The organism is Streptomyces sp. TSRI0107, assembly GCF_001905845.1.
Taxonomy (GTDB): Bacteria; Actinomycetota; Actinomycetes; order Streptomycetales; family Streptomycetaceae; genus Streptomyces.
Genome location: NZ_LIVZ01000014.1, coordinates 283,851 through 324,662 on the forward strand (window position 1 = coordinate 283,851; position 40,812 = coordinate 324,662).

The 40,812-nt window shown below is 73.2% G+C and carries 33 protein-coding genes and 1 tRNA gene (1 of these 34 cut by a window edge); 25 read left to right on the forward strand and 9 right to left on the reverse strand.

Going from position 1 to position 40,812, the window contains the following annotated elements:
* On the reverse strand, positions 1-73 hold the 5' end (the start) of the coding sequence (locus AMK31_RS33390) for a hypothetical protein (RefSeq protein ID WP_073944455.1). The gene continues 116 nt to the left of window position 1, outside the view; only the first 73 of its 189 coding nucleotides appear in the window; it begins with the start codon at positions 71-73; its stop codon lies beyond the left edge, outside the window.
* A gap of 222 nt (positions 74-295) precedes the next feature.
* Here AMK31_RS33390 and AMK31_RS33395 point away from each other — a divergent pair, with 222 nt between their 5' ends.
* Complete coding sequence (locus AMK31_RS33395) at positions 296-1,435, forward strand: glutathione-independent formaldehyde dehydrogenase (RefSeq protein ID WP_073944456.1); 1,140 nt, start codon at positions 296-298, stop codon at positions 1,433-1,435.
* A gap of 70 nt (positions 1,436-1,505) precedes the next feature.
* Here AMK31_RS33395 and selD read toward each other — a convergent pair whose 3' ends face one another.
* Positions 1,506-2,540, reverse strand: coding sequence for a selenide, water dikinase SelD (gene selD / locus AMK31_RS33400; protein WP_241842804.1), 1,035 nt, complete (start codon positions 2,538-2,540; stop codon positions 1,506-1,508).
* 71 nt (positions 2,541-2,611) lie between these two features.
* Here selD and AMK31_RS33405 point away from each other — a divergent pair.
* From AMK31_RS33405 to AMK31_RS33450, 9 genes are all read left to right on the forward strand, one after another.
* Positions 2,612-2,706, forward strand: a tRNA-Sec gene (locus AMK31_RS33405).
* A gap of 40 nt (positions 2,707-2,746) precedes the next feature.
* On the forward strand, positions 2,747-4,111 hold the full coding sequence (selA, locus tag AMK31_RS33410; protein WP_079187042.1) for an L-seryl-tRNA(Sec) selenium transferase: 1,365 nt from the start codon (positions 2,747-2,749) through the stop codon (positions 4,109-4,111).
* A complete protein-coding gene (gene selB / locus AMK31_RS33415) occupies positions 4,102-5,973 on the forward strand; it encodes a selenocysteine-specific translation elongation factor (protein ID WP_073944458.1) in 1,872 nt (623 codons plus the stop codon). The genes selA and selB overlap by 10 nt, the downstream gene beginning before the upstream one ends.
* A gap of 91 nt (positions 5,974-6,064) precedes the next feature.
* Entirely contained in the window at positions 6,065-9,352 is a 3,288-nt protein-coding gene (gene fdh / locus AMK31_RS33425; protein WP_241842805.1) for a formate dehydrogenase, read from the forward strand.
* Complete coding sequence (locus AMK31_RS33430; protein WP_073944461.1) at positions 9,349-10,293, forward strand: 4Fe-4S dicluster domain-containing protein; 945 nt, start codon at positions 9,349-9,351, stop codon at positions 10,291-10,293. The genes fdh and AMK31_RS33430 overlap by 4 nt, the downstream gene beginning before the upstream one ends.
* Positions 10,290-11,219, forward strand: a complete 930-nt coding sequence (gene nrfD / locus AMK31_RS33435; protein ID WP_241842806.1) for an NrfD/PsrC family molybdoenzyme membrane anchor subunit — start codon at positions 10,290-10,292, stop codon at positions 11,217-11,219. Before AMK31_RS33430 ends, nrfD begins: the two co-directional genes overlap by 4 nt.
* 186 nt (positions 11,220-11,405) lie before the next feature.
* A complete protein-coding gene (panD, locus tag AMK31_RS33440) occupies positions 11,406-11,825 on the forward strand; it encodes an aspartate 1-decarboxylase (protein ID WP_073944462.1) in 420 nt (139 codons plus the stop codon).
* A gap of 23 nt (positions 11,826-11,848) precedes the next feature.
* Positions 11,849-12,193 carry a GNAT family N-acetyltransferase gene (locus AMK31_RS33445; protein ID WP_073944463.1) on the forward strand — a complete coding sequence of 115 codons (345 nt, stop codon included), beginning with the start codon at positions 11,849-11,851 and terminating at the stop codon, positions 12,191-12,193.
* Between the two features lie 18 nt (positions 12,194-12,211).
* Positions 12,212-12,856: an aspartate/glutamate racemase family protein gene (locus tag AMK31_RS33450; protein WP_073944464.1), complete on the forward strand. Its 645-nt coding sequence runs from the start codon at positions 12,212-12,214 to the stop codon at positions 12,854-12,856.
* 576 nt (positions 12,857-13,432) lie between these two features.
* Here the strand turns inward: AMK31_RS33450 and gndA are convergent.
* Complete coding sequence (gene gndA, locus AMK31_RS33460; RefSeq protein WP_073944466.1) at positions 13,433-14,872, reverse strand: NADP-dependent phosphogluconate dehydrogenase; 1,440 nt, start codon at positions 14,870-14,872, stop codon at positions 13,433-13,435.
* Between the two features lie 339 nt (positions 14,873-15,211).
* Here gndA and AMK31_RS33465 point away from each other — a divergent pair, with 339 nt between their 5' ends.
* Positions 15,212-16,462 (forward strand): transglycosylase family protein, encoded by a 1,251-nt coding sequence (locus AMK31_RS33465; protein WP_073944467.1) that lies wholly within the window; start codon positions 15,212-15,214, stop codon positions 16,460-16,462.
* Here AMK31_RS33465 and AMK31_RS33470 read toward each other — a convergent pair.
* Positions 16,452-17,822, reverse strand: a complete 1,371-nt coding sequence (locus tag AMK31_RS33470; protein WP_073944468.1) for a DMT family transporter — start codon at positions 17,820-17,822, stop codon at positions 16,452-16,454. The genes AMK31_RS33465 and AMK31_RS33470 overlap by 11 nt on opposite strands.
* A gap of 231 nt (positions 17,823-18,053) precedes the next feature.
* On the opposite strand from AMK31_RS33470, the gene AMK31_RS33475 reads away from it, so the two are divergent.
* From AMK31_RS33475 to AMK31_RS33495, 5 genes are all read left to right on the forward strand, one after another.
* Positions 18,054-18,854 (forward strand): (2Fe-2S)-binding protein, encoded by an 801-nt coding sequence (locus tag AMK31_RS33475; protein WP_198948620.1) that lies wholly within the window; start codon positions 18,054-18,056, stop codon positions 18,852-18,854.
* A gap of 37 nt (positions 18,855-18,891) precedes the next feature.
* Complete coding sequence (gene glgA, locus AMK31_RS33480; protein ID WP_073944469.1) at positions 18,892-20,055, forward strand: glycogen synthase; 1,164 nt, start codon at positions 18,892-18,894, stop codon at positions 20,053-20,055.
* Positions 20,056-20,128: 73 nt separating this feature from the next.
* Positions 20,129-21,379 (forward strand): glucose-1-phosphate adenylyltransferase, encoded by a 1,251-nt coding sequence (glgC, locus tag AMK31_RS33485; RefSeq protein WP_073944470.1) that lies wholly within the window; start codon positions 20,129-20,131, stop codon positions 21,377-21,379.
* A gap of 149 nt (positions 21,380-21,528) precedes the next feature.
* Positions 21,529-22,917: a wax ester/triacylglycerol synthase family O-acyltransferase gene (locus AMK31_RS33490; RefSeq protein WP_385311346.1), complete on the forward strand. Its 1,389-nt coding sequence runs from the start codon at positions 21,529-21,531 to the stop codon at positions 22,915-22,917.
* 105 nt (positions 22,918-23,022) lie between these two features.
* Positions 23,023-24,516, forward strand: coding sequence for an SDR family NAD(P)-dependent oxidoreductase (locus AMK31_RS33495; protein ID WP_073944471.1), 1,494 nt, complete (start codon positions 23,023-23,025; stop codon positions 24,514-24,516).
* Positions 24,517-24,600: 84 nt separating this feature from the next.
* Here the strand turns inward: AMK31_RS33495 and AMK31_RS33500 are convergent, their stop codons facing one another.
* The gene (locus tag AMK31_RS33500; protein ID WP_073944472.1) at positions 24,601-25,050 is read right to left on the reverse strand and encodes a hypothetical protein; all 450 of its coding nucleotides are present in this window, start codon (positions 25,048-25,050) and stop codon (positions 24,601-24,603) included.
* A gap of 520 nt (positions 25,051-25,570) precedes the next feature.
* On the opposite strand from AMK31_RS33500, the gene AMK31_RS40175 reads away from it, so the two are divergent.
* Both AMK31_RS40175 and AMK31_RS33505 read left to right on the forward strand, forming a co-directional pair.
* A complete protein-coding gene (locus AMK31_RS40175; RefSeq protein ID WP_107468792.1) occupies positions 25,571-25,744 on the forward strand; it encodes a hypothetical protein in 174 nt (57 codons plus the stop codon).
* 53 nt (positions 25,745-25,797) lie between these two features.
* On the forward strand, positions 25,798-26,280 hold the full coding sequence (locus AMK31_RS33505) for a GNAT family N-acetyltransferase (RefSeq protein WP_073944473.1): 483 nt from the start codon (positions 25,798-25,800) through the stop codon (positions 26,278-26,280).
* A 167-nt stretch (positions 26,281-26,447) separates the two neighbouring features.
* Here AMK31_RS33505 and AMK31_RS33510 read toward each other — a convergent pair whose 3' ends face one another.
* The gene (locus AMK31_RS33510) at positions 26,448-27,797 is read right to left on the reverse strand and encodes an amidase (protein ID WP_073944474.1); all 1,350 of its coding nucleotides are present in this window, start codon (positions 27,795-27,797) and stop codon (positions 26,448-26,450) included.
* Positions 27,798-27,949: 152 nt separating this feature from the next.
* On the opposite strand from AMK31_RS33510, the gene AMK31_RS33515 reads away from it, so the two are divergent.
* Positions 27,950-30,970, forward strand: coding sequence for an alpha-mannosidase (locus AMK31_RS33515; protein ID WP_073944475.1), 3,021 nt, complete (start codon positions 27,950-27,952; stop codon positions 30,968-30,970).
* 30 nt (positions 30,971-31,000) lie between these two features.
* On the opposite strand, the gene AMK31_RS33520 is transcribed toward AMK31_RS33515, so the two are convergent.
* Positions 31,001-31,588: a DUF2867 domain-containing protein gene (locus AMK31_RS33520; RefSeq protein ID WP_073944476.1), complete on the reverse strand. Its 588-nt coding sequence runs from the start codon at positions 31,586-31,588 to the stop codon at positions 31,001-31,003.
* 99 nt (positions 31,589-31,687) lie between these two features.
* On the opposite strand from AMK31_RS33520, the gene AMK31_RS33525 reads away from it, so the two are divergent.
* Complete coding sequence (locus tag AMK31_RS33525; RefSeq protein ID WP_073944477.1) at positions 31,688-32,239, forward strand: TetR/AcrR family transcriptional regulator; 552 nt, start codon at positions 31,688-31,690, stop codon at positions 32,237-32,239.
* A 127-nt stretch (positions 32,240-32,366) separates the two neighbouring features.
* On the opposite strand, the gene AMK31_RS33530 is transcribed toward AMK31_RS33525, so the two are convergent.
* Positions 32,367-33,074 carry a FadR/GntR family transcriptional regulator gene (locus AMK31_RS33530; RefSeq protein WP_073944478.1) on the reverse strand — a complete coding sequence of 236 codons (708 nt, stop codon included), beginning with the start codon at positions 33,072-33,074 and terminating at the stop codon, positions 32,367-32,369.
* Between the two features lie 150 nt (positions 33,075-33,224).
* Here AMK31_RS33530 and AMK31_RS33535 point away from each other — a divergent pair, with 150 nt between their 5' ends.
* Genes AMK31_RS33535 through AMK31_RS33550 form a run of 4 tightly spaced genes read left to right on the forward strand, consistent with a single transcriptional unit; the run spans position 33,225 to position 37,118 of the window.
* A complete protein-coding gene (locus AMK31_RS33535) occupies positions 33,225-34,574 on the forward strand; it encodes an enolase C-terminal domain-like protein (protein WP_073944479.1) in 1,350 nt (449 codons plus the stop codon).
* The gene (locus AMK31_RS33540; protein WP_073944480.1) at positions 34,571-35,326 is read left to right on the forward strand and encodes an SDR family NAD(P)-dependent oxidoreductase; all 756 of its coding nucleotides are present in this window, start codon (positions 34,571-34,573) and stop codon (positions 35,324-35,326) included. The genes AMK31_RS33535 and AMK31_RS33540 overlap by 4 nt, the downstream gene beginning before the upstream one ends.
* Positions 35,323-36,279 carry an aldo/keto reductase gene (locus AMK31_RS33545; protein ID WP_073944481.1) on the forward strand — a complete coding sequence of 319 codons (957 nt, stop codon included), beginning with the start codon at positions 35,323-35,325 and terminating at the stop codon, positions 36,277-36,279. Before AMK31_RS33540 ends, AMK31_RS33545 begins: the two co-directional genes overlap by 4 nt.
* Entirely contained in the window at positions 36,276-37,118 is an 843-nt protein-coding gene (locus tag AMK31_RS33550) for an amidohydrolase family protein (protein ID WP_073944482.1), read from the forward strand. Before AMK31_RS33545 ends, AMK31_RS33550 begins: the two co-directional genes overlap by 4 nt.
* Here the strand turns inward: AMK31_RS33550 and AMK31_RS33555 are convergent.
* Positions 37,106-38,527 (reverse strand): lipase maturation factor family protein, encoded by a 1,422-nt coding sequence (locus AMK31_RS33555; RefSeq protein ID WP_073944483.1) that lies wholly within the window; start codon positions 38,525-38,527, stop codon positions 37,106-37,108. The two genes, AMK31_RS33550 and AMK31_RS33555, sit on opposite strands and share 13 nt — an antisense overlap.
* Before the next feature lie 157 nt (positions 38,528-38,684).
* On the opposite strand from AMK31_RS33555, the gene AMK31_RS33560 reads away from it, so the two are divergent.
* Positions 38,685-40,772 carry a SpoIIE family protein phosphatase gene (locus AMK31_RS33560; protein ID WP_073944484.1) on the forward strand — a complete coding sequence of 696 codons (2,088 nt, stop codon included), beginning with the start codon at positions 38,685-38,687 and terminating at the stop codon, positions 40,770-40,772.
* Positions 40,773-40,812 lie beyond the last annotated feature (40 nt).

Sequence of the window (40,812 nt, forward strand, 5' to 3'; positions counted from 1 at the left end):
GCGTTCCAGGCGGGTACGTCGTCCCGGACACGCCGGGCACAGGGACGAGCAGGGTCCCGAAGCGCTGAGTCACTTTCCCGGCCTCCGATTCGGCGCGAGGTTGAATTCGATAATTACTCGAAAATACCCGGCTTGTCCCGCGCTTCCTATAGGGGGACCATGAGAGTTGGGTCACGTGAGGCGAACGGCCGCAGCTCTTTCCGTCGTTTCCACTGACCGTCCGCGCCAGGTTACGTTCGGTTGACGGCCGTTTGCCTCCGGCAGCGACGACATATCGCTCAACGGAGGTGTTGGTATGAAGGCCGTTGTCTACAAGGGACCGTTCGAAGTAGCGGTCGAAGAAGTCGAGAACCCTCGGCTCCAGCACCCGAACGACGTGATCGTACGGATCACGTCCACCGCGATATGCGGCTCCGACCTGCACATGTACGAGGGTCGCACGGCTGCCGAGCCGGGCATCGTCTTCGGTCACGAGAACATGGGCGTCGTCGAGGAGCTCGGCGAGGGAGTCACGGCGCTCAAGCAGGGCGACCGCGTGGTCATGCCCTTCAATGTCGCCTGCGGATTCTGCAAGAACTGCGTGGCGGACTATACCGGCTTCTGCCTCACCGTGAATCCGGGATTCGCCGGTGGCGCGTACGGCTATGTGGCGATGGGGCCGTGGACCGGCGGTCAGGCCGAATACGTGCGCGTACCGTACGCCGACTTCAACTGTCTGAAGCTGCCGGAAGGCACCGAGCACGAAAGTGATTTCGTTCTGCTCGCCGACATCTTCCCGACCGGCTATCACGGCAACGAGCTCGCCCAGGTCTCTCCGGGCGAGAGTGTCGTGGTGTACGGCGGTGGCCCCGTCGGTCTCATGGCCGCCTACTCGGCCATGCTGCGCGGTGCCTCGAAGGTGTTCGTCGTGGACCGGGTGCTCGAGCGGCTGCAGAAGGCCGAGGAGATCGGAGCGATCCCGATCAACTTCGCCGAGGGCAACCCCGTGGAGCAGATCAAGGAGCAGACGAACGGCGAAGGCACGGACAAGGGCATCGACGCGGTCGGGTATCAGGCCGTGGCCGGGGGCACGGACCGCGAGGAACCCGCGGCCGTTCTGAACTCGGTCATCGAGACCGTGCGGCCGACCGGAGCGCTCGGCATACCCGGCCTCTATGTGCCGGCCGACCCGGGTGCGCCGGACGAGCAGGCCAAGCATGGCCGGCTCATGGTCGCGATCGGGAGGCTCTTCGAGAAGGGGCTGCGTCTGGGTACCGGGCAGTGCAACGTGAAGCGCTACAACCGGCAGCTGCGCGACCTCATCATCGAGGGCCGCGCACGGCCGAGCTTCGTCGTCTCTCACGAGCTGTCGCTGGAGGAGGCGCCCACGGCGTACGACAAGTTCGACAAGCGTGTCGAGGGCTACACCAAGGTCGTCCTGCACCCGGGGCGGTAGCGCGGTAGCTCTTGCGCGGCGGCGCAACAGGACGTCCGCTGCCCCGGCCGCCCGTCGGCAGGCGGCCGGGTCAGCGGATCACCAGGACGTGGTCGCCGCGCGGAAGCAGCTCGCCCACGACGGGCGCCCCGGGGATCTCGCCGGCCACCAGCAGCCCGCCGGAGGTCTGCGCGTCGGCCAGGAGCAGTGCCTCGTCCTCGCTCACCGCCGACAGGTCGGTGTGCGGGCGCACCCACTCCAGGTTCCGGCGGGTGCCCCCGCTGACATATCCGTCCCGCAGCGCCTGCCGGGCGCCGTCGAGGTAGGGAACGGCGCTCGCGTCGATCAGCGCGGTGACCCCGCTCGCCCGCGCGAGCTTGAAGGTGTGTCCGAGCAGCCCGAACCCGGTGACGTCCGTCGCGCAGGTGACACCGGCGGCGATCGCCGCTGCGGCGGCCTCCCGGTTGAGTCGTGTCATGACCTCGACCGCCTGCGGGAACACCTCGCCGGTGGCCTTGTGTCTGCTGTTCAGGACGCCGATGCCGAGCGGCTTGGTCAGCGACAGCGGCACACCCGGCTCGCCCGCGTCGCTGCGCAGCAGACGGTCGGGGTCGACCAGGCCGGTGACGGCCATGCCGTACTTGGGTTCGGGGTCGTCCACGCTGTGGCCGCCGGCGACGTGACAGCCGGCGGCCGCGGCGATCTCCAGGCCGCCGCGCAGCACCTTGCGCGCGAGTTCGAGCGGAAGTACGCCGCGCGGCCAGGCCAGCAGGTTCACGGCGAGCAGCGGACGGCCGCCCGTGGCGTACACGTCGGACAGCGCGTTCGCCGCGGCGATCCGGCCCCAGTCGTAGGCGTCGTCGACCACGGGCGTGAAGAAGTCGGTGGTGGCCAGCACGGCCACGCCGTCCTTCAGCCGGACGACCGAGGCGTCGTCGCCGTCGTCGAGCCCGACCAGCAGTTCGCCCAGGGGCGCGCGGACCGGGACGGCGGCCCCGAGGCCCCGCAGCACCTCCTCCAGCTCGCCGGGCGGGATCTTGCAGGCGCAGCCGCCGCCGTGCGCGTACCGGGTGAGGCGGACGGTTTCCTCGGGGTCCTTCTCGAGGGCGGATGTCGATGACGTCACAGGGGCCATGATCCCGCAGATATCGCGTTCGCGCTTGTACGGGGCTTTTGCGAAGATTGCCGCGAGTGCGAGGAGGCGTATCCGGCCTGGTGACCGGCCCGGTCCTCAAAACCGTTGAACGGCAGGAGCTGCCGTTGGCGGGTTCGATTCCCGTCCGCCTCCGCCACAGGCGGCGCAGCAGTGCCACGGCGAGCAGGAGAGGTGCCATGAGCGATCCGCGCCGGCACATCCCCGGCACCGACTCCGTGCTGGCCGAGCCACGCATCGCCGCAGCGACACGGACGCTGGGGCGTCCCCTGGTGAAAGCGGCGATCGCCGAGGCCCAGCGGCGGGCGAGAAAGGGTGAGATCGCTCCCGAGGACGTGGTGGACACGGTGGTCGGCCACCTGCCCGAGCGGGCCTGCGGCCTGCGGCCGGTGATCAACGCCACCGGCGTGCTGGTGCACACCAACCTCGGCCGCGCGCCGCTGTCGGATGCCGCCCGGGACGCCGTGACGGCCGCAGCCGGATGCACGGACGTCGAGTTCGACCTCGCGGAAGGCCGCCGGGCCCGCCGAGGGCGCGGGGCGCTCGCCGCGCTGGCCGAGGCAGTGCCCGATGCCGGGGCGGTGCACGTGGTGAACAACAATGCGGCCGCGCTGCTCCTGTGCGCCCTGGTGCTGGCCCGCGGACGGGAGATCGTGATCAGCCGGGGCGAGCTGGTCGAGATCGGTGACGGGTTCCGTATCCCGGACCTCCTGGCTTCCACCGGGGCCCGACTGCGAGAAGTCGGCACCACCAACCGCACCTACGCCCGGGACTACACGGAGGCCATCGGCCCCGACACGGCGTTCCTGCTCAAGGTTCACGCGTCCAACTTCCACATCGGCGGGTTCACCGCGGCGGCGGATGTGGCAGAGCTTGCGGCGCTCGGACCCCCGGTGGTGGTGGACATCGGCTCCGGCCTGCTCGCCCCGCATCCGTTGCTCCCCCACGAGCCGGACGCCGCCACCGCTCTGCGCGCCGGGGCGGCGCTGGTGACAGCCAGCGGAGACAAGCTTCTCGGCGGCCCCCAGGCCGGGCTGCTCGTCGGGGACGCGGGGCTGGTCGAGCGACTGCGACGGCACCCCGCGGCGCGCGCCCTGCGGGTGGACAAACTGACCCTCGCCGCGCTGGAGGCGACGCTGCGCGGTCCGGAGCCGCCGGTACGCACCGCGCTGGCCGCCGACGATACGACCGTGCGCGAGCGCGCCACCCGACTGGCCGAACGGCTGCGGGCCGAAGGGGTACCCGCAGAGGTGCTGCGCACGGAGGCGGCCGTGGGCGGTGGCGGCGCGCCCGGGGTGACCCTGCCCAGCACGGCCGTCGCCCTGCCCGCGCGGTACGGCCCGCTGCTGCGCACCGGCGCGGTCCCGGTCGTCGGCCGGCTGGAACACGGACGGTGTCTGCTCGACCTGCGCACGGTCCGGGCGGAGGAGGAACGGTCGGTGCTGGAGGCCGTACTCGCCGCGCAGCGGTCACGGACGGGCGGCGGAAGCGGCGAGAGCACGGCCGGCGGGGACGACCACGGGAGTGAGCGGCCGTGCAGGTGATCGCCACCGCCGGTCACGTCGATCACGGCAAGTCGACGCTGGTGAGGCTGCTCACCGGCATGGAGCCGGACCGCTGGGAACAGGAGCGCCGGCGCGGCCTGACCATCGACCTCGGTTTCGCCTGGACGACCCTGCCGGGCGGACCCGAGGTGGCGTTCGTCGACGTCCCCGGCCACGAACGGTTCGTGCCCAACATGCTCGCGGGAATCGGCCCCGTCCCCGCCGTGCTGTTCGTGGTGGCCGCCGATGAGGGGTGGATGCCGCAGTCGACCGAGCATCTGGAGGCACTCGCCGCGCTGGGCGTGCGGCACGTGCTGCTCGCGGTGACCCGCTGCGACCTGGCCGACCCGGAACCGGCCCGGCGGCAGGCACTGGCCCGGATGGCGGCGGCCGGCCTGCGAGCGGTCGACTCGGTGACGGTGAGCGGGCGCACCGGCGAGGGCCTGGACCGGCTGCGTGCCGGACTGACGCGGCTGGTCGCAGCCCTGCCGTCCGCTGATCCGGATGCCGACGTCCGGCTGTGGGTGGACCGCTCGTTCAGCGTCGTGGGCGCGGGCACGGTGGTCACCGGAACGCTGGCGGCAGGCACGCTTCGAGCGGGGGCGGAGCTTCAGCTGGCGTCCACCGGGGCGGTGATGCGGGTACGCGGCCTGCAGGCCCTGGGCCGGAGCGCGCCCGAGGTCCGCGCCGTGGCCCGAGTGGCGGTCAATCTGCGCGGCGTCGAGCACCATGGGATCGGCCGCGGCGACGCGCTGCTCACTCCGGGAAGGTGGCTGACGACGTCCGAGGTCGATGTCTCGCTGCGCTTCGGCGGCGGCGACCTTGACGCCCGCGGGCGGCGCGGCGACGGCGGTGAGACCGGTGACGACAGCGGCAGGGGGACGGCCGGTGACGACCGGGGCGGAAGTGACGTGGGCGAACGCCGCGATCTCCCTCGCGAGCTCGTGCTGCACGTGGGATCTGCTTCCGTCGCCGCCCGGGTCCGGCCGCTGGGGCCCGGCAGCGTCCGGCTGCGGCTGGCCCGGCCCCTGCCACTGCGCGTCGGCGACCGCGCGTTGCTGCGCGACCCCGGTCGCCACCGCATCGCCGCCGGTGTCGACGTACTCGACGTGACGCCCCCCGAACTGCGCCGGCGCGGAGCCGCGCGGTCGCGCGCCGCGGAGCTGGCCGCCCTGACCGGTGCGCCACCGCAGGCGGTGGCCGAGGCGATACTGCTCCGGCGGCGCTTCGCGACCACAGGCGAACTGCGCTCCATGGGGCTGCCCGCGGCCGGCGAGCCGGCGGGTGACGGCCGGCGGGTTCATGTGTGCGTGTGGCGCGAGCTGCTCGCCGCCGTGCGCACCGTGGTCGACCAGTGGAGCGACGATCACCCGCTGGAGACCGGGGTGCCGGTGGAGGCGGTACGGCAGCGGTTGCGGCTGCCCACCACCGGTGTGGTGGAACGGCTTGCCGATGCCGCGTCGCTGCCGTTGGTGGGCGGGCGGGTGTGCGCGCCGGGGCGCCCGGCGGCGCTTCCCGGACCCGTCGAGGCGGCGGTCGCGGCGCTGGCCGCCGAGTTGCGCGACGCGCCGTTCGCGGCGCCGGACGCCGCCAGGATGGCGGAGCTGCGGCTGGGGCGCCGGGAGCTGGCCGCCGCGGTGCGCGCCGGCCGCCTGCTGAAAGTGGCCGACGGCGTCTTCCTGCTTCCGGACAGCGAGGCACGGGCCACCGACGTGCTCGCTGAACTGCCGCAGCCGTTCACCCTCAGCCAGGCGCGGCAGGCCCTGCGGATCGCGGTACCGCTGCTGGAGCTGCTGGACCGTCGCGGCGTCACGGAGCGGCTGCCGGACGACACCCGTCGTATGCGTCTCCGGCCGGTCTGACCGGTACGCGGCGTACTGCTCGACATGCTCCCCGCCCGTTCCGGCGTTACGTTGGCTGCGACAGCGGAAGGGCGCGAGGCGGGAGATCGCCGTGGGCCTGCGGCAGTGGATCGACGGCTGGCCGGTGTACCGGCAGTTCACCGGCGACGACGCGCTGGGCAGAGGGACCGCGGCACGCTCGCGCGGCACCGAGCGGCTGTCCGCCCGTACCGAGCAGGCCGACAGGGTCGTACGGTCGGTGTGCCCGTACTGCGCCGTGGGCTGCGGGCAGAAGGTCTACGTCAAGGACGAGAAGGTCACCCAGATCGAGGGCGACCCGGACTCCCCGATCTCACGCGGCCGGCTGTGCCCCAAGGGGGCGGCCGGCAAGCAGCTGGTGACCGGCCCCGGCCGGATCAGCACTGTCCTCCATCGGCGGCCGCACGGCACGGGGTGGGAGCGGATGCCGCTCGACCGGGCGATGGAGACGATCGCGGACCGGGTCATCGAGACCCGTCGGCAGACCTGGCAGGACACGCATCGCGGCGTCCCCGTCCGGCGCACGCTCGGCATCGCCTCGCTCGGCGGAGCGACGCTGGACAACGAAGAGAACTACCTGATGAAGAAGCTCTACACGGCGCTGGGCGCCATCCAGATCGAGAACCAGGCGCGGATTTGACACTCCGCCACGGTTCCCGGTCTGGGGACCTCGTTCGGCCGTGGCGGAGCCACGACGTTCCAGCAGGACCTCGCCGAGGCCGACTGCGTCCTCATTCAGGGCTCGAACATGGCCGAGTGCCATCCGGTCGGCTTCCAGTGGGTGATGGAAGCCAAGGAGCGGGGCGCCACGATCATTCACGTCGACCCCCGCTTCACCCGCACCAGCGCGCTGGCGGACATCCACGTGCCGCTGCGCGCCGGGACGGACATCGCCTTCCTCGGCGCCCTGATCAACCATGTGCTGAGCAACGGCAAGGACTTCCGCGAGTACGTGGTCGCCTACACCAACGCGCCGGCGATCCTCCGGCAGGACTTCGCCGACACCGAGGACCTGGACGGGCTGTTCTCGGGTTTCGACCCGGAGAACGGTCACTACGAGACGACCAGCTGGATGTACGAGGGCGCGCAGGCCTCGGCGGCGGCCGGTGCCCGGGACCGGTGGCCGGCATCCGGGGACGAGGGCGGGCAGGACGCCGCCGCCCGGCAGCACGGAGGCAGGGAGCTGCGCGAGACCGCCCGCGGCGAGGCGTACGGCGCCGGCGGCCCCGCCCTGGACGCGAAGCCGGCCATGGACCCGACACTGCGACACCCCCGCTGCGTCTACCAGGTGCTCAAGCGGCACTTCGCCCGCTACACGCCGGAGCTGGTCGAGGACGTCTGCGGCATCCCCCGCGAGCTGTTCGCCCGGGTGGCGGACGCGATCACCGCCAACTCGGGACGCGAGCGCACCACGGCGCTGTGCTACTCCGTCGGCTGGACCCAGCACACCGTCGGGGTGCAGTACATCCGGACCGCGTCCATCCTGCAGGCGCTGCTGGGCAACATGGGCCGGCCGGGCGGCGGCATCCTGGCCCTGCGCGGACATGCCAGCATCCAGGGCTCCACGGACGTCCCCACGCTGTTCGACCTGCTGCCCGGCTACATCCCCATGCCGCACGCCCACCAGCACCAGGACCTGGACGCGTTCGTGGCCGCGGACGCCGGCACCACCGGCTTCTGGGGCAACATGCGCGCATACGTGGTGAGTCTGCTCAAGGCGTGGTGGGGAGAAGCGGCCACCGAGGAGAACGCCTACCGCTTCGACTGGCTGCCCCGGCTGACCGGCGACCACGGCACCTACCGGACGGTGCTGAACCAGCTCTCGGGGGAGTGCAAGGGTTACTTCCTCGTCGGGGAGAACCCGGCGGTCGGTTCGGCCAACGGCAAACTGCAGCGGCTGGGCCTGGCCAACCTGGACTGGCTGGTGGTGCGGGACCTGCGGATGATCGAGAGCGCGACCTTCTGGAAGGACGGGCCGGAGATCGAGGCCGGTGAGCTGCGCACCGAGGAGATCCCGACGGAGGTGTTCTTCCTGCCGGCCGCGGCGCACACGGAGAAGAACGGCAGCTTCACCAACACCCAGCGGCTGCTGCAGTGGCACCACGCGGCGGTCGACCCGCCGGGGGACGCCCGCAGCGACCTGTGGTTCTACTACCACCTCGGCCGGATCATCCGGGAGAAACTGGCCGGCTCCACGGACCCGCGCGACCGCCCGCTGCTCGACCTCACCTGGGACTACCCGACCGAAGGCCCGCAGGCCGAACCGAGCGCCGACGAAGTGCTGGCCGAGATCAACGGACACGGCCCGGACGGACAGCCGCTGTCCACGTCGACCCAGCTGCGCGACGACGGCTCCACCGCCTGCGGGGTCTGGATCTACTGCGGGGTCCGCGCCGGCGGGCACAACCACGCGGCGAACCGCCGGCCACGCGACGAGCAGAGCCGGGTCGCCCCCGACTGGGGCTGGGCATGGCCGGCCAACCGCCGCATGCTCTACAACCGGGCGTCGGCCGATCCCGAGGGCAGGCCGTGGAGCGAGCGCAAGCGGTACGTGTGGTGGGACGCGGAGCAGGGCCGGTGGACCGGGGAGGACGTCCCGGACTTCGAGGCGGACAAGCCGCCCGACTACCGGCCGCCGCCGGGCGCGAAAGCCCAGGACGCGCTGTCCGGCACGGACCCGTTCATCATGCAGAGCGACGGCCGGGCCTGGCTGTTCGCGCCGGCCGGGCTGGCCGACGGCCCGCTGCCCGCGCACTACGAGCCGTACGAGTCGCCGGTGGACAACCCGCTGTACGGGCAGCAGACGAACCCGGCGCTCCAGGCCTACGACCGTCCGGTGAACCGGTACCACCCGGCAGGCAGCACGGTGTATCCGTACACGTTCACCACCTACCGGCTCACCGAGCACCACACGGCCGGCGGCATGAGCCGTACCCTGCCCTATCTGTCCGAGCTGCAGCCCGAGTTCTTCTGCGAGGTCTCCCCGGAACTCGCCGCGGAGCGCGGCCTGGAGCACCTCGGCTGGGCGACCATCACCACGGCCCGCACGGCGGTCGAGGCCAGAGTGCTGGTGACCGATCGCATCAAACCGCTCCGGGTCCGAGGCCGCACCATCCACCAGGTGGGGATGCCTTACCACTGGGGCCCGGAGGGACTGTCCACGGGCGACGCGGCGAACGAGCTGCTGTCCGTGGTGCTCGACCCGAACGTGCGCATCCAGGAGTCCAAGGCGGCGACCTGCGACATCCGGCCGGGCAGGCGACCACGGGGCCCGGCGCTGCCGGCCCACGTGGCGGAGTACCGGCGACGCGCAGGTCTCCCCGACGACACCCCGCCCGGCACAGGAGAGGGGCAGCGATGACTCCCGACCACAACAGGCTGTCCGGCCCACTGGCCGACCCCAGCGCGGACGCCGGCTACCCCGGCACCCACCCTCCCCGGATGGGGTTCTTCACGGACACCTCCGTCTGCATCGGCTGCAAGGCGTGCCAGGTGGCCTGCAAAGAGTGGAACGAGGTTCCGGCGGAGACCGAGGAGCTCGACCTGCTCGGGCAGTCGTTCGACAACACCGGAGCGCTGAGCGCCAACAACTGGCGGCACGTGGCATTCATCGAGCAAACCGTGGCGCCGGACCGGACGCCGGTCGATCTCGGCATGCCGGCCATGGGCCCGCCCGGGCACGACGCGGGGACCGGGGAGGACCGGGTGCGCTGGCTGATGTCCAGCGACGTGTGCAAGCACTGCACCCACGCCGCCTGCCTGGACGTCTGCCCGACCGGGTCGTTGTTCCGCACCGAGTTCGGGACCGTTGTGGTGCAGGAGGACATCTGCAACGGCTGCGGATACTGCGTGCCGGCGTGCCCGTACGGCGTGATCGACATCCGCCCGGGCGACGGCCGGGCCTTCAAATGCACGCTGTGCTACGACCGGTTGGGGGCGGGCCGGGAACCGGCCTGCGCCCAGGCATGCCCCACCGACTCCATCCAGTTCGGCCCTCTGGAGGAACTGCGCGAGCGGGCCGACCGGCGGGTGGCCGAGCTGCACGAGCGCGGGGTGGACCAGGCACGGCTGTACGGCCGGGATCCACAGGACGGCGTCGGCGGCGACGGCGCGTTCTTCCTCCTGCTGGACGAGCCCGAGGTGTACGGGCTGCCGCCCGACCCGGTGGTCACCACCCGCGACCTGCCGTCGATGTGGCGGCACGCGGCCACGGCCGCCGCCGGTGTGGCCGTGAGCGTGGCGCTGTCCTTCCTGGGACGGGGGACCTTCCAGCGGAGGACCTTTCCGAGGAGGACGCCGTGACGGGCAGCGGTGAACGGGAACGGCCCATGGTCACGCGCGCGGAGTTCCGGTCGTACTACGGCCGGCCGATCCTCAAGCGTCCCGCCTGGAAGGTGCCGGACGTGCCGGGATACCTGTTCCTCGGGGGAACGGCGGGCGCCTCGGCGTCCATGGCGGCGGTGGCCGAGCTGACCGCGCGCCGGGAGCTGGCCGGGACCGGCCGGTGGGTCGCCGCAGCCGCCTCGACGGCCGGAGTCGCCGCCCTGGTCCACGACCTGGGCCGTCCCGAGCGCTTCACACACATGCTGCGCGTCCTCAAGCCCACCTCGCCGCTGTCGGTGGGCTCCTGGATCCTCGCGCCGTTCTCCGCCCTCGCCACCGCCTCGGCCGCCTCCCAGGCCACCGGGCGGCTGCCGGGGCTCGGCCGGCTCGCCGCGCTCGGCTCCGGCCTGCTGGGGCCGGCGATGTGCACCTACACCGCGGTGCTGCTCTCCGACACGGCGGTGCCGGCGTGGCACGAGGCGTATCCGGAGCTGCCGTATCTGTTCGCCGGCAGCTCGCTGACCGGCGCCGCCGGCGCCGCACTGCTCTGCGCACCCGCCGCGGACCACGGACCGCCGACCCGGATGGGCCTCCTCGGCACGGGCATGGAAATCGCCGCGACGCGCCGCATCGAGCGGCGGCTCGGGCTGGTCGGTGAACCCTACGTCACGGGCCGGCCCGGCCGACTGCTGACCCTGGGCAAAGCACTGGCCGGAGCCGGAGCCGTGCTGTCGCTTCTCCCGGGCCGCCGCGCGGTCCCGGCCCTGGCCGGAGGGGCGTACCTGGCCGCGGGACTGTGCACCCGCTTCGGCATCTTCGCGGCAGGCATCGCGTCCGCCCAGGACCCGGTGTACGTGGTGACTCCGCAGCGGCAGCGTCCGCGTCCGGGCGGAGGCCCCTCCTGACCGCCGCCCGGGCCGCCGGAGTGACGGTGATCACGGATGCTCTTCGGGGGGTGCTGCGTAGGCTGGGTGCAGTCGTCGTGGTGGGTCCAGGACATGCTGCCCGGACGTGCGACTCGTTGTAGGGTGTCGAAACAGCCCTTGACCTGCAAAAAGGCGGGCAGGGAGCCTAGTTCCAGGAGTACCTCGATGCTGCGAACCATGTTCAAGTCCAAGATCCACCGCGCCACCGTCACCCAGGCCGACCTGCACTACGTGGGATCCGTGACCATCGACGCGGATCTGCTCGACGCCGCCGATCTGCTGCCCGGTGAGCTGGTGCACATCGTGGACATCACCAACGGTGCCCGGCTGGAGACCTACGTCATCGAGGGTGAGCGGGGCTCGGGCGTCGTGGGGATCAATGGTGCCGCCGCCCACCTCGTCCACCCCGGAGACCTGGTGATCATCATCAGCTACGCTCAGGTCACCGACGCCGAGGCGCGGGCGCTGAAGCCGCGGGTGGTGCACGTGGACCGCGACAACCGGATCGTGGACCTCGGCAGCGACCCGGGTGAGCCGGTGCCGGGCTCGGACCAGCAGCGCAGTCCGCAGGCCGTACGGGCCTGAACCGACGCACCGGGAGCGTGCCGATGAGTGAGATCCAGATCCGCGACGACCGGGAGGCCGGCCGGCTGGAAGCCGTCGGCGAGGGCGAAGTCGTCGGTCACATCGAGTACTTCGTCCTCGAGTCGCCCGCCCGCGCCCTGGTCCCCGTCCACACCATCGTGGAACCGGCCCACGAGGGGAAGGGCATCGCGGGCTCGTTGGCACGAGAGCTGTACGCCCTCGCCGAGCGCGAGGGCGTCCCCGTCGCCCCGCTCTGCCCGTACGTCGTCAAGTGGGCCGAACGCCACCCCGACGAGGCCCCCGAGGCCGACCCCGAGCTGCTGCGTGCCGCGAAGGAGTGGCTGGTCGCGCACCCCGGGCGGTTCTGACCGAAAGGCGCCTTCCGCGTGCTCGCCCTGCTGCACACCTCGCCCGTCCACGTGCCGGTCTTCGACGCCCTGCGCGACGCCCGCCGGCCGGGGCTGCCGCTGCGCCACCTCGTCCACGAGGACCTGCTCGACCGGGCCCGGCGCGACGGGCCGGAGGCCGTGGCCGGCGAGGTGCGGGACGTGGTGGTGCGGGCCGTCGGTGACGGGGCCCGCGCCGTGCTGTGCACGTGTTCCACCATCGGCGGCGTCGCGGAGGCGGCCGCCGCCTTTGCCGGGGTGCCGGTGCTGCGCGTCGACCGCCCGATGGCGTCCGCCGCGGTGGCCGCCGGCCCCCGGATCGTCGTGCTCGCCGCGCTGGAGAGCACCCTCGGACCGACAGCCGCGCTGATCGAGGAGGAGGGCCGGCGGGCCGGTCGCGCCGTCGAGGTGCGGACCCTGCTCGTCGACGGCGCCTGGGCCCGCTTCGAGGCGGGCGACAACGACGGGTACGTGGGCCTCGTGGCGGCCGCCGCCGACGCGGTGAGCCCGGCCGACGCCGACGCGGTCGTCCTCGCGCAGGCCTCCATGGCGCCCGCGGAACGGCTGACCGTCACTCCGCTCCCGGTGCTGTCCAGTCCCCGGCCGGGTTTCGCTGCGGCCGCCGAGGCGGCGCTTTCCGGGTGAGTCCGGGTGAGCCCGGGTGAGACCGGGTGACTCCGGTGGGCCCACCTGGACCGCCGCATTGACGCCCCCGGGTGAGTGCCGGACCGGACGCCGGGTAGGCGGGGGAGTAGTCCAGAGCCACCGTCGACCGACTGGCTGGAGGACGCAGTGACCGAACCGTACCCCGATCCCGTACAGCCCCCGCCGACACCCGGCCCGGACCCCGTGCATCCGGAGCCGCCGCCGGGTCCCGTGCCGCCGCCCGAGCCGCCGCCCGGCCCGGAGCCGACCCCGCCGCCCCCGGCCCCCGGACCGCCCCCGGGTCCTGTGCCCGAGCCGGGTCCGTCGCCGATCCCTCCAGGGCCTGAACCGGTCCCGAACCCAGAGCCCGGCCCGCCCCTGAGCTGAGCGAACAGCGCCGTCGAACAGCAGAACGGCGGAACAGTAGAACAGCGGTGGGCGAGGTCGAATCCCCGCCCACCCCAAACGCCGTCAGGGGCGCGGGGAACTGCGCGAGCAGCCCCCACGCACCCGCACCCGCCCGACGACCGAACGCCGCCGAACGATGCCGCCGAACCCCCGAAACGCCGCGAGGCGCTACGCGGACACCTCCGACCGGTCCCCGCCCCACAGCGTGTGGAACGACCCCTCCTGGTCGGTCCGCCGGTAGGTGTGCGCCCCGAAGAAGTCCCGCTGCCCCTGCGTCAGCGCGGCCGGCAGCCGCTCGGCGCGCAGCGCGTCGTAGTACGCCAGCGCCGCCGCGAAGCCCGGCGTCGGCACGCCCTGCCGGGTGGCGGCGACCAGGACGTCCCGCCAGTCGTCCTGCGCGGCCGCGATCTCCTGGGCGAACGTCTCGTCGGACAGCAGGCTCGGCAGATCGGGCCGGGCGTCGTACGCGGAGCGGATCCGGTCCAGGAACGCGGCGCGGATGATGCAGCCGCCGCGCCAGATGGCGGCGACCTGGCCGAGGTCGATGTCCCAGCCGTACTCCTCGCTGCCCGCGGTGATCTCGTGGAAGCCCTGGGTGTACGACACGATCTTCGAGGCGTACAGCGCCTGCTCCACCTGGTCCGCGAAGGCGGCCGCCTCCGACTCGCCGAGCGGCGACGCCTTGGGGCCCGCCAGTCCGCGCGAGGCCTCGCGCAGCGCCACATGCCCGGACAGGGACCGCGCGAAGACGGCCTCCGCGATGCCGGACACCGGAACGCCGAGGTCGAGGGCGATCTGGACGGTCCAGCGGCCGGTTCCCTTCTGCTCCGCCTGGTCCACCACCACGTCCACGAACGGCTTGCCCGTCGCGGCGTCCACGTGCGACAGCACCTCGGCGGTGATCTCGATCAGGTACGAGTCCAGCCGGCCGGTGTTCCACGTCCGGAAGATCTCCGCGATCTGCGCGGGCTGGTACCCGGCGACGTCCCGCAGCAGCTGGTACGCCTCGCCGATCAGCTGCATGTCGGCGTACTCGATGCCGTTGTGCACCATCTTCACGAAATGCCCGGCGCCGTCCGGACCGACGTGCGTCACGCACGGCGCCCCGTCCGCCGCCTTCGCGGAGATCTTCTCCAGCATCGGGCCCAAGGAGTCGTACGACTCCGGCGAGCCGCCCGGCATGATGCTCGGCCCGTGGAGGGCGCCCTCCTCGCCGCCGGAGATGCCGGTGCCGACGAAGTGGATGCCCTGCTCGCGCAGTTCGCGCTCCCGGCGCCGGGTGTCGGCGAAGTGCGCGTTGCCGCCGTCGATGATCATGTCGCCGGGTTCGAGCAGCGGGGCGAACTCCTGGATCACGGCGTCGGTGGGCTCCCCGGCCTTCACCATGATGACCAGCCGGCGGGGCCGCTCCAGCGCCGCGACGAACTCCTTGGCGGTCTCGGCCGCGATGAACTCGCCCTCGTCGCCGAACTCCTCCACCAGCGCATGGGTGCGTGCCGCCGTCCGGTTGTGGACCGCGACCGTGTATCCGTTGCGTGCGAAGTTGCGGGCGAGGTTGCGGCCCATGACCGCGAGACCTGTGACACCGATCTGGGCTGACGTGCTCATATCGTAGGACTCCTAGCTGTCCGGACATCGGGTGGTACCGGTCGTGCTCGGTGTACTGCCTTCGTATTGTCTTCGGCCATCCTTACGTGCCCCCGCTCCGGCCGCACACGCGGGCTCCCCGGGCAGGGGGGTGTCCGCAGATACGGACGGGGGCGCCGGGCTGCTCAGTGCCCGGTTCGCGCGGGGCGCCCGTGCGCCGTGCGGGACGTCTGACGGTCGGTCAACTCCCGGTGTGCCGTGTGCTTTCGAGCCTCCGTGAGGCGGCTGATTGCTGTCTTGTCATGGCCTGTTCCGCCCGCATAGTTTTGGCCCTCCTGACGCTTGTCGAGGGGGCACTTCATGGCCGTACGCGGCCGGCACCGCCGGTATCAGCCGAACAGGATCAACCGCGCCTCACTCACCGTCACGGCGGGCGGGGCCGGGATCGCCCTTCCGTTCGTCGGTACCGGTGCCGCACAGGCGGCCGACGCGGGCACCTGGGACAAGGTCGCCGCGTGCGAGTCGAGCAACGACTGGAACATCAACACCGGCAACGGCTACTACGGGGGACTGCAGTTCAGCCAGTCCACCTGGGAGGCCTTCGGCGGTACGGCGTACGCGCCGCGCGCGGATCTGGCCACCAAGGAACAGCAGATCGCCGTCGCCGAGAAGGTGCTCGACGGGCAGGGTCCCGGCGCCTGGCCGGTCTGCTCACAGGAGGCCGGGCTCACCCGCGACGGCGGCACGTCCGCGAACCCGTCCGACGGCGGCACGTCCGCGAACCGGTCCGACGGCGGCACGAGCGGCACCCGGCCCGACGGCGGCGCCTCGACCCGCGCGTCCCGGACCTCGGTCGCCGACGTCCAGCCGCAGACCACGCCCCAGTCCCGGGCGGGCAAGGCCGAGATGTACACCGTGGTGCGCGGCGACACGCTCTCCGCGATCGCCGAGGAGCAGCGCGTCAAGGGCGGCTGGCAAGGCCTGTTCGCGGCCAACCGCACCACCATAGGGACCGACCCCGACCTGATCCTGCCCGGCCAGCGGCTGAGCCTGGCCGGCAAGGCCCCGGACACGGCGACGACGGCGGGCTCCGCGCCGAAGACCGAGCCGAAGGAGGAGCCGCGGGCCACGCCCTCGACCACGACGTCCTCCGGCTCCGGCAGCTCCGGGTCCAGCTCAAGTTCAAGCTCCGGCGACCGGGACACCGACACGCTCGTCGCACCCGTCAGCGCCTCGCTGGGCACCCCGTACCGGGCGTCCGGGTCCAGCTGGTCGAAGGGCTATCACACCGGCGTCGACTTCCCCGTGACCACCGGCACCTCGGTGAAGGCCGTCGGGCCGGGCCGGGTGGTGAGCGCGGGCTGGGGCGGCTCGTTCGGCTACGAGGTGGTCATCCGGCACAGCGACGGCCGGTACACCCAGTACGCGCACCTGTCGGCGATCTCCGTGAAGGCCGGGCAGACGGTCGGCGGCGGCCAGCGCATCGGCCGCGCGGGCTCCACCGGGAACAGCTCGGGCCCGCACCTCCACTTCGAGGTGCGGACCGGGCCGGGGTTCGGCACCGACATCGACCCGGTGGCATATCTCCGGGCCGGTGGCGTCAGGATCTGACGCGTATGCGGCGCCGCCGGTCGAGGGCCGGCGGCGGGAGGAACACACCGCCGTACAGCGCGGCGTAGCCGGGCGCCGGGCCGACGGGCGCCCTGTTCTCGTACACGCCCTCCGCCACGGGGCTCGGCAGGAAGACCGGCTCCTCCGCCCGCGCGGCAGGCTCGTCGCCGAGGCCAGCGGGCGGCTTCGGCGCGAACGCGGACGCGGCAGCCGTGACGGGGGCGGCGGGAGCGGCGGGGGTGGAGCGGATGGCGGGGACCGGCTCGGCCAACGCCACCGGCGCGGCATCGGCGGTCACGACCGCCCGAGCCACGGGCGCGGGCACATCCGCCGCGGCGACCGCCGTCGCTGTCACCGCAACGGTGGTCTCGGTCACCGCCGCGGCCACCGCCACGGAGGTCTCGGTCACCCCCGCCGGCACGATGACCGCGGTCAGCGGCGCGTCGGCACGCTCCTGGCCCTGGTCCCGGCCCTCGTCCTTGACCCGGACCCGGTCCTGAACCGACTCCTGGTCCCCGGCCTCGTCCTGCGACCGGGCGATGCGCTCGGTGGTCAGCAGTATCAGGCCGCCCGCCGCGACCACGCCGCAGCCCAGGGCCAGGACGGTGCCCGTGGTGCCGTAACGGAAGGTCTCGCCGAACATCGTGATGCCCACCGCGGCCGCCACCACCGGGTTGACCACCGTCAGCGTGGCCAGCGGAGCGGCGAGCCCGGCACCCCGGTAGGAGGCCTGCGACAGCAGCAGGCCGGCCGTCGCGAGCACGCCGATCGCCGTCAGGGGCGGCAGGTCGCCCGCCGACACCCCGCCGGTCCAGTCGACGGCGACCGTCTTGGTGAAGACCGAGGACATGCCGAAGGCGATGCCGGACGCGGTCGCGAGCAGCATGGCCCGCACCGCCGGATGCCGGTGCGCGGCACGGCCCGCGATCATCAGCGCCGTCACCGCGACGGCGGTGGCCGTGAAGACGGCCACCTGCTGCGGCCCGCCCAGCGACTGCGCGTCCGACGTGCCGACCAGGGACAGCAGTCCGGCGAGACCCACGGTCGCCATGATGGCGCCCCGCCAGGCGGTCGCCCCGGCCCTGCGGCCCACGAACAGCGCCGCCATGGGCAGCGCGAAGACGATGGTGAGCGCGCCGAGGGGCTGCACCACGCTCAGCGGTCCGTACGCCAGCGCGACCACGTGCAGCAGTCCGCCCAGGCCGTTGAGCGCGACCGCGGCCCACCAGCCGGCGCGGCGCAGCGGGGCGTACTGCTCGCCCGGCGACGACGCCGCGACGTGCTCCTGCACGATCGCCCCGCCCGCGTAGGCCACGGCGGACACGATCGACAGCAGCACGGACAACGCGAGGGCGCTCATGAGCTGCTCCTCTGCGTGAGGCGGGGGCGCGGGGCCCGGCGTGGTGAGCGGTCGGCATCCATGCCAACACGATGCCCCGCCGACCTGTTCCCCGTCGTCGTCCCTGAGCACGCAATGGCTCCTACTACCGATGGAGTACGGCGGGGCCGCAGTCATCCCTGAGGCGTGCGCCGACGGCACGGGCCCCGTGCGCCGACCCCTAGGGGGCCGGGTACTCCCGCCCTGCAGGACTTGGTACTACTGCTCTTCGTGGACCTCGACCCCGATCTCGCCGCGCTCCGCCCGCTCGGCGGCTTCTTCCTCCTGCACACCACGTCGCACACGACCTCGCACACCACCGGAGCCGACCCCGACGCCCTCCCCACCCTCGCCCAGGTATACGCAGGCCGGGCCTCGCAGGTTCACCCGGACCCGCTGGGCTTCCGCGTCCGCAAGGTCGCCGAAGCGCTCGGTGCCCGCGAGGCGCGGGTCGCCGCCTCCGTCGCCCACCTCGGACTGGCGGCCCGCCTCTGGTCGGTCGCCCTGGGCTGCGCCGCGCTGTACGGCCGCGTCCCCGACCTCGACCCCCGGCTGCTGCGCTGGGACCCCGACGCCGTCACCCCGTACGACTTGAGGCTGACGGACGTGCGCCCGCGGCGCCCGGGTCCCGCCGACGCGGACACCGTCGCCGACGCGCTCGCCGACGCCGTACAGAGCGCCCATCTGGAACCGCTCGCCGCCGCCCTGCGCGCCCGGTACCGGCTCGCCCCCGGTCTGCTGCGCGGCAACGCCGCCTCCGCGCTGGCCGGCGCCGCCCGCACCCTGGACGGGTGGGCGCGGGGGCACGGCCGTACGGACGTCGCCGACCGGGCCCGCGCCCTGACCGCCGACCTGTTCACCCACCCGCTCCTCGCCGGCACCGGAACCCTCTCCGGCACCGCCTTCCGGCGCCGCAGCTGCTGCCTCTACTACCGGCTGCCCGGCGCGGGCGTGTGCGGCGACTGCTGCTTCACCCGGCCCCCGCGGTCTTCCCCGCGCGCGGCATCTGGGTGACCATGAGGGAACCAGCCGCTGAGACAGGGGGTTCCGGGTGCGAGTGGGACTGCTGACCCGGGAGTACCCGCCGGACGTGTACGGCGGCGCGGGCGTCCATGTGGAGTTCCTGGCGCAGGAGTTGCGGTCCCTGGTCGACCTGGAGGTGCACTGCTGGGGCGAGGCCTCCTCGGCGGAGCGAGCGGCGGGCGTCGTACGCCACCGCCCCTGGTCCGCCCTCGACGGCGCCAACGACGCGCTGCGCACCTTCTCCGTGGACCTCGCCATGGCCGCCGCCCTCGAAGGCCGCGAACTCGTCCACTCCCACACCTGGTACGCCAACCTGGCCGGTCACCTCGCCAAGCTCCAGTACGGGATCCCGCACGTACTGACCGCGCACTCGCTCGAACCCCTGCGGCCCTGGAAGGCCGAGCAACTGGGCGGCGGATACGCCCTGTCGGGCTGGGCCGAGCGCACCGCGTTCGAGGCCGCCGACGCGGTGATCGCCGTGTCCGGCGCGATGCGCGAGGACATCCTCGCCTGCTACCCCGCGCTCGACCCGGCCCGGGTGCACGTCGTGCACAACGGCATCGACACGGAGCTGTACCGGCCCGACCCCGGCACCGACGTGCTGCGCCGCCTCGGCGTGGACCCGGACCGCCCCTACGTCCTCTTCGTCGGCCGCATCACCCGTCAGAAGGGCGTGCCCCACCTGCTGCGCGCGGTCCGCGGCATCGACCCGGCCGCCCAGGTGGTGCTGTGCGCGGGCGCGCCCGACACGCCGGAGATCGAGCGGGAGTTCCGTGAGCTGCACGAGGAGCTGAGCCGGGTGCGGGACGGCGTGCACTGGATCCCGCGGATGCTGCCGCGCCCGGAGGTCGTCCAACTCCTCACCCACGCCGCCGTGTTCGTCTGCCCCTCGGTGTACGAACCGCTCGGCATCGTCAACCTGGAGGCGATGGCGTGCGGCACGCCCGTCGTGGCCTCCCGGGTCGGCGGCATCCCGGAGGTCGTCGCGGACGGCAAGACCGGGCTCCTGGTACCCGTGGACGACGCCTTCGAGGACGGCCTCGCGCAGGCCCTGGACGCGGTGCTCGGCGACCGGGACGGCGCCCGCCGGATGGGCGAGGCAGGGCGGGAGCGGGCCGTCGGCGAGTTCGGCTGGGACACGGTCGCCCGGCGCACGGTCCGGCTGTACGAGCGGATCGCGGCCGGGGCATAGCAAGGCATCCACCAGAGGGATCGGTCCGCCTGCCTTCGGGCGGGCATGCGGAACCAGCGTGAGGGGAGCGGCCATGCGGCGTGGGGGTCCTTCGGTTCTCGGCATCGTCCTGGCAGGCGGTGAGGGCAAGCGTCTGATGCCCCTGACCGCGGACCGCGCGAAACCCGCGGTCACCTTCGGCGGCACCTACCGCCTCGTCGACTTCGTCCTGTCCAACCTCGTCAACGCCGACATCCTGCGCATCTGCGTGCTCACGCAGTACAAGTCGCACTCCCTGGACCGGCACATCACCACCACCTGGCGGATGTCCAGCCTGCTCGGCAACTACGTCACGCCCGTCCCCGCCCAGCAGCGCCTCGGCCCGCGCTGGTACCTGGGCAGCGCGGACGCCATCCTGCAGTCCCTGAACCTGGTGTACGACGAGCAGCCCGAGTACGTCGCCGTGTTCGGCGCCGACCACGTGTACCGCATGGACCCGCGGCAGATGCTCGCCCAGCACATCGAGTCCGGCGCCGGGGTGACCGTCGCCGGCATCCGGGTGCCGCGCGCCGAGTCCTCGGGGTTCGGAGTGATCACCCCCGGGCCGGACGGGCAGACGGTGAAGCGGTTCCTGGAGAAGCCCGCCGACCCTCCCCCGCTGCCGAAAGCGCGGGCGGTACCCCCAGGACTGCCGGGGGACCCCGACTGCGTCTTCGCCTCGATGGGCAACTACGTCTTCACCACCAAGGCGCTCGTCGAGGCGCTGCACCGCGACGCGGAGGACGAGCGGTCGGTGCACGACATGGGCGGTTCGATCCTGCCCCAGCTCACCGAGCGCGGCGAGGCCGGGCTGTACGACTTCGGCGAGAACCACGTGCCCGGCGAGACCAGCCGCGACCAGGGGTACTGGCGTGACGTCGGCACCCTCGACGCGTACTACGACGCCCATATGGACCTGATCGCCGAGCGCCCCGCGTTCAACCTGTACAACCGCAGCTGGCCGATCTACACCCACTCGGGCCAGCTGTCCCCGGCCCGCTTCAACGCGGGCGGCATCGCCAGTGAGTCGATCATCAGTGCGGGATGCCTGATCCGGGGGCAGGTGACACGGTCCGTGCTCTCGCCGGGCGTGGTGGTCGACCCCGGGGCGGTGGTGCAGGGGTCGGTGCTCCACGACAACGTGCACATCGGCCGGGGCGCGGTGGTGCGCGGCGCCGTCCTCGACAAGAACGTGGAGGTGCCGCCGGGCGCGACCATCGGCGTCAACCCGGAGCGGGACGGTGAGCTGTACACGGTCTCCAAGGGCGGGGTGATCGCGCTGGGGAAGGGGCAGCGAGTGCCGTAGCAGCCGCCACTCGTGTGACGGGCGGGGCGGCACAGGTGAAGAGACCGGGTCTTAATACGCTGTTAACTGAGCGTAGCCCGACAATCCTTGACCGTAATCGTCCACGGGCGATTGACTGCAGCCCCACCCCGCCGACGCGAGGCAAGCCATTGACTTCTGACGATCTGACTTCCGACGATCTGCTCGCACCCCTCGACCTGGCGTTCTGGAACATCGACTCCGAGCGGCACCCCATGCACCTGGGCGCCCTCGGCGTCTTCACCGCGAACTCGCCCACCGCGGGCGCGCACGCCGCCGACCTGCTCGCCGCGCGGGCCGCCGGCGTCCCCGGCCTCAGGATGCGGATCCGGGACGTGTGGCGGCCGCTCGACCCGGACCCGCGCGCGTTCCCGTTCGACCTGCGGGGGTCGCTGGCCTTCGGCGGCGCGGCCCGGGAGCCCGACCCCGGCTTCGACCCCCAGCACCACGTGCGGCTGCACGCCCCCACCGCCGACTTCCAGGCCACCGCGGGCCGGCTCCTGGAGCGGCCCCTGGAGCGCGGCCGGCCGCCGTGGGAGGCGCATGTGCTGCCCGGCGAGGACGGCGCCTCCTTCGCCGTGCTGTTCAAGTTCCACCACGCCCTCGCCGACGGGCTGCGCGCCCTCACCCTCGCCGCGGCGATCCTCGACCCGATGGACATGCCGCCGCCCCGCCCCCGCCCCCGCCGCGCCGAGCCCGCCCGCGGCCCGCTGCCCGACGTCCGCCGCCTGCCCGCCCTGCTGCGCGGCGCCGTGTCCGACGCGAGCCGCGCCCTCGGCATCGGCGCCAGCGTCGCCCGCTCCACGCTGAGCGCCCGCCCCTGCCCGGCCCTGACCTCCGACCCCTCCGGCACCCGCCGCACCGCAGGCCTCGCCGTCGACCTCGACGACGTCCACCGCGTCCGCAAGGCCGTCGGCGGCACCGTCAACGACGTACTCATCGCCGTCGTCGCCGGCGGCCTGCGCCGCTGGCTCGACGAACGCGGCGACGGCAGCGACGGCGTCGCCCCGCGCGCCCTGATCCCCGTCTCCACCCGCCGCCCGCGCACCGCCCACCCACAGGGCAACCGGCTCTCCGGCTACTTGATACGGCTTCCCGTCGGCGACCCCGACCCGCTGCGCCGCCTCGGCGCGGTCCGCACCGCCATGGACCGCAACAAGGACGCCGGCCCGCACCGCGGCGCGGGCGCCGTCGCCCTGCTCGCCGACCATGTGCCCGCCCTCGGCCACCGGCTCGGCGGCCCGCTCGCCGCCCAGGCGGCGCGGCTCTGGTTCGACATCCTGGTCACCAGCGTCCCGCTGCCCTCCCTCGGCCTGAAGCTGGGCGGCGCCCCGCTCGCCGAGGTCTACCCCTACGCCCCGCTCGCCCACGGACACTCCCTCGCGGTCGCCGTCTCCACCTACCGCGGCGCCGTCCACTACGGCCTCGTCGCCGACGCCGAGGCCGTCCCCGACCTCGACCGGCTCGCCCGGGCGCTCGCCACCGAGGTCGAGACGCTGATCACTGCCTGTACGCCCTGATCGAGACGGGTTTGGCGGTCCGGCCCGGCGCTCCGTAAAATCCGACGTTCGAATGCGGGCGCGAGTCGGAGCGCCGCCAGGGCAGAAACAGGGAACGCAGCGGCGATGACGGTGACAGAGGAAGGCACCCGGACCACGGACGAGGTGGTCTACGGGCCCGGCATCGACCCCGAGCGTCTGGCGATCTGCCTGAGCGTGCTCGAGGAGCTCGACCAGCTGGAGATCGACCACCCCGACGCGATCAAGGTGCGCAGGGCCACCTCGCAGATCTACCGCACGGTCAAGCAGCGCCGCCGCCAGGAGCGCCGGGCCGCCAAGACCGCCCACGACCGGGCGGTCACCGAGGCCACCGCGACCGGCTCCGCCGAGCGCATCGACGACGAGACCGAGGGCATCCTGCCCTCCTCGAAGATCGAGGCGGGCCGGATCGCCGGGATACTCCAGCGCCCGCGTTCCTGCTACGTCTGCAAGACGCGGTACGTCGAGGTCGACTACTTCTACCACCAGCTCTGCCAGGACTGCGCCGCCCTGAACCGGGCCAAGCGCGACGCCGGCGCCGACCTCACCGGCAAGCGCGCGCTGCTCACCGGCGGCCGCGCCAAGATCGGCATGTACATCGCGCTGCGGCTGCTGCGCGACGGCGCCCACACCACGATCACCACGCGCTTCCCCAAGGACGCCATCCGCCGCTTCAAGGCGATGGACGACTCGGCGGACTGGATCCACCGCCTGGAGGTCGTCGGCATCGACCTGCGCGACCCGGCCCAGGCCGTGGCCCTCGCCGACCAGGTCGCCGAGGCCGGCCCCCTCGACATCCTGATCAACAACGCGACGCAGACCGTGCGCCGCCTCCCCTCCGCCTACGCCGCCCTGGTCGAGGGCGAGAGCGCCCCGCTGCCCGCCGGCGAGCTGCCCGCCCACCACGTCATCGGCGCCTTCAACTCCGGCGCGGTCGACGGCCTCGCCGCGCTGCCCGTCGGCACCAACGGGCTGGACGCGCAGAAGGTCGCCGACCTCGCCCTGGTCGCGGGCAACGCCAGCGTCGCCCGCCACCTCGACGGCACCGCCATCGACGCCGGCGGCCTGGTGCCGGACGTCGTCGACACCAACACCTGGGTGCAGACCATCGAGCAGATCTCCCCGGTGGAGCTGCTCGAGACCCAGCTGTGCAACTACACCGCCCCGTTCATCCTGATCAGCAAGCTGCGGACGGCGATGGCCGAGGCCGCCCGCAAGGCGTCCAGCGGGCGCTCCTACGTCGTCAACGTCTCGGCGATGGAGGGGGTCTTCGGCCGCGGCTACAAGGGCGCGGGGCACCCGAACACCAACGCCGCGAAGGCCGCGATGAACATGGTCACGCGGACCAGCGCCCAGGAGATGTTCGACACCGACCGCATCCTGATGACCTCGGTCGACACCGGCTGGATCACCGACGAGCGGCCGCACTTCGACAAGCTGCGCCTCGCCGAGGAGGGCTTCCACGCCCCGCTCGACCTGGTCGACGGCGCGGCCCGCGTTTACGACCCGATCGTGCGCGGCGAGGCGGGCGAGGACCTGTACGGCGTCTTCCTGAAGGACTACGCGCCGGGCAAGTGGTAGCCGCGCCGGGGCGTGCCTTCGGCCGGTGAGGCCGGTGAGCCCGGTGTGGCCACCGGCGCACCCGGTGAGCCCGGTGACGCCCCGTCAGTCCACCGCGCGCAGCCGCGTGTGGCGCGCGGCCACCAGTTCCAGCACGGTCCGCCAGTCCTCCAGGACCCCGGCGTCGAACCCGGGCGCCCGGCCCTCCTCGTCGGCCTGCCGCAGCCGCAGCAGGTCGTCGTCGGAGTCGGCGCCGGGCCGCGGCAGCCGTCGTACCAGCCGGGAGACGCGGTCGCCCAGCAGCGGCCGCACCGCCGCGGCGGCCCGGTCGGCGGGCCCGCCCGGGGCGCCGGGCGGCAGCACATGCCCGACGGGATGGACCAGGCCCGCCACCTGGAGCTCCTTGTCGGCGGGCCGGGCGCGGCGCAGCAGCGCCGCCGTCTGGAGCGCGTGGTCGTGCAGATCGACCCGGGTGCGGCGCAGGCCCGGCTCGGGCCATGCGCCCCGGCAGGCGTTCAGCAGATCCATCAGCTCTTCGACACTGCGCAGCTCCATGCGTCGGTCCTCCCGCCGGACTCGGGCCTGTCTCTCGGTTCATGTCGGCGTCGCGGGCCTGGCACGCCGTCCGCCAGCACACCATGGACGGCTTGCGAATCGGCCAACGGGACCTGAACTACGCGCCCGCTACCCCACGACCGGCCGTACATCCGTTCAGCCCAATAGGCCGAGCGGGTGATTTGCGAACGGGGCATCATGTGGCAAAAGCGGGCAAGGCCTTGCGGCGGGCATGCAGGGCGACTTGGGACAGTCACCCCTGATCTCCCCCTAGTTTTGAGCCCCATCGAGCGGACGCCCGCTCATTTGGTTAATCTGTTCCGGACGGACAAGCAGAACGGGTCCCTACCACCACCCACCGTCCGTCCCGGGACCAGCCGGTGCACAACGGCCTGCTTTCCCCGCGTTGTCCACGCCACCGCGTCCGGACGGATTCGACCCAGACCCGAGTGGGCGTCGTGCCGCGGAACGCAGCCTGGCCGGCCGACCCGAGGGTGACCCGACACATAAGGAGTGCGCGGTGACACCGGAGAAGACGAAGCGAGAACAGGGCCCCAAGGAACGCTCGGAGCGCGCGGGCCGACGCCCCGACGAGATCGGCAGCCTCGACGTCTGGGCCCGTTCGGCCCCGATCCGGCTGGCGGGCTACGAGGAAGACCTCGCCGAGCCCCACATCCTGCCCAGCGTGGACTGAAGCCAGGCGCCACCCGCGATCGCCGGTCAGCTGGGCGTGCGACACTCACGCCCATGCTGATCAGAGAAGCCACCGCCGACGACTGGCCGCGCATCTGGCCGTTCTGGCATCGCATCGTCGCCGCCGCCGAGACCTACAGCTGGGACCCCGAGACCGGCGAGGAAGACGCCCGCGCGCTCTGGATGGGCCCCGCGAAACGGGTCTACGTCGCCGAGGACGAGACCGGCGCGGTCGTCGGCTCCGCGTACCTCACCCCCAACTACGGGGGACCCGCCGCCCGCATCGCCAACGCGGGCTTCATGGTCGACCCCGACCACGGCGGCCGGGGCGCCGGGCGCGCACTCGCCGAGCACATCCTGCGCGAGGCCGAGGCGCACGGCTACCGGGGGATGGTGTTCAACGCGGTCGTCGAGACCAACCCGGCCGTCGAGCTGTGGACCTCGCTCGGCTTCACGATCCTCGCCACGGTGCCGGAGGCGTTCGACCACCCCCGGCACGGCCTCGTCGGGCTGCACATCATGTACAAGGCCCTCTAGACACGGCCTAGGGTGTCTCGCCGATCAGGCCGGGCTCGCGGCGTCTGGCACCGCGCCTCGCCGCGTTGTCGTCGGTCCCCGACGCGCCGCATCGGCTCCCTCCTCCGCCTTGCGATGCACGGCACCAGACGCCGCTCCCTGATCCGGCCTGATCGGCAAGACACCCCCTAGCCGAGGGGCGCCGTCCGCTCCCACGGCCGCAGCCGCTCCAACTGCCCCGCCAGCTCCAGCAGTTCCGCCTCCGACCCGGGCCGCCCCACCAGCTGTACGGCACTGGGGGCGCCCGAGGGCAGCTTGCCGAGCGGAACGGCCATCGCCGGCCAGCCGGTGAGGTTCCACGGCGGAGTCATCGGCGAGTACGCCGAGTTGGCGACGACGTTGCGCAGCCAGCCCCGCTCGTGCCACGGCACCGACCGGGGCGAGCGGCGGGCCAGCGCCGGTGTCAGCAGCACGTCGTACTCGGCGAAGAACGGCTCCAGCCGACGGCGCAGCTCCTCCCGGCCCGCCCCGGCGCGCACCCGCCCCACGAAACGCCGCCCGACGGCCGCGTGGACGCGGGTGCGCCGGGTCAGCAGCCGCGGGTCGAGCCCCTGCGCGTCGACCGACGTACCCGCCGTCCAGTGCGCCAGCGAGGTCAGGCTCAGCGACAGCGGGTACGGCGGGTCGGCGCGCCGCACCACGTGACCCGCCTTCATCAGCACCTCGGCCGCCTCCCGCGCGGCGGACGTGTACGGCTTGCTCAGCGCCACCCCGGCGAGCGGGCTGCGCAGCGAGAGGGCGATCCGGCGGGTGCCGGGCGCGTCCCCTCGTACGGTGCCGGGGTCGCCGTCCGCGAGGACGGACAGCATCAGGCGCGCGTCCGCCACGGTCGTGGCGAGCGGCCCGTTCTCCGACATGCCGAACCAGTCGCCGTCACTGATCCCGGCCGGGACCACCCCGTGGCCCGGCTTGATGGTGACCAGGCCGCAGTTGGCCGCCGGTATGCGCAGCGAGCCCATGCCGTCGTTGCCGAGGGCGATCGGCACCATCCCGGCGGCGACGGCGGCCGCGCTGCCGCCGGACGAGCCGCCCGCCGTGCGGGAGGTGTCCCAGGGGTTGCGGGAGGTGCCGTGCACGCCCTCCGTCGTACCGAAGACGCACAGCTCGGGCACGTTCGTCAGCCCCACGACCACCGCGCCCGCCGCCCGCAGCCGGGCCACGGTGACATGGTCCCGCTCGGCCGGCGCGTCCGGGGTCGCCGCCGAGCCGACCCGGCTGGACTCGCCGCGCACCGCGAGATTGTCCTTGACGGCCACCGGCACCCCGGCCAGCGGGAGTTCCGCGAGATCGCCGCGGTCCGCCACCTCGTCGGCCTCCCGCAGCGCCGCTTGGGCCCGCACCGTCCGGAAGGCGCCGATCCGCCCGTCCAGCCGCTCGATCCGCGCCAGGTGCTCCGCCACCACCTCCCGTGGGGTGACCTGCTTCTCCCGCACGGCGGCGGCGATCTCGACGGCGGTCCGTCCGGCCCAGTTGGTCACGGGCGCTCTCCTCGGCGGTCAATGGGGCTACTGGCGAGTACGTAGGGAGCACTCTGCCCAACGGGGCGGTGCCGCGTCGAGAGGCACGGTTCGAACCGGCCATGGCAGGGGAGCTGTAGACCTCGTCGGACCCGTGAGCGCAGGGAGCCCCCATGCATGACGACCGCAGCCTCGTCGAAGGGCGTCTGAGGCGTGTCCTCGACGAACGCATCCGGCCCGCCGTCCACCCCGAGCGGGTGCCGCTGGAGGTCGCGGTGTGGCACGCCCCCGGCGAACCCGTACCGGTCGCCGAGGGGCTGGCCGCCGAGGTCCGGCCGGTCGCGGCGGGGGAGCGGTGGGGCGCGCCCTGGGGCACCAGCTGGTTCCGGGTCACCGGCACCGTGCCGCAGCGGTGGGCCGGGCGGACCGTGGAGGCGCTGCTCGACCTCGGCTTCGACCCGCACATGCCCGGCTTCCAGTGCGAGGGGCTGGTCTACCGCCCCGACGGCACTCCCGTGAAAGGGCTGCACCCGCAGAACCAGTGGGTGCGGATCGGGGCGCCCGTGGCGGGCGGGGAGGAGGTGCGGCTGCACATCGAGGCCGCCTCCAACCCGGTCGTCCTCGACTTCCACCCCTTCCTGCCGACGCCGCTCGGCGACAAGGGGACCGCGGGCAGCGAGCCGCAGTACACCCTCGGGCCGATGGAGCTGGCCGTCTTCGACGAGACGGTGTGGCGGCTGGTGCTCGACCTGGAGGTGCTGGGCGAGCTGATGGCCGAACTGCCGGTGGAGTCGGCGCGCCGCTGGGACGTCCTGCGAGCCGTGGAACGGGCCCTCGACGCGGTCGACCTGCAGGACGTCGGCGGTACGGCGGAGCGGGCGCGGGCCTGCCTCACCGACGTCCTCGCCGTGCCCGCCGCCCCCTCCGCGCACCGGATCAGCGCCGTCGGGCACGCCCACATCGACTCGGCGTGGCTGTGGCCGCTGCGGGAGACGGTCCGCAAGGTGGCCCGTACGGCCGCCAACATGACGGCGCTGATCGACGACGAGCCGGAGTTCGTCTTCGCCATGTCGCAGGCCCAGCAGTGGGCCTGGGTGAAGGAGCACCGGCCCGAGGTGTGGGCCCGCGTGAAGAAGGCCGTCGCCGAGGGGCGGTTCGTGCCGGCCGGCGGGATGTGGGTGGAGTCGGACACCAACATGCCGGGCTCGGAGGCGATGGCCCGGCAGTTCGTGCACGGCAAGCGTTTCTTCCTCGACGAGTTCGGCATCGAGAACGACGAGGCCTGGCTGCCCGACACCTTCGGCTTCGCCGCCGGGCTCCCGCAGATCATCAAGGCGGCGGGCTCCCGGTACCTGCTGACGCAGAAGATCTCGTGGTCCCGCACGAACACCTTCCCGCACCACACCTTCCACTGGGAGGGCATCGACGGCACCCGGATCTTCACCCACTTCCCGCCCGTCGACACCTACAACTGCTCCATGCGCGGCGGCGAACTCGCCCACGCCGCGCGGAACTTCCGCGAGAAGGGCCGCGCCCGGCACTCCCTCGCGCCCACCGGCTGGGGTGACGGGGGCGGCGGCACGACCCGCGACATGGTCGCCCGCGCCGCCCGGCTGCGCGACCTCGAAGGCTCCCCGGCCGTCACCTGGGAGACGCCCGCCGCGTTCTTCGTCCGCGCCGAGGCGGAGTACCCGGACCCGCCCGTCTGGGTCGGCGAGCTGTACCTCGAACTGCACCGCGCCACCCTCACCAGCCAGGCCGGCACCAAACAGGGCAACCGGCGCAGCGAACACCTGCTGCGCGAGGCCGAGCTGTGGGCGGCGACCGCGGCCGTACGCACCGGATTCCCCTACCCGTACGAGGAGTTGGACCGGCTCTGGAAGACGGTGCTGCTGCACCAGTTCCACGACATCCTGCCGGGCTCCTCCATCGCCTGGGTGCACCGCGAGGCACGGCAGACGTACGCGCGGGTGGCGCGCGAACTGGAGGACCTCATCGGGGCGGCTCAGCGGGCGCTGGCGGGGGAGGGCGAGCGGGAGCTGGTGTTCAACTCCGCGCCGCACACCCGGAACGGGGTCCCCGCGGGCGGCGCGGGCACCCCCCGCCGTCCGCGGCCGACCCGGCTGTCCCCCCGCGCCGGCGGCGGATACGTCCTGGAGAACGACCTGCTCCGGGTCGGCATCGACGCCCGGGGCCTCGTCGTCTCCGCCTACGACATCGAGGCCGACCGCGAGACCGTCGCACCGGGACGGGCCGCGAACCTCCTCCAACTACACCCCGACTTCCCGAACATGTGGGACGCCTGGGACGTCGACGAGTTCTACCGCAACACGGTCACCGACCAGACCGGCGCCGACGAGGTCGCCGTCGCCGAGGACGGCGTCTCGGTGCGCGTGGTGCGCTCCTTCGGCGCCTCACGGGTCACCCAGGTCCTGTCGCTCGCACCGGGGGAGCGGCGGCTGGTGCTGGACACGGAGGTGGACTGGCACGAGACGGAGAAGTTCCTGAAGCTGGCGTTCCCGCTGGACGTCCACGCCGAGCGGTACGCCTCCGAGACCCAGTTCGGACACTTCTTCCGCCCCACGCACGGCAACACGTCCTGGGACGCGGCCAGGTTCGAGGCCTGCAACCACCGCTTCGTCCACCTGGCGGAGCCCGGCTGGGGCGTCGCCCTCGTCAACGACTCGACGTACGGCCACGACGTGACCCGAACGGTCCGCACCGGCCCCGACGCCGGTACGACGACCACGGTCCGCGCCTCCCTGCTGCGTGCCCCGCGCTTCCCCGACCCCGAGACCGACCAGGGCGTGCACCGGTTCCGGCACGCGCTGGTGCCGGGCGCGGACATCGGCGACGCGGTACGACAGGGCTGGTGGCTGAACCTCCCGGAGCGCGTGCTCGGCGGTGCCCGCGAGGTCGCCCCGCTGATCTCCGTCGACCAGGACGCGGTCGTCGTCACGGCGGTCAAACTGGCCGACGACGGCAGCGGTGACGTGATCGTCCGCTGCCACGAGGCCCACGGCGGCCGGGCCCGCGCCACCCTCACCGCCGGCTTCCCGTTCACCGAGGTCACGGTCACCGACCTGCTGGAACGCCCGCTGCCGGACACGCCTGCGCCGACGGCCGAGGGCGAGCGGATCGCCGTACGGCTGCGGCCGTTCGAGCTGATGACGCTACGGCTGCGGCGGCACTGACGGCGGGACCGCCGCGGCGGGGAGGGGTGGTCACGCGGGGCTGGGGGCGCGCCTCTCCCAGTTGCGCGCCCACCAGCGCATCATCTGCGGGTACACGACGAGGTAACGGAACGGCTTGATCGCGGCCATGTAGGCAGTGCCGAAGAGGCCGTTCGGCCTGACCAGGACCGCCATCTGGCCGCGGTGCCCGCCGTGGCCGTCCGGCACCCAGGCGAGGTGCAGCACCGCGTGCACGGTCCGGTTGGCCATCTCGGCCGCCCACTCGTCCTCCAGCCGGTACAGCATCGAGAACGGCTTGCCGATCCCCGGCCCGGTGGGACGCTCGCGCACGTCGGCGGGCAGCCGGTCGCGCAGGGTCGGCACCCGCTTCCCCAGGCCGGCCTTCTTCTCGTCCCAGCCGAAGAGCGCGCCCAGCTTCCACCGGGCCGCCCAGAGCACCCGCGTGGGCAGCGAGGACTGGCCCACGAAGTCGGCCTGGAAGAACGTCTCCAGCAGTTGCGGGAAGTCGTCCGGGCCGCCCGGGGTCGGCAGGGCCCACACGTCCTCCAGGTGGAAGTCGTGGGTGACGCGGTGGATGAGCCAGTCGTGGGAGGTGTGCGCGCCGCTGGGCAGCTTCATGGTGACGACCTCGCTTCCATACGCTGGTGTATGGATACAGCGTAGCCCGGTCCATACGGCTGCGTATAGAACTTTCGGACAGAGGTAAGGAGACCGACCGTGGCCGAGGCTCGCACCCCGCGCGGCAAGTGGATCGAGGAAGGGCTGCGCGCGCTCGCCGCCGGTGGGCCGGACGCCGTCCGGGTGGAGGCGCTGGCGCAGTCGCTCGGCGTCAGCAAAGGCGGGTTCTACTGGTACTTCGGCGACCGGGAGACCCTGCTCGGCGAGTTGCTCGACACCTGGGAGCGCGATGTCACCGAGCAGGTGATCGAGCGGGTCGAGAGCGAGGGCGGTGACGCCCGCGACAAGCTGCGCCGCCTGACCGACGTCGCCGTCCCGCAGGCGTCGACGGACGTCAGGACCGACCTCGCCGTCCGCGACTGGGCGCGACGCGACGAGCAGGTCGCCGAGCGGCTGCGGCGGGTGGACACCCGGCGCATGGACTACCTGCGCTCGCTGTTCACCGCGTTCTGCCCCGACGAGGAGGAGGCCGCGGCCCGAGCCATGATCGCCTTCTCGGCCTGGCTCGGCAGCCACCTCATCGCCGCGGAACACCCCGGGCGAGAGCGGGAGGAGGCGTGGGATCTGGTTTGGGCGCGGTTGGTGAGGTGACGTCGGGACGCGGGAGTGATGCGGGGCCCGACTGCTGGGGCGCCCCGCGGAGGCGCCTGCCGAAGCGCCCCCAGGCGGTGACGGCTGACGTGCCCCAAAACGTCACGCCCGTCGAAGTGCCCTCAACTCACTGCCCCAACCGCCCCCGCAGCCACTCCTCCACCTCGCCCACGTGTGCGGCCGCCGCCGTGCGGGCCGCTTCCGGGTCGCGGGCGGTCAGGGCGCGGTGGATGGCGGCGTGTTCGCGGCGGGTGCGGGCGATCGCGCCCTCCTCCTGGTAGCCGCGCCAGATTCGGGCGCGGAAGGTGCGGGAGGACAGGCCCTCCAGGATGGCGGCCATGGTCTCGTTGCCGGCGGCCTCGGCGATCGCGCGGTGGAAGGCCAGGTCGTGGGCGAGGATCCGGTCCGGGTCGTCGGTGGCGTTCATCGCGGTCAGATGCTCCTCGACCTCCGCCAGCCGGTCCGGGGTGATGCGCGCGGCGGCCAGCGCCGTCGCCGTCGACTCCAGAACCCTGCGCACCTCCAGGAGTTCGACCAGCCGCTCGCCCCGGGACAGGTCGGCCACCACCCCGAACGTCTCCAGCAGGTCGCCGGCCTCGAGCCGGGTGACGTAGACCCCGGACCCGTGCCGGGCCTCCAGCACCCCGAGCACCGTCAGCGCGCGGATCGCCTCGCGTACCGAGCTGCGGGAGATGCCGAGTCCGGCCGCGAGATCGCGTTCGGCCGGCAGGCGCTGCCCCGGCTCCAGCGTCCCGTCGGCGATCATCGCCTTGATCCGCTCGATGGCGCGCTGCGTCACCGTGCCCTTCTGCGGGGCCGCCCCCGTCTCGTCCACGCCGGTCGCTCCTGTCGTCGGTGCGCCGCAGTCTAGTCAGGGAAGTGGTCGGACCACTATCGGACGAAGATCGGCCGAAGGTCGGCCGAAGGGGACATCATGACCCTCACAAGGGTGTTCTGCCGCCAAGTGGTCTGATAAATATGCGGCATGGCGTCCTCGACCTCCGCCCGCGTGACCGCCCTCGACACCTACGACATCCGCTTCCCCACCTCGCGCGCGCTGGACGGCTCCGACGCGATGAACCCCGACCCGGACTACTCGGCGGCCTACCTCGTCCTGCGCACCGACGCCGCCGACGGGGCCGAGGGCCACGGGTTCGTCTTCACCATCGGGCGGGGCAACGAGGTGCAGGTCGCGGCGATCGAGGCGCTGCGCGGGCATGTCGTCGGACGCCCCGTCGACGAGCTGTGCGCCGATCCCGGCGCGCTCAGCCGGGCCCTGGTCGGCGACAGCCAACTGCGCTGGCTGGGTCCGGAGAAGGGCGTGATGCACATGGCGATCGGCGCCGTCGTCAACGCCGTCTGGGACCTCGCCGCCCGGCGCGCCCGCAAGCCGCTGTGGCAACTGCTCGCCGACGCCGATCCCGAGTGGCTGGTCGGCCAGATCGACTTCCGGTACCTCACCGACGCGCTCACCCCGGACGACGCCCTGGCCCTGCTGCGCCGGGGCCGGACTGGCGCCCAGGAGCGGCGGGCCCGGCTGCTGGACCGGGGCTACCCCGCCTACACCACGTCCCCCGGCTGGCTCGGCTACGACGACGACAGACTCACCCGGCTCGCCCGCCGGGCCGTCGCCGACGGCTTCACGCAGATCAAACTGAAGGTCGGCGCCGACCTCGACGACGACATCCGCCGCTGCCGGGCGGCCCGCGCGGCCGTCGGCCCGGACATCCGCCTCGCCGTGGACGCCAACCAGCGCTGGGACGTCGACGAGGCGATCCGCTGGACCCGTGCCCTCGCCGAGTTCGACCCGTACTGGATCGAGGAGCCCACCAGCCCCGACGACATCCTCGGCCACGCCGCGATCCGCCGGGCCGTCGCCCCTGTCAAGGTCGCCACCGGCGAACACGCCCAGAACCGGATCGTCGTCAAGCAGCTGCTCCAGGCCGGGGCGATCGACGTCCTCCAGCTCGACGCGGCCCGCGTCGGCGGAGTCAACGAGAACCTGGCGATCCTGCTGCTGGCCGCCCGCTTCGACGTCACGGTCTGCCCGCACGCCGGCGGCGTCGGCCTGTGCGAACTGGTCCGGCACCTGGCGATGTTCGACTACCTGGCGGTCTCCGGCACCACCGAGGACCGGGCCGTCGAGTACGTCGACCACCTCCACGAACACTTCCTCGACCCGGTGGTGATCCGGGACGGGCACTACACCGCACCCACCGCGCCCGGCTTCTCGGCCGCCCTGCGCCCGGAGTCCGTCGCGCGGTACACGTTCCCCGGCGGCACCTTCTGGGCCGCCGACCTCGCCGAGCGCAAGCGGAAGGGGCAGACGCAATGAGCGACTTCGAGGGCCTGAGGGCGCTGGTGACGGGCGGCGCCTCCGGCATCGGCCGGGCCACCGCCGAGCTGCTGGCCGAGCGCGGCGCCCGGGTCGCCGTACTCGACCTGGACCCCGCCACGGTCGGCGCGCCGCTCCTCGCCTACCGCGCCGACGTCACCGACGACCCCTCCGTACGCCGGGCGGTGGCGGCCGCCGCGGACGACCTCGGCGGACTCGACGTCCTCGTCAACAACGCGGGCATCGGCGCCCAGGGCACCGTCGAGGACAACGACGACGCCGAGTGGCACCGCGTCCTCGACGTCAACGTCGTCGGCATGGTCCGCGTCGCCCGCGCCGCCCTGCCGCACCTGCGCCGCTCGGCCCACGCGGCGATCGTCAACACCTGCTCCATCGCCGCCACCGCCGGCCTGCCGCAGCGCGCCCTCTACAGCGCCACCAAGGGCGCCGTCCTCTCCCTGACCCTCGCCATGGCCGCCGACCACGTCCGCGAGGGCATCCGCGTCAACTGCGTCAACCCTGGCACCGCGGACACCCCGTGGATAGGCCGCCTCCTCGACGCGGCCGACGACCCGGCCGCCGAACGCGCCGCCCTGGAGGCCCGCCAGCCCACCGGCCGCCTGGTCGCCGCCGCCGAAGTCGCGGGCGCCGTCGCCTACCTGGCGAGCCCCCTGTCCGGCGCCACCACCGGCACCGCCCTCGCCGTCGACGGCGGCATGCAGGGCCTGCGCCCGCGCCCGGCGGCGCGATGAGCGCCCTCGCCTTCGGCGCCGCCGGCATCGGCAACCTCTACACCGAGGTCACCGACGAGCAGGCGTACGCCGCCGTGGCCGCCGCCTGGCACCACGGCATCCGCACCTTCGACACCGCCCCGCACTACGGCCTCGGCCTGTCCGAGCGCCGCCTCGGCGCCGCCCTGCGCGAGCATCCGCGCACCGCGTACACGGTGTCCACCAAGGTCGGCCGCCGCCTGGAACCCTCCGACGGCACCGGCGACGACCGCGCGAACGGCTTCGCGGTCCCCGCCACCCACCGCCGTGTCCGGGACTTCACCGCCGACGGCATCCGCCGCACCCTCGACGCCAGCCTCGGCCGGCTCGGCCTCGACCACGTCGACACGGTCTACCTGCACGACCCCGACGACCACGCCGAGCAGGCCTTCCGGGAGGGCTACCCGGCGCTGGAACGGCTGCGCGCGCAAGGCGTGGTCCGCAGGATCGGCGCGGGCATGAACCAGTCCGCGATGCTCACCCGTTTCGTCCGCGACACCGACGTCGACGTGGTGCTGTGCGCCGGCCGCTACACCCTGCTCGACCAGAGCGCCCTGGCCGACCTGCTGCCCGCCGCGCGGGAACGCGGCACGGCGGTCGTCATCGGCGGCCCCTTCAACTCCGGCCTGCTCGCCGACCCCACCCCGACGGCGACCTACGACTACGCCCAGGCACCGCAGCCCCTCCTCGACCGCGCCCTGCGCCTGAAGTCCGCCGCCGAACGCCACGGCACCACCCTGCGCGCCGCCGCCCTCGCCTTCTGCGCCGCGCACCCGGCCGTCACCGCCGTCCTCGTCGGCGCCCGCTCCGCAGCGGAGGTCGACGACTGCGCGGCACAGTTCCGCACGCCCGTGCCGACGGCCTTCTGGCAGGAGCTGCGCGACACCGGACTGCTGCCCGCCGACGCGCCCGTGCCCGGGGAGGCGCGGCCGTGACCGTCGACGCCCACCATCACGTCTGGGACCTGTCGGTACGCGACCAGGACTGGATCACCGGTCCCGCCCTCGCCCCGCTGCGCCGCACCTTCACCCTCGACGACCCCCGCCCCGAGGCTGCCGCCGCCGGTGTCGACCGCACGGTGCTCGTCCAGACCGTCACCGCGCCCGAGGAGACCCCCGAGCTGCTGGCGCTCGCCGCCGCCTCCGACGGCCTGGTCGCGGGCGTCGTCGGCTGGACCGACCTCACCCGGCCCGACATCGCCGACGAACTCGCCCGGCTGCGCGCCCTCCCCGGCGGCGACCGCCTCAAGGGCATCCGCCACCAGGTCCAGTCCGAACCCGACCCGGAGTGGCTGCTGCGTCCGGACGTGTGCCGCGGCCTGGCCGCCGTCGCCGACGCGGGGCTCGTCCACGACCTCGTCGTACGTCCCCACCAGCTGCCCGCCTGCGCCCGGGCCGCCGCCGGCCACCCCGGGCTCACCTTCGTCCTCGACCACCTCGGCAAACCGCCCGTCGCCTCGGGCGCCGTCGAGCCGTGGGCGGGCGCGGTGCGCACCCTGGCCGCCCTGCCGAACACGGTCTGCAAACTGTCCGGCCTGGTCACCGAGGCAGACCCCGCGTCCTGGACGGCCGACGACCTGAGGCCGTACGCCGACGTCGTCCTCGACGCCTTCGGGCCGCGCCGCCTGATGTTCGGCTCCGACTGGCCGGTGTGCACGCTCGCGGCGACGTACGGCGAGGTGCGCGCGACGGCCGGCGAGCTGATCGCCGGGCTCGGCGAGGACGAACGCACCGAGGTCCTGGAGGCCACCGCCGTCCGTGTCTACGATCTCTGAACCGCCTCGGCCAGCCGCGTCGGCGGCAGATACTCCCGCACGTACGTCCGCTCCCAGCAGGCGCCGGTCTCCCGCAGCTCCCGCCAGCTGGTGTACCGGTAGCGGAACAGCCGGGCACGGATGTGGCGGGGCGGCTCGTCCGGCGGGAAGGGGGAGCGGCGCAGCAGCTTCAGCGTGGCGCGGTCGTTCTCCAGCAGCCGTTCCACCAGTGCCCCGAACCAGGACCCCGCGTAGGCGGGCGACAGCGCGGCGAACCACATCATCCAGTCCAGCCGCAGATGGTAGGGAGCGAACTGGCGCGGCCAGTGCCGGGGGTCCCCGGGCTTCCCCTTGAACTCGTACTCCCGCCAGTCGGAGTCCTCGCGGGGCAGCGCGTCCGCCGTGCCCTCGATCACCACCTCGTACCGCACCCGGCTGACGCTGCCGAAGGCGCCGTAGGTGTTGACCAGGTGGAGCGGGTCGAAGGAGCGGTTCATGATCTGGCGGCGGGAGATCATGTTCGCCACCGGGCGGTAGCTGAGGAACAGCAGCAGGGCGGCCACCGCGAGCACGACCACCACGTACCAGAGCGGGGCGCCGGGCAGGGGCGGCGGGTCGGCGGGGAAGCGGAGCGCCGACAGGGCGAGCACGATGGTGATCCAGTTCAGCCAGGAGAAGTTCCCGGACAGCACCAGCCACAGCTGGGTGACGATCATCAGCGCGGCGGCGGCCGAGGCGACGGGCTGCGGGGTGAACAGCAGCACCGGCACCGCGAGTTGGGTGACGTGGTTGGCGGCGACCTCCACCCGGTGCAGCGGTTTGGGCAGATGGTGGAAGAACCAGCTCAGCGGGCCCGGCATCGGCTGGGTCTCGTGGTGGTAGTCCAGGCAGGTCAGCTTCCGCCAGCAGGCGTCCCCGCGCAGCTTGATAAGCCCCGCGCCGAACTCCACCCGGAACAGGATCCAGCGCAGCAGGAACAGCACCACGACCGGGGGCGCCACCTCGTCGTTGCCGAGGAAGACCGCGAGGAACCCGGTCTCCAGCAGCAGCGACTCCCAGCCGAAGCCGTACCAGGTCTGGCCGACGTTCACGATCGACAGGTACAGCAGCCACGGGACGAGCCAGAGCAGCATCGCCGCCCACAGCGGCAGCAGGCCGTCGAGCCCGGCGAGCAGCGCCGCCGACACCGCGGCGCCCGCCCAGGCGCAGCAGGCGAAGAAGCGGTCGGAGTAGTGCAGTTGGAACAGGCTCGGCGCCCGCCGGAACGGCACCCGGGCGACGAAGCGGGGGATCGGCAGCATGCCGCGCGAGCCGAGCAGCGCCCGGAACTGCAGGGCCGCGGTCAGGAACGCGACCAGATAGACGGCGGCCAGCGCCCGCTGGAAGACCAGCCGGCTCAGCCAGTAGTCGGATGCGGTGAACCAGTCCACGACCGTCGCTCTCCTCTCCTTCCATTCTGACGTCGGAGCGGGAGGTCACCCTCTGTAGGTCTGCCTCCGCTCGTGTCACCCATGCGGGTGAAGTGGACAGAAGTGCGGGCGGCCTGAGAACTCGAAGAATCGGGCAAAGCCTGGCAAGGTGGGGCGCATGGTTGATCGGGGAGCGAGCGCCCTGTCACTCCCGGACGACTGGCCCGCCCACCCGGACCCGATCCTGGCGCTCAACCGCATGGGCAGCTTCGACTGGGACCTGGACAGCGGTCTGTTCCACATGGACGCCCAGGCCCACGAGGTCTTCGACGTGCGCCCCGACGAATACAACGGCCGCCCCGAGTCCCTGGCCGCCCGCGTACCCCCCTCCGAGGCGCGCCGCCTCGACGCCCTCGTCGCCCAGGCGATCAAGGACGGCAGCGAGAACTACGGCGCCTACTTCCGGCTCCGCTGCCGCGACGGCCGCCTGCGCTGGACCCACACCCAGGGCTACATCCGCCGCGACGAGACGGGCCGCCCCCGCCGGATCATCGGCATCGTCCGGGACGCCACCCGCGAGCTGAGCGAGATCGAGTCCCGGCGCGAGGTCGCCGGCCAGGACAACGGCGACCAGAGCAGCGTCGTCCAGGCCACCACCGCCGCCCTCGCGCACGCCCGCACCGTCCGGGACGTCATCGACGTGCTGGAGAACTCCGACGGCGTCACCCACCTCGGCGCCACCAGCCTGGTGATGGGCCTGGTCGAGGCCGGCCGTATCCGGCTGATCGCCGAAGGCCCGGTGGGCAGCCGGGTGCCCGGCACCGAGGTCACCCGGATCGACGAGGCCTACCCGATGAGCGAGGTGGTCCGCACCCTCAGCCCGCGCTTCATCGAGTCCCCGCAGGAGTTCGCCTCCCGCTACCCCATGTTGTGGCCGGACATCACCGACCTCGGCATCACCTCGGCCGCCTACCTGCCGCTCATCGTCCAGGCCCGCCCCATCGGCGCGATGGGCCTGCTCTACGGCGACCGCCGCGGCTTCACCCCCGAGGAGCGGGACATCCTCGTCGCCCTCGGCAGCAGCATCGCCCAGAGCCTGCAGCGGGCCATGTTCTACGAACAGGAGAAGGACCTCGCCAGCGGTCTCCAGCAGGCCATGCTGCCGCGCACCATCCCCAGCGTGCCAGGCGCCGACGTCGCCGTCCGCTACCGCTCCGGCAGCAGCACCGGCACCCTGGGCAGGGACATCGGCGGCGACTGGTACGACCTGATCCCGCTGCCCGGCGGCCGGGTCGGCGCCGTCATCGGCGACGTCCAGGGCCACGACACCCACGCCGCCGCCGTCATGGGCCAGCTGCGGATCGTGCTGCGCGCCTACGCGGCCGAGGGCCACACCCCCGCCACCGTGATGGCCCGCGCCTCCGTCTTCCTCCACGAACTGGACACCGACCGCTTCGCGACCTGCCTGTACGCGGAGGCCGACCTCGCCACCGGGGTCGTCCAGGTGGTGCGGGCCGGACACATCGACCCGCTGCTGCGGGCGCCCGACGGCAGCTGCCGCCGCGTCCCCGTGGAGGGCGGGCTGCCGCTCGGCCTGTCCGCCGAGTTCGGCAGCCTCGACTACCCCGTCGGCACCCTGGAACTCGACCCCGGCCACACCCTGCTGCTGCTCACCGACGGCCTCGTCGAGACGCCCGGCGCCGACCTCGACGACGGCCTCCAGGCCCTCACCACGCTGGTCGCCTCCGGCCCCCCGGACGTCTGGAAACTCGCCGACCGGCTGATCGACGTGGCCGAGGAGCGCGGCGGCGACGACGACGTGGCGCTGCTCCTGCTGCGCCGCCGCGGCATGGACGCCCCCAAGACCGGGGGCCGGCTCCAGCAGCACGTCGCCCCCGGCGACCCCGAGGCCCTCACCGGCGCCCGGCACATGATCCGCGCCGCCGTCCGCGCCTGGGGCGCCGCAGACCGCGCCGACGAGATCGAACTCGTCGCCGACGAGCTGATCACCAACGCCCTGATGCACACCGAGGGCGCCGCGATCGTCACCCTCCGGGTCCTCACCGGCGGCGAACGCCGGCTGCGGGTGGAGGTGGAGGACTCCTCCAGCGCCCTGCCGCGCCGCCGCGAGGCCGGGGAGTCCGGCGTCTCGGGCCGCGGCCTGCTCCTGGTCGACCTGCTCACCGACGTCTGGGGCGTGGAGGCGCGGGGCGGCGGCAAGTGCGTGTGGTGCGAGTTCACCGTCCCGGAGCGAGACACCCCCTAGGTGTATTGGCCTGGAGCGTTGTTCACTCGGCTGATTGGCG

Coding starts and splice junctions, on each gene's coding strand:
- AMK31_RS33395 (WP_073944456.1), top strand. CDS start 296: ATGAAGGCCGTTGTCTACAAGGGACCGTTCGAAGTAGCGGTCGAAGAA.
- selA (WP_079187042.1), top strand. CDS start 2,747: ATGAGCGATCCGCGCCGGCACATCCCCGGCACCGACTCCGTGCTGGCC.
- AMK31_RS33430 (WP_073944461.1), top strand. CDS start 9,349: ATGACTCCCGACCACAACAGGCTGTCCGGCCCACTGGCCGACCCCAGC.
- panD (WP_073944462.1), top strand. CDS start 11,406: ATGCTGCGAACCATGTTCAAGTCCAAGATCCACCGCGCCACCGTCACC.
- AMK31_RS33445 (WP_073944463.1), top strand. CDS start 11,849: ATGAGTGAGATCCAGATCCGCGACGACCGGGAGGCCGGCCGGCTGGAA.
- gndA (WP_073944466.1), bottom strand. CDS start 14,872: ATGAGCACGTCAGCCCAGATCGGTGTCACAGGTCTCGCGGTCATGGGC.
- AMK31_RS33465 (WP_073944467.1), top strand. CDS start 15,212: ATGGCCGTACGCGGCCGGCACCGCCGGTATCAGCCGAACAGGATCAAC.
- AMK31_RS33470 (WP_073944468.1), bottom strand. CDS start 17,822: ATGAGCGCCCTCGCGTTGTCCGTGCTGCTGTCGATCGTGTCCGCCGTG.
- glgC (WP_073944470.1), top strand. CDS start 20,129: ATGCGGCGTGGGGGTCCTTCGGTTCTCGGCATCGTCCTGGCAGGCGGT.
- AMK31_RS33495 (WP_073944471.1), top strand. CDS start 23,023: ATGACGGTGACAGAGGAAGGCACCCGGACCACGGACGAGGTGGTCTAC.
- AMK31_RS33500 (WP_073944472.1), bottom strand. CDS start 25,050: ATGGAGCTGCGCAGTGTCGAAGAGCTGATGGATCTGCTGAACGCCTGC.
- AMK31_RS33505 (WP_073944473.1), top strand. CDS start 25,798: ATGCTGATCAGAGAAGCCACCGCCGACGACTGGCCGCGCATCTGGCCG.
- AMK31_RS33515 (WP_073944475.1), top strand. CDS start 27,950: ATGCATGACGACCGCAGCCTCGTCGAAGGGCGTCTGAGGCGTGTCCTC.
- AMK31_RS33520 (WP_073944476.1), bottom strand. CDS start 31,588: ATGAAGCTGCCCAGCGGCGCGCACACCTCCCACGACTGGCTCATCCAC.
- AMK31_RS33535 (WP_073944479.1), top strand. CDS start 33,225: ATGGCGTCCTCGACCTCCGCCCGCGTGACCGCCCTCGACACCTACGAC.
- AMK31_RS33540 (WP_073944480.1), top strand. CDS start 34,571: ATGAGCGACTTCGAGGGCCTGAGGGCGCTGGTGACGGGCGGCGCCTCC.
- AMK31_RS33545 (WP_073944481.1), top strand. CDS start 35,323: ATGAGCGCCCTCGCCTTCGGCGCCGCCGGCATCGGCAACCTCTACACC.
- AMK31_RS33560 (WP_073944484.1), top strand. CDS start 38,685: ATGGTTGATCGGGGAGCGAGCGCCCTGTCACTCCCGGACGACTGGCCC.